At 63.2% G+C, this 52,036-nt stretch carries 66 protein-coding genes, 1 tRNA gene and 1 pseudogene (1 of these 68 cut by a window edge); 29 read left to right on the top strand and 39 right to left on the bottom strand.

All coding sequences use genetic code 11. From position 1 onward, the window contains the following. The 6 genes from NKJ37_RS14175 to NKJ37_RS14150 all read right to left on the bottom strand — a co-directional run. Nucleotides 1–352 carry the 5' portion of a hypothetical protein gene (locus tag NKJ37_RS14175; protein ID WP_352774124.1) on the bottom strand. The gene continues 191 nt to the left of window position 1, outside the view, so the window shows 352 of its 543 coding nt (coding positions 1–352); the start codon lies at nt 350–352; the stop codon falls past the left edge of the window. Further along, complete coding sequence (locus NKJ37_RS14170) at nt 352–783, bottom strand: hypothetical protein (RefSeq protein WP_352441226.1); 432 nt, start codon at nt 781–783, stop codon at nt 352–354. The genes NKJ37_RS14175 and NKJ37_RS14170 overlap by 1 nt, the downstream gene beginning before the upstream one ends. Further along, entirely contained in the window at nt 780–1,052 is a 273-nt protein-coding gene (locus NKJ37_RS14165) for a hypothetical protein (RefSeq protein WP_352441227.1), read from the bottom strand. The genes NKJ37_RS14170 and NKJ37_RS14165 overlap by 4 nt, the downstream gene beginning before the upstream one ends. A 12-nt stretch (nt 1,053–1,064) precedes the next feature. Beyond that, on the bottom strand, nt 1,065–2,804 hold the full coding sequence (locus NKJ37_RS14160) for a hypothetical protein (protein WP_352774122.1): 1,740 nt from the start codon (nt 2,802–2,804) through the stop codon (nt 1,065–1,067). A 253-nt stretch (nt 2,805–3,057) separates the two neighbouring features. Continuing rightward, nucleotides 3,058–3,381, bottom strand: a complete 324-nt coding sequence (locus NKJ37_RS14155; RefSeq protein ID WP_352441229.1) for a Bbp19 family protein — start codon at nt 3,379–3,381, stop codon at nt 3,058–3,060. Further along, a complete protein-coding gene (locus NKJ37_RS14150) occupies nt 3,378–5,147 on the bottom strand; it encodes a portal protein (protein ID WP_352774120.1) in 1,770 nt (589 codons plus the stop codon). Before NKJ37_RS14150 ends, NKJ37_RS14155 begins: the two co-directional genes overlap by 4 nt. Nucleotides 5,148–5,448: 301 nt before the next feature. Here NKJ37_RS14150 and NKJ37_RS14145 point away from each other — a divergent pair, with 301 nt between their 5' ends. Beyond that, on the top strand, nt 5,449–6,060 hold the full coding sequence (locus NKJ37_RS14145) for a class I SAM-dependent methyltransferase (RefSeq protein WP_128304605.1): 612 nt from the start codon (nt 5,449–5,451) through the stop codon (nt 6,058–6,060). Nucleotides 6,061–6,346: 286 nt separating this feature from the next. Here NKJ37_RS14145 and NKJ37_RS14140 read toward each other — a convergent pair whose 3' ends face one another. Next, entirely contained in the window at nt 6,347–6,472 is a 126-nt protein-coding gene (locus tag NKJ37_RS14140) for a hypothetical protein (protein ID WP_281035567.1), read from the bottom strand. Beyond that, the gene (locus NKJ37_RS14135) at nt 6,441–7,025 is read right to left on the bottom strand and encodes a hypothetical protein (RefSeq protein ID WP_352774118.1); all 585 of its coding nucleotides are present in this window, start codon (nt 7,023–7,025) and stop codon (nt 6,441–6,443) included. The genes NKJ37_RS14140 and NKJ37_RS14135 overlap by 32 nt, the downstream gene beginning before the upstream one ends. A 125-nt stretch (nt 7,026–7,150) precedes the next feature. Between NKJ37_RS14135 and NKJ37_RS14130 the strand changes: the two genes are divergently transcribed. Continuing rightward, complete coding sequence (locus NKJ37_RS14130) at nt 7,151–7,522, top strand: nuclear transport factor 2 family protein (protein ID WP_128304603.1); 372 nt, start codon at nt 7,151–7,153, stop codon at nt 7,520–7,522. Nucleotides 7,523–7,811: 289 nt separating this feature from the next. Here NKJ37_RS14130 and NKJ37_RS14125 read toward each other — a convergent pair whose 3' ends face one another. The 7 genes from NKJ37_RS14125 to NKJ37_RS14095 form a co-directional block, all read right to left on the bottom strand. After that, complete coding sequence (locus tag NKJ37_RS14125) at nt 7,812–8,774, bottom strand: hypothetical protein (protein WP_352774116.1); 963 nt, start codon at nt 8,772–8,774, stop codon at nt 7,812–7,814. Between the two features lie 50 nt (nt 8,775–8,824). After that, a complete protein-coding gene (locus NKJ37_RS14120) occupies nt 8,825–9,352 on the bottom strand; it encodes a hypothetical protein (protein ID WP_352774114.1) in 528 nt (175 codons plus the stop codon). Nucleotides 9,353–9,478: 126 nt separating this feature from the next. Beyond that, on the bottom strand, nt 9,479–10,234 hold the full coding sequence (locus NKJ37_RS14115) for a phage terminase large subunit family protein (protein WP_352774112.1): 756 nt from the start codon (nt 10,232–10,234) through the stop codon (nt 9,479–9,481). A gap of 374 nt (nt 10,235–10,608) precedes the next feature. Beyond that, a complete protein-coding gene (locus NKJ37_RS14110; protein WP_352774110.1) occupies nt 10,609–11,310 on the bottom strand; it encodes a terminase large subunit domain-containing protein in 702 nt (233 codons plus the stop codon). After that, nucleotides 11,231–11,653, bottom strand: coding sequence for a hypothetical protein (locus NKJ37_RS14105; protein WP_352774108.1), 423 nt, complete (start codon nt 11,651–11,653; stop codon nt 11,231–11,233). Before NKJ37_RS14105 ends, NKJ37_RS14110 begins: the two co-directional genes overlap by 80 nt. Then, the gene (locus NKJ37_RS14100; protein WP_352441240.1) at nt 11,646–12,062 is read right to left on the bottom strand and encodes a hypothetical protein; all 417 of its coding nucleotides are present in this window, start codon (nt 12,060–12,062) and stop codon (nt 11,646–11,648) included. The genes NKJ37_RS14105 and NKJ37_RS14100 overlap by 8 nt, the downstream gene beginning before the upstream one ends. A 171-nt stretch (nt 12,063–12,233) precedes the next feature. Continuing rightward, on the bottom strand, nt 12,234–12,431 hold the full coding sequence (locus NKJ37_RS14095) for a hypothetical protein (protein WP_023813811.1): 198 nt from the start codon (nt 12,429–12,431) through the stop codon (nt 12,234–12,236). Nucleotides 12,432–12,778: 347 nt separating this feature from the next. Between NKJ37_RS14095 and NKJ37_RS14090 the strand changes: the two genes are divergently transcribed. Beyond that, nucleotides 12,779–13,048: a hypothetical protein gene (locus NKJ37_RS14090; protein ID WP_023813812.1), complete on the top strand. Its 270-nt coding sequence runs from the start codon at nt 12,779–12,781 to the stop codon at nt 13,046–13,048. Between the two features lie 73 nt (nt 13,049–13,121). Further along, nucleotides 13,122–13,426 (top strand): annotated as a pseudogene (locus tag NKJ37_RS14085) (hypothetical protein). Between the two features lie 58 nt (nt 13,427–13,484). On the opposite strand, the gene NKJ37_RS14080 reads toward NKJ37_RS14085, so the two are convergent. Continuing rightward, nucleotides 13,485–13,913: a DoxX family protein gene (locus tag NKJ37_RS14080; protein WP_023813814.1), complete on the bottom strand. Its 429-nt coding sequence runs from the start codon at nt 13,911–13,913 to the stop codon at nt 13,485–13,487. A gap of 92 nt (nt 13,914–14,005) precedes the next feature. Here NKJ37_RS14080 and NKJ37_RS14075 point away from each other — a divergent pair, with 92 nt between their 5' ends. From NKJ37_RS14075 to NKJ37_RS14055, 5 genes are all read left to right on the top strand, one after another. Further along, nucleotides 14,006–14,167, top strand: a complete 162-nt coding sequence (locus NKJ37_RS14075; RefSeq protein WP_352630402.1) for a hypothetical protein — start codon at nt 14,006–14,008, stop codon at nt 14,165–14,167. 486 nt (nt 14,168–14,653) lie between these two features. Next, nucleotides 14,654–14,833 (top strand): DUF3606 domain-containing protein, encoded by a 180-nt coding sequence (locus NKJ37_RS14070; RefSeq protein WP_023813816.1) that lies wholly within the window; start codon nt 14,654–14,656, stop codon nt 14,831–14,833. 263 nt (nt 14,834–15,096) lie between these two features. Then, a complete protein-coding gene (locus tag NKJ37_RS14065; protein ID WP_352611206.1) occupies nt 15,097–15,540 on the top strand; it encodes a GFA family protein in 444 nt (147 codons plus the stop codon). 94 nt (nt 15,541–15,634) lie between these two features. Further along, entirely contained in the window at nt 15,635–15,871 is a 237-nt protein-coding gene (locus tag NKJ37_RS14060) for a DUF982 domain-containing protein (RefSeq protein WP_023813818.1), read from the top strand. Nucleotides 15,872–15,885: 14 nt separating this feature from the next. After that, nucleotides 15,886–16,131, top strand: a complete 246-nt coding sequence (locus NKJ37_RS14055) for a DUF982 domain-containing protein (protein ID WP_352630400.1) — start codon at nt 15,886–15,888, stop codon at nt 16,129–16,131. Nucleotides 16,132–16,221: 90 nt separating this feature from the next. Here NKJ37_RS14055 and NKJ37_RS14050 read toward each other — a convergent pair whose 3' ends face one another. Both NKJ37_RS14050 and NKJ37_RS14045 read right to left on the bottom strand, forming a co-directional pair. Further along, nucleotides 16,222–16,356, bottom strand: a complete 135-nt coding sequence (locus NKJ37_RS14050; RefSeq protein WP_023813820.1) for a hypothetical protein — start codon at nt 16,354–16,356, stop codon at nt 16,222–16,224. A 91-nt stretch (nt 16,357–16,447) separates the two neighbouring features. After that, entirely contained in the window at nt 16,448–16,756 is a 309-nt protein-coding gene (locus NKJ37_RS14045; protein WP_023813821.1) for a hypothetical protein, read from the bottom strand. 147 nt (nt 16,757–16,903) lie between these two features. Here NKJ37_RS14045 and NKJ37_RS14040 point away from each other — a divergent pair, with 147 nt between their 5' ends. Further along, entirely contained in the window at nt 16,904–17,842 is a 939-nt protein-coding gene (locus NKJ37_RS14040) for an alpha/beta fold hydrolase (protein WP_352630398.1), read from the top strand. Here the strand turns inward: NKJ37_RS14040 and NKJ37_RS14035 are convergent. Further along, nucleotides 17,822–18,370: an MgtC/SapB family protein gene (locus tag NKJ37_RS14035; RefSeq protein ID WP_352774106.1), complete on the bottom strand. Its 549-nt coding sequence runs from the start codon at nt 18,368–18,370 to the stop codon at nt 17,822–17,824. The genes NKJ37_RS14040 and NKJ37_RS14035 overlap by 21 nt on opposite strands. A gap of 140 nt (nt 18,371–18,510) precedes the next feature. Next, nucleotides 18,511–19,578, bottom strand: a complete 1,068-nt coding sequence (locus NKJ37_RS14030) for a PAS domain S-box protein (protein WP_023813824.1) — start codon at nt 19,576–19,578, stop codon at nt 18,511–18,513. A gap of 199 nt (nt 19,579–19,777) precedes the next feature. Here NKJ37_RS14030 and NKJ37_RS14025 point away from each other — a divergent pair, with 199 nt between their 5' ends. The 6 genes from NKJ37_RS14025 (at nt 19,778) to NKJ37_RS14000 (ending at nt 21,979) form a co-directional block, all read left to right on the top strand. Further along, nucleotides 19,778–20,254, top strand: a complete 477-nt coding sequence (locus NKJ37_RS14025; RefSeq protein WP_023813825.1) for a pyridoxamine 5'-phosphate oxidase family protein — start codon at nt 19,778–19,780, stop codon at nt 20,252–20,254. A 369-nt stretch (nt 20,255–20,623) separates the two neighbouring features. Then, nucleotides 20,624–20,917 carry a hypothetical protein gene (locus tag NKJ37_RS14020; protein WP_352774104.1) on the top strand — a complete coding sequence of 98 codons (294 nt, stop codon included), beginning with the start codon at nt 20,624–20,626 and terminating at the stop codon, nt 20,915–20,917. A gap of 84 nt (nt 20,918–21,001) precedes the next feature. Then, nucleotides 21,002–21,075, top strand: a tRNA-Gln gene (locus NKJ37_RS14015). Next, a complete protein-coding gene (locus NKJ37_RS14010; RefSeq protein ID WP_352774102.1) occupies nt 21,062–21,355 on the top strand; it encodes a hypothetical protein in 294 nt (97 codons plus the stop codon). Before NKJ37_RS14015 ends, NKJ37_RS14010 begins: the two co-directional genes overlap by 14 nt. Before the next feature lie 33 nt (nt 21,356–21,388). Beyond that, complete coding sequence (locus NKJ37_RS14005; RefSeq protein WP_352774100.1) at nt 21,389–21,574, top strand: hypothetical protein; 186 nt, start codon at nt 21,389–21,391, stop codon at nt 21,572–21,574. Nucleotides 21,575–21,772: 198 nt separating this feature from the next. Continuing rightward, the gene (locus NKJ37_RS14000) at nt 21,773–21,979 is read left to right on the top strand and encodes a hypothetical protein (protein WP_013530768.1); all 207 of its coding nucleotides are present in this window, start codon (nt 21,773–21,775) and stop codon (nt 21,977–21,979) included. A gap of 92 nt (nt 21,980–22,071) precedes the next feature. On the opposite strand, the gene NKJ37_RS13995 is transcribed toward NKJ37_RS14000, so the two are convergent. After that, nucleotides 22,072–22,314 (bottom strand): hypothetical protein, encoded by a 243-nt coding sequence (locus NKJ37_RS13995; protein ID WP_023813828.1) that lies wholly within the window; start codon nt 22,312–22,314, stop codon nt 22,072–22,074. A 281-nt stretch (nt 22,315–22,595) separates the two neighbouring features. On the opposite strand from NKJ37_RS13995, the gene NKJ37_RS13990 reads away from it, so the two are divergent. Next, nucleotides 22,596–22,913: a hypothetical protein gene (locus tag NKJ37_RS13990; RefSeq protein ID WP_352774099.1), complete on the top strand. Its 318-nt coding sequence runs from the start codon at nt 22,596–22,598 to the stop codon at nt 22,911–22,913. Between the two features lie 103 nt (nt 22,914–23,016). Here NKJ37_RS13990 and NKJ37_RS13985 read toward each other — a convergent pair whose 3' ends face one another. Beyond that, on the bottom strand, nt 23,017–23,886 hold the full coding sequence (locus NKJ37_RS13985; RefSeq protein WP_352774097.1) for an SDR family oxidoreductase: 870 nt from the start codon (nt 23,884–23,886) through the stop codon (nt 23,017–23,019). A gap of 103 nt (nt 23,887–23,989) precedes the next feature. Here NKJ37_RS13985 and NKJ37_RS13980 point away from each other — a divergent pair, with 103 nt between their 5' ends. The 3 genes from NKJ37_RS13980 (at nt 23,990) to NKJ37_RS13970 (ending at nt 26,621) form a co-directional block, all read left to right on the top strand. Next, on the top strand, nt 23,990–24,880 hold the full coding sequence (locus NKJ37_RS13980) for a LysR family transcriptional regulator (protein ID WP_023813832.1): 891 nt from the start codon (nt 23,990–23,992) through the stop codon (nt 24,878–24,880). A 423-nt stretch (nt 24,881–25,303) separates the two neighbouring features. Further along, nucleotides 25,304–25,549 carry a DUF982 domain-containing protein gene (locus tag NKJ37_RS13975; RefSeq protein WP_023813833.1) on the top strand — a complete coding sequence of 82 codons (246 nt, stop codon included), beginning with the start codon at nt 25,304–25,306 and terminating at the stop codon, nt 25,547–25,549. 70 nt (nt 25,550–25,619) lie between these two features. Then, entirely contained in the window at nt 25,620–26,621 is a 1,002-nt protein-coding gene (locus tag NKJ37_RS13970; protein WP_352774095.1) for an aldo/keto reductase, read from the top strand. Nucleotides 26,622–26,678: 57 nt separating this feature from the next. Here NKJ37_RS13970 and NKJ37_RS13965 read toward each other — a convergent pair whose 3' ends face one another. The 7 genes from NKJ37_RS13965 to NKJ37_RS13935 form a co-directional block, all read right to left on the bottom strand. After that, nucleotides 26,679–27,167, bottom strand: coding sequence for a GNAT family N-acetyltransferase (locus tag NKJ37_RS13965; protein ID WP_352774093.1), 489 nt, complete (start codon nt 27,165–27,167; stop codon nt 26,679–26,681). 85 nt (nt 27,168–27,252) lie between these two features. Beyond that, nucleotides 27,253–27,945, bottom strand: coding sequence for a glutathione S-transferase family protein (locus NKJ37_RS13960; RefSeq protein WP_128304598.1), 693 nt, complete (start codon nt 27,943–27,945; stop codon nt 27,253–27,255). Between the two features lie 147 nt (nt 27,946–28,092). Continuing rightward, nucleotides 28,093–30,081 carry an AI-2E family transporter gene (locus tag NKJ37_RS13955; protein WP_352611189.1) on the bottom strand — a complete coding sequence of 663 codons (1,989 nt, stop codon included), beginning with the start codon at nt 30,079–30,081 and terminating at the stop codon, nt 28,093–28,095. Nucleotides 30,082–30,234: 153 nt separating this feature from the next. Then, nucleotides 30,235–31,302 (bottom strand): D-alanine--D-alanine ligase family protein, encoded by a 1,068-nt coding sequence (locus NKJ37_RS13950; RefSeq protein WP_352774091.1) that lies wholly within the window; start codon nt 31,300–31,302, stop codon nt 30,235–30,237. Nucleotides 31,303–31,326: 24 nt separating this feature from the next. Beyond that, a complete protein-coding gene (locus NKJ37_RS13945) occupies nt 31,327–31,944 on the bottom strand; it encodes a cysteine peptidase family C39 domain-containing protein (RefSeq protein WP_352774089.1) in 618 nt (205 codons plus the stop codon). A 94-nt stretch (nt 31,945–32,038) separates the two neighbouring features. Further along, entirely contained in the window at nt 32,039–32,521 is a 483-nt protein-coding gene (locus NKJ37_RS13940; protein ID WP_352774087.1) for a hypothetical protein, read from the bottom strand. A 223-nt stretch (nt 32,522–32,744) separates the two neighbouring features. Beyond that, nucleotides 32,745–33,173, bottom strand: a complete 429-nt coding sequence (locus tag NKJ37_RS13935) for a VOC family protein (protein WP_352441256.1) — start codon at nt 33,171–33,173, stop codon at nt 32,745–32,747. 329 nt (nt 33,174–33,502) lie between these two features. On the opposite strand from NKJ37_RS13935, the gene NKJ37_RS13930 reads away from it, so the two are divergent. Further along, nucleotides 33,503–33,805 (top strand): hypothetical protein, encoded by a 303-nt coding sequence (locus NKJ37_RS13930; RefSeq protein ID WP_352774086.1) that lies wholly within the window; start codon nt 33,503–33,505, stop codon nt 33,803–33,805. On the opposite strand, the gene NKJ37_RS13925 is transcribed toward NKJ37_RS13930, so the two are convergent. The 3 genes from NKJ37_RS13925 to NKJ37_RS13915 form a co-directional block, all read right to left on the bottom strand. Further along, the gene (locus tag NKJ37_RS13925; protein WP_031213765.1) at nt 33,782–34,981 is read right to left on the bottom strand and encodes an aminotransferase-like domain-containing protein; all 1,200 of its coding nucleotides are present in this window, start codon (nt 34,979–34,981) and stop codon (nt 33,782–33,784) included. The genes NKJ37_RS13930 and NKJ37_RS13925 overlap by 24 nt on opposite strands. Before the next feature lie 174 nt (nt 34,982–35,155). After that, entirely contained in the window at nt 35,156–35,599 is a 444-nt protein-coding gene (locus NKJ37_RS13920) for a GNAT family N-acetyltransferase (RefSeq protein WP_352674222.1), read from the bottom strand. A gap of 60 nt (nt 35,600–35,659) precedes the next feature. After that, nucleotides 35,660–36,412, bottom strand: a complete 753-nt coding sequence (locus tag NKJ37_RS13915; protein WP_352554528.1) for a pyridoxamine 5'-phosphate oxidase family protein — start codon at nt 36,410–36,412, stop codon at nt 35,660–35,662. Between the two features lie 35 nt (nt 36,413–36,447). On the opposite strand from NKJ37_RS13915, the gene pdxR reads away from it, so the two are divergent. Beyond that, nucleotides 36,448–37,872, top strand: a complete 1,425-nt coding sequence (pdxR, locus tag NKJ37_RS13910) for a MocR-like pyridoxine biosynthesis transcription factor PdxR (protein WP_023813847.1) — start codon at nt 36,448–36,450, stop codon at nt 37,870–37,872. A gap of 50 nt (nt 37,873–37,922) precedes the next feature. Here pdxR and NKJ37_RS13905 read toward each other — a convergent pair whose 3' ends face one another. After that, complete coding sequence (locus tag NKJ37_RS13905) at nt 37,923–38,417, bottom strand: hypothetical protein (RefSeq protein WP_031213769.1); 495 nt, start codon at nt 38,415–38,417, stop codon at nt 37,923–37,925. A gap of 75 nt (nt 38,418–38,492) precedes the next feature. On the opposite strand from NKJ37_RS13905, the gene NKJ37_RS13900 reads away from it, so the two are divergent. Then, a complete protein-coding gene (locus NKJ37_RS13900) occupies nt 38,493–39,134 on the top strand; it encodes a DUF922 domain-containing Zn-dependent protease (protein ID WP_502895812.1) in 642 nt (213 codons plus the stop codon). Between the two features lie 81 nt (nt 39,135–39,215). On the opposite strand, the gene NKJ37_RS13895 is transcribed toward NKJ37_RS13900, so the two are convergent. Together NKJ37_RS13895 and NKJ37_RS13890 are read right to left on the bottom strand one after the other, a co-directional pair. Further along, nucleotides 39,216–40,274: a Gfo/Idh/MocA family protein gene (locus NKJ37_RS13895; RefSeq protein ID WP_023813850.1), complete on the bottom strand. Its 1,059-nt coding sequence runs from the start codon at nt 40,272–40,274 to the stop codon at nt 39,216–39,218. A gap of 50 nt (nt 40,275–40,324) precedes the next feature. After that, nucleotides 40,325–41,029, bottom strand: a complete 705-nt coding sequence (locus NKJ37_RS13890; RefSeq protein WP_023813851.1) for an SDR family oxidoreductase — start codon at nt 41,027–41,029, stop codon at nt 40,325–40,327. A gap of 127 nt (nt 41,030–41,156) precedes the next feature. Here NKJ37_RS13890 and gcvA point away from each other — a divergent pair, with 127 nt between their 5' ends. Then, the gene (gcvA, locus tag NKJ37_RS13885; RefSeq protein WP_352441258.1) at nt 41,157–42,056 is read left to right on the top strand and encodes a transcriptional regulator GcvA; all 900 of its coding nucleotides are present in this window, start codon (nt 41,157–41,159) and stop codon (nt 42,054–42,056) included. On the opposite strand, the gene NKJ37_RS13880 is transcribed toward gcvA, so the two are convergent. Then, complete coding sequence (locus NKJ37_RS13880) at nt 42,053–42,514, bottom strand: Lrp/AsnC ligand binding domain-containing protein (RefSeq protein WP_023813853.1); 462 nt, start codon at nt 42,512–42,514, stop codon at nt 42,053–42,055. The genes gcvA and NKJ37_RS13880 overlap by 4 nt on opposite strands. Before the next feature lie 127 nt (nt 42,515–42,641). On the opposite strand from NKJ37_RS13880, the gene NKJ37_RS13875 reads away from it, so the two are divergent. Further along, on the top strand, nt 42,642–43,637 hold the full coding sequence (locus NKJ37_RS13875) for an ornithine cyclodeaminase family protein (protein ID WP_352774083.1): 996 nt from the start codon (nt 42,642–42,644) through the stop codon (nt 43,635–43,637). Nucleotides 43,638–43,993: 356 nt separating this feature from the next. Here the strand turns inward: NKJ37_RS13875 and NKJ37_RS13870 are convergent, their stop codons facing one another. Beyond that, on the bottom strand, nt 43,994–44,611 hold the full coding sequence (locus NKJ37_RS13870) for a helix-turn-helix domain-containing protein (protein WP_128306018.1): 618 nt from the start codon (nt 44,609–44,611) through the stop codon (nt 43,994–43,996). A 137-nt stretch (nt 44,612–44,748) separates the two neighbouring features. Here NKJ37_RS13870 and NKJ37_RS13865 point away from each other — a divergent pair, with 137 nt between their 5' ends. From NKJ37_RS13865 to NKJ37_RS13855, 3 genes are read left to right on the top strand one after another with little or no spacing between them, the layout of a single operon-like run. Further along, entirely contained in the window at nt 44,749–45,882 is a 1,134-nt protein-coding gene (locus NKJ37_RS13865; RefSeq protein WP_128306019.1) for an NAD(P)/FAD-dependent oxidoreductase, read from the top strand. A 55-nt stretch (nt 45,883–45,937) separates the two neighbouring features. Then, nucleotides 45,938–47,539, top strand: a complete 1,602-nt coding sequence (locus NKJ37_RS13860) for an ABC transporter substrate-binding protein (RefSeq protein ID WP_352774082.1) — start codon at nt 45,938–45,940, stop codon at nt 47,537–47,539. A 3-nt stretch (nt 47,540–47,542) separates the two neighbouring features. Further along, the gene (locus NKJ37_RS13855) at nt 47,543–48,727 is read left to right on the top strand and encodes a serine hydrolase domain-containing protein (protein WP_352441260.1); all 1,185 of its coding nucleotides are present in this window, start codon (nt 47,543–47,545) and stop codon (nt 48,725–48,727) included. Here NKJ37_RS13855 and NKJ37_RS13850 read toward each other — a convergent pair. Beyond that, a complete protein-coding gene (locus NKJ37_RS13850) occupies nt 48,724–49,437 on the bottom strand; it encodes a 3-keto-5-aminohexanoate cleavage protein (RefSeq protein WP_352774080.1) in 714 nt (237 codons plus the stop codon). The genes NKJ37_RS13855 and NKJ37_RS13850 overlap by 4 nt on opposite strands. Nucleotides 49,438–49,634: 197 nt before the next feature. Between NKJ37_RS13850 and NKJ37_RS13845 the strand changes: the two genes are divergently transcribed. Continuing rightward, on the top strand, nt 49,635–49,829 hold the full coding sequence (locus tag NKJ37_RS13845) for a hypothetical protein (protein WP_023813860.1): 195 nt from the start codon (nt 49,635–49,637) through the stop codon (nt 49,827–49,829). 54 nt (nt 49,830–49,883) lie between these two features. On the opposite strand, the gene NKJ37_RS13840 is transcribed toward NKJ37_RS13845, so the two are convergent. Beyond that, on the bottom strand, nt 49,884–52,001 hold the full coding sequence (locus NKJ37_RS13840; RefSeq protein ID WP_023813861.1) for an EAL domain-containing protein: 2,118 nt from the start codon (nt 51,999–52,001) through the stop codon (nt 49,884–49,886). Between the last annotated feature and the right edge of the window lie 35 nt (nt 52,002–52,036).

Genomic DNA, 52,036 nt, shown 5'->3' with positions numbered 1-52,036 from the left:
AGGTAGTCACCTCGGCCTCGGCGAACGTCGCACCTGAAAAGCCCATCTTCTGCAGTGCGCGCTGGGTTTCTTCAGTAACGAGGAAACAGGGGAATGTCGCAACGATCACATCGCCGAACCAGCCTTCTACCTCATAGTGAAGCTTGGTCACGATTGGCGGATGGACGCTCGAGTCGAGAACGGTGTTTCGCCGATCCCGCCAGCGACGTTCGGCCTTATTTTGAAGTATCCGGTCGACCCGTTGGTCGGATGCCCCCCGTGCCGCCTCATGTGTCTCTCCCGCGAATTTCGCCCTCAGGCCAGCAATCCATCGCTTCAACACCGCCCCCCAAAGAGCCAGGGCCGAGGCCATCAAGACGCTTCAAAAGGCTCAATCAAGGCATTGGAGATCCCCAATGGCTTGAGGGCATCGAGCACGCGCTCGGAAACGACTAGGCGGAGATCTTTCGCCATTCCGAAATCATCGCGACCGGCATCCCCGTTCACTTTCAGCCATACGAAGGGCGGAAGCTTCTGGTCCGGTTGCATTTCCTCGAACAATTCAGAAGTGGTCACCTCGACCTTGTCGAAGGTTACGCCTGAAAATTCACTCTTGAGAATTTTCTCTGCAACATCTTCGGTGACTAGATAGCACGGGAATGACGCCACCATCCTGTCCCCCAACCACCCATCAAACTCATAATGTAAACGGGTTACGAGAGGGGGATGGACACTCGCGTCCAAAATGATGTTATCGCCAAAACCACCAGATACCTCTGGCTCAAGATAATAATATATTTTCATAATTTATTGATCTCAGGAAAATCGAAATCTGACTTAGAGGCCGGTCCATGCAAATTTTCTACGATGTCTTTATACTTACTACCAACAACTTCAACCACTTCGAAATATTGAAATCCCATCAGCCTTCCAACGATTTTTTTGAGGAAATCGAATTCTTCTTTGCTCCTTAAATCTCTTCTATCAAGCAAGAATTCATTCAGAGCCTTAGAGGTGCCAAGAATTAATTGCACAATAGCCTCTGCATCATCTCTGCGGAGATTGTCTACCATTTAATTCGTCCTTCAATGCCCGTAATTTTCCATACACCTGGCCATACAATAGTGGAATGGTGCTCCGTCGTACGTGCCGGTGGGCAGTGTGGCGTTGGTGCAAAAGTCGATACACAAATTCCTCGCGACTGACTTTGATATACCAGCTACCTCGACGGAAGGATAGATGTTCTCATTTTGTTCATACATTGCGGACGCGGTCTGCTGGTTCTCCAACGCCTCAGAACGTTGCCCGCTCCCCGAATTCGGTTCAGACGCATCGGTTGATGCATCTAGTGTACCTGCTTCCGTGTCGCTCGCATGGTGCAGCAGTTCACGGATATCTAGTGCGCTGGTCGGGTCGGCCGAGAATGAATTTGGCAAGGGTTGGATGTTCTCAAAATCCAACTGTTCTTGAGCAGCAATAGAACGGGCAATTGCGACTTGATAGGCGGCCGGATCGTTGCCGTCCGGGCTCGTTGCCGCCCTCCACGCGGCGTCGACATTGGCGAAGACATCGCGAACGTAGCCAGCAGGGTCCGCCCGCCTCATGCCCAGAGTCTTGAGCGCAGCGGCAGCCGTAACCTGATACCGTGTCTGCTCGTCCTCGGAACTGCCCGCCGCAGGCTCGGCATCACGCAGTGCTGCGTGGATCGCCTGGATGGGCATCGTCCGCATGCCAAAGGCTTGGCGGCCGACATCCATCTTTACGCTGAAGTCCTGGTACCGATTGCCGCCCTCCTCCGCGCCATAAACGGCCGCGAAGTCAGCGGGGCTGGGCATCTTGCCGGAATAGCTGCCCGTATTGGCGATTGCGTCCGGAGCGTTCTGCGAAGCGAGGGCGATGTTGGTGCGCGCCTCGATCAGTTGGGCCGTGGTCGCGGCGTGTGCCTGGTCGATCAGCCGCTGAAAGTCATCTGGAGATAGGTCGGCGAGATGGTCGGCTGCCGGCTTGGTCGCGATCAGATCGGGCGCCGGAGCACGGTCCTTAAACGCCTGCGCCACTGCTTCATCAGGTGTTTTCTTGCCGAGGCGGTCGCCGGAGGCCTCGCTGCCGGAGGCCGGCGTCCCGACACCAAATATCTCCAACGCCCGTTTCGGATCCTTGGCGATCAACGCCTCGAAGCGCGTCTTGGCCGCAGTGCCGAACCAATCCTTCACCTTCTGCTGTCTGATCCCTGGGTCGAGCCCCATCTTGTCGATCAGGTCGAGCCCTTCCTGGCGGGCTGCTTCGAAGGTCACGTGATCGTCGGGATTGGCTTTGCCGATGGCGATGGCGCTGGTCTTCAGCGCCGTGTCGACCTCGGCCAACTCATAGTCCTGCCGGCGCTGGAGCTGCCGCAGCGCCATGCGCCGCGCGCCAACCGCGGGCATTACCTGCTTCTGCCTGGCGAAGTTGGCGCGCTGGCTCTCGGGCATATCAGGCAAGGCGACGTCAAATAGCGTGTCGAACAGGCCTGTCTTGACCACCCGGCCGGTGCGCGGATCGACCTGGCCGTACATGGTCTCATGTAGGCCGGCGCCGTCGGCCGGCGCGTTCGCCGCCACCTCATCTTCCGCCTGCGCGATCCGGCCGTTGAACCGGCGCCGTTCCAGCTCGGCGTCGAACGCCTCCTGTTGCTCCTTCATCTGCTGATAGCGCTCGGCGACAGCGGAAAACTGGTCGCGAAGACCCTGCATGGCGCCGCCGATCGGCGATCCCTGCGGGTATTGCACCGCATTGCCGGTATCGAGCCGGCGCTGGGCAATGGAGAGGGGGATGATGCTGACCATCGGCTGTTTCCTGCCCAACTGGCTTTGAACAAAAAGGGCGCGCCGGCGAGCACGGCACGGCCGGGTCGTACGCTGGCTGTCGCGTTCGCGGGTTTTGTCGGATCGATTTTTGGAAGAATCCTGGAGCAGCGGTGCTGCCCGGGCGGGTCGGCTCTGCTCGTCGTCAGCGCGGCCACGTCGCGGAGCCGCGGCGACCGCTATGTCGGGCGCGTCCGATTGATCGGAATGTCGGCGGGACAGCGTCGGCGAACAGCTACCGCTCCTCCGCCCGTGCCGCCTTCTCCAGCGCCACCAGCTGCGCGTCATCGAGCGTTAGGAACCCCATTATGTGCTGCACCACCTCGGCCCGCGCATTGCTCAAGGCGCTGTGCAGTTCGAACCCGTTGGGCGTCCGTGTCCGCGCCATCCACTCGCCATAGGACGGACGCCGGTAATAGCCGGTCGTCGCCGCGAGGTCGGCGAGCACCATCTCGCCGTCCTCGCCGGAAAACACTCGGAGATAGGCCTTGGCCAGCGCGTCGCGCGCCCTGGCAGGGCTGCCGGCCTGCCCGGCATGGGCAAAGCGTTTCCGGCTCATGCGACGCCGCCCGCCGGGCCGACAGGCTGCCCGCTTTGACCACTTTGCGCATCTTGGGCGCCGCCCAGCATGTCTTGCAACCCGTCGAGCAGGCCGCTGTCGCGCGCCTGCACCGCTGCCGGCACCGCATCCTTGGCGGCCTTGCCGGCGGTGGCGATCGCCGCCATGCCGGCCTGCGCCTGGCTTGCCTTGGCGCGGGCGTCGCGAAGGCCGTCGACCTCCTCCTTGCGGCGGAAGATGCGCTGCGGGCTGCGGCCGGCGCTCTGCACGATCTTGATCGCCTCGTCGCTGTCGATGTTGTCCATCACGCCTGGATCGAACTGCGCCATCTGCATGGCCGTCGTCACCACCTGGATGGTGTCGCGCGCTTCGGCCGAGCGCCTGAGCACGTCGAGCGGGCCGGTAAAGGTCGGCCGCACCGCCTTGCCGGCCAGGCTCTCCGGCGGCACGAAGCGGCTGTCTTCGTCATAGAGCCCCTTGTCCTCCAGAATGCCGAGCTCGCGATCGAGATTGCTGGCGAAGCCGGCCTGGATGATCGAGCCGGACGGCCCCAGCAGCGCGCCCTTTTCCTCTTGGCGGATCAGCGCCTCGGTAGCCGTCATCTGCGGGTTCTGCACCAGTGTCTGGAACAGGTTGACGAACATCATGTCGCGGATCTCGTCGGCGCGGCTCTGCGCGTAGTTGAAGGCATAGGTCGGGTTCTGCCCGGTCGAGATTGGCGCGATCAGCGGCCGGCCATTGTCGTCGATCAGCCCCGGATAATTCTCGCCCGGATTGAGCACCGGCACGTAGTCGAGCCGGGCCTTCGAGGCGGTCGCCGGATCGGTGATCTGCTGCAAGGCACGCAAGCCCGAACGGCGCACGGCATTTTCCTCGCGCACGGTCGTCAGCGCCTCGATAGCAGGCGAAATGCCATAGGGGTCGCCCTCGTAGCGGCGCCAGTTGAAGGTCGACACCGGAAAGGTGCGAAAACCGCTTTCCCGCACGATCTCCTCCTCGTCCTCGATGACGTGGTAGGAGGCGAAGGCCGTGTCGAGATATTGGTATTGGCCGCCGAGCCGGTACATCTTGCGCTCGTCGCGCGGCTCAATGCACTGGATCAGCGAGATCTTCGTCTCGCATTTGGCCGGATCGTCGACCAGAATCTTGATGCGCGCCGGCAGTCTGTCATAGCCGAGCAGCTGTGCGGCCTGCCGCGCCGTGCGCTCGTAGCGGCGGTGGAAAATGTCGACCTGGCCCCAGCGGTTGCGGCTGAGATAGCCCTCGACCACCGGGATCGAGGCATAGCGGATCAGCGTCGCGCCAAACCCTTCCTCGGCATAGAGATAGGCCGGGCCATAGCGCACGACATTGCGCAGGCAGGCCTGCGTCGCCGGCACGAAATTCGAATTGGCGGAGTAGCGTAGCGCAAACAGGAAATCGCGCAAGGCCTCCGCCCATTCCTTTTCCTCGTCGGTCTCCTCGTCGTTCATGGCCGCCGTCGACAGCCCGTGCCATTTTTCCGACTGCGGGATGATCAGGCTTTCCAGCCCGGCGGCCAGCCGGTTGGCGGCCGAGTTGATGGTGTTGGCATAGACGCGGGCGCCGCGCCGCTCCTGCCGCTCGGCCTGCGAGTCCTGGCTGCCGGTTCGGCGGCCGCTCCAGATATCGGGCGCATCGGGGTCGCAGAACTCCGCCACCTGCTCCCACACAGCCTCATACTGACTGCGCTCGCTCTCGAGCTCGGACTGGCGGGACAGGATATTGCGGGCGCGGGAATCGGTCATGATGTTCTCACTTGTTTGGCGCGGCGGAGCTGCCGATTGATTGGAGATGCGGAGGGACAGCACCCCCCTCTGGCCTGCCGGCCATCTCCCCCGCATGGGGGGAGATCGGCAGTTTTGCCGACGGCGCGTTTCCTGCAACGTCGGCAATTGGCGAAAGCGGCAGCACATCCAATCTCCCCCCTTGCGGGGGAGATGTCCGGCAGGACAGAGGGGGGTGCCTCGCGCCAGCCTTCCCTTGTCATCTTTTGCCCACTTGGCGGTGCTACGAACTTGCTCGCGGCGGGTTTTGGAGGAGGTCGATGTGACGACAAGCCTTGCCGCCCTGAAAAGCCAAAGCAAACGCGCCGTGAAACGGCTCATCGGTTACGATTCCCGCAACTGGCTACGCATCCGCCAGATCGAGGCGTTCACGCTCTTTCTCGAAGCCGGCAACCGCAAGGCTTCCGACGTGATCGAGATCTCGCCCGGCTGGAACCGCTACTGGCGGGCGATGTGCCCCAATTACCGCTCGGTCGATTTTCCGGCCTTCGACATCTGCAGGGATCGCACCGACGAGCAATATTCCATCGTCATCGCCGATCAGGTGCTGGAACATGTGCGCCGGCCGCACGCGGCGGTGGAAAACATCCACGCCATGACGAGGCCCGGCGGCTGGGCGATGGTGGCGACACCTTTCCTGTTTCGCGTTCACGCCAGGCCGCACGACTACAACAGATGGACCCCCGCCGGCCTCAAGCAGCTTATGGTCGAGGGCGGCTTCGCGGAAGCCAACGTCAAGGTCCACGGCTGGGGCAACAAGGCCTGCGCCAGGGCCCATATCGGCGGCCCGGTACGCGCCTATGGCCTGTGGCGGGATTTGAGCAATGACGAGGAATACCCGCTGATGGTCTGGGCTTTTGCGAAGAAGGCGTGAGGGGCTGAAGCTGCCAATCTCCCCCTTGCGGGGGAGATGTCCGGCAGGACAGAGGGGGGAGGTGCTGTCCCTCGGCCTATCGGCCAAACACAAAGCGCCTTCGGCTGGGCGTGAGATATGCGGAAGGGTAGCGATCCTTCACACCCCCCTCTGCCCTGCCGGGCATCTCCCACGCAAGGGGGGAGATCGGCTAATCACCCCCGCCTTTTCATCACCCTTGCATGCCGTCGCCACACCCACCAGTCCCACACGCGCTTCCTGAAACTGCGCTTCATCGCGGTCATGGTCATAGCCCCAGCAGCACGCGGCGCTGGCCGGTGAGGCTGCCTGGCGCGAGGTCGGTCTTGATGGTGCCGGCGGTGCCGTTCCGCTGTTCGAGTTCAGCCCGCAATGCCGCCTCGCGCGCCTGCACGTCCTTGTCCTGCGCCGTCGGCGTTGGCGGCAACGGCTTCAGTTCCGGTGGTTTTTGAAACAGACACATGGTTCCAGCCTTCTCCAAGATTAGAGGTTCTTGTCCAGTCATAGAGGAAAAAATCTTCGCCGTTGCGGCCGTAACCCGGCAACAGGCAGCGTTGCGTCGCGCCGAGCCGGCCGAGCCAGCGCAGCGCCAGTTCATTGGCGGCCAGCGCCCGCGCCTCGACCCGCCAGGCGCCGCGCGCCGCGATCTGAGGCCCAAGCACGGCGTGAAAGAAGTCGGTGATCCCAGGCACGCAGCGCTTCATGCGGCGCGTGCCCCAGCTCCAGGCGATCCACAGCCCGCCACGTTGCTCCGCCGCGCCAAAGCCGGCCTCCGGATTGCCGTCCAGCTCGACGACATAGGCAAACCCCTGCAGCGCCGTCAGCGCCAGCAGTGCCGGCGACCAATGGTCGAGCTGGCAGTCGATCTCGGCCCGGTCCTCAGGGCGCAAATTGGCTGCGATGTAGGACAGGTCGCGAAGGGTTGCGGGCATGATGCGAAGGGGCATGAGCAGGCCTGAGCAATAGAATGCAGCTCTCGCTTCCGGGCGACGTCTCGGCGGCCTGCGCACTTGACCGTCCCCGTCGCCAGTGACCTACTTCGGACATCCACGGCTATCCAGGAGACGGGCGAATGGACATTCGAGCGACACTGACGCAGCTATGCGAAGCCTTCAACGCGCACGATCTCGATCGCATCATGGCGTTCTTCGCCGACGACTGCGTCCTGGAGATGCCGAGGGGAGCCGAGCCCTGGGGAACCCGTTGCGAGGGCAAGCGCAACGTACGGGACGCGCTGGCGACACGCTTCGAAGGCCTGCCCGATGTCCACTACGGCAAGGCTGAGCACTTTGCGGACGAGGCTGCCGAGACCGGCATGTCGAAATGGACCCTCACCGGCACCACCCGTGAAGGCGTGAAAAAGGAAGTCCGGGGCTGCGACTTCTATACGTTTCGCGACGGCAAGGTGATCCGCAAGGATTCTTATTGGAAGATCGTGGAGTAACACGCAGCGCCAATTCGAGAGATGCATTCGAGCGGTGTCGGCGAAACAAGCGTCGAGCTGGCAGTGGCTCTCGGAGGAGCTTTCAGGACACGGTCGGCGATGTTAGTGAGGTTGAGCAACGTAGCGGGAATGATGCAGAGTGTCATTGGAGGCCATAGCAATGGCCTTTGCTCGTAGCGACAATTGGACAGTGTGTTCCACAGCCAAGTCGATCGCCTAGATCTTCACGCCGAGCGTCCGATGTGCGGACTTTCGGTTAGCAGAAATCGCCGTAGTCGTATTTCTGAGTTTAGGCCTCGCCAGAACCCTTGGGAGTATCTGCATCCGTCTGATCGAGTTCCTTCACTGAGATCAAGTGTATTCTCTTACCCTTGAAAACGCCCGCCGTATTTCGTTCGCCCTCTACGACGATATCGCCTACGACGCGTTCCAATTTGGCGAGGGCAATGGCGTCCACGGTCGGATAAAGGTCCATCGGCATACGCCTTTTGAAACGACGATCGCCAATAATAACAGCCGCCCATCCTGAATTGTTTCGATCTTTATCGGTGGCTCGAATATCTAGAATTGCGTTGGATATATCCACATTTCGACTATCATCAATTTCTTGTAATTCGCTATCGATTGGATATTCATCTATAGTTTCTGATCTTAACTCGCCGTAGCCATCAATCTTAATTCCAGTAGGCCGCCCATCATCGCGAGGGCGCAGAAATTTAGTTACCGAGCGAACAAGTTGGCGGCGACGCGCAACTGGTACGGTGCTGTACAAAGCGCTTTCAACCTCACTGAATGGCAACGCCAAGCGTTCGGCGACTGTGTTAACAACAGCATTGTAGTCGCCATCGATGTGAACCGAAGGTGGCCGATCCGGCCGTTTTGCCCGCACCGCGTCGTAAGCATACCTAGCCACAAAATATGTAACGGCGAGCGTAGCTAACGTAACAATAGGCTCGTAATCAGGAGGGATATGTGCACCAAACATTTCTTCCACACCGCCTGCAACAGCATCGTGGATGTCCGTTTGATATGTGCCATACACTAGAATAAGGAATTCTGTTATTAAGCTCCCTGAGCCGACCTTCAAAACTCGAATCTTGACATCGTCAACTTCAAAATTTTTCAGCGCGGCATCCAGAAATTTGACGCCCTCTTCCAAAAGCTTTTTCTGCGCCTTTAAGTTTTCAATGACTTCGCCGATTGAAGCCGAGCCATTCTCATACTCTATCCGATGAGGAAATTTTCTTTCCACTCGCCCCCCCACGCATCACTTTCATACATAGGAAGACAAAGTTGGATGAGTTACGAGTCTGTCCGTTTCCTACCTCGGCCACGGGTGGCGCTTAGTTTCTCTCTAGTGTCTTTCATTTGTTGAAGTGTTGCTTGAGCGTCGCTAACTAATTTTCCTGTCCGCTGTGGACTTATATCTACAACTTTTGCACCGCGATTGACGTCATCAACCAACCCCTTAGCTTCTATCAGGGCGGCGGTCGCAGATTCGAAAATTATGTAGGCGTCGCCCATCACAGCCTCAGCTTCTCTAACCAATCGCTTGGCGTCTATAGCTGCCGCGACAGAAGCACCTCCCGCGATGAGAACGGCAATTGCTGCCATGGCGCTTACTCCTCGCCAGATGAGCCAAACCGCACTAGTTCCATTGGCGGTCGTGGTAGCCCATCCGATTAGCGGAGAAATGAACTGCCAGATAAGACTAAAACAAACAGAAACCACAGCTGCGCCGATCAAGCCAACGAGGAATTTCCCTGCTCGCTTGCCGTAATGCTCCTCGAATTTATCGAGTAGCGATGCAAAGCCGAAATCCACGATCAAATCGCCCAATCCACCCCAGATATTCGTGATAATGGTACAGCCCAGTGCGATTTACGAGTCCACTTGAATCCCGATATGCCGACGGTCGATTTGCTGTGTCAGTTAGAACGTTCGAGCGCTCGGCTCCTAACGAAACGCCCCCAGCGGATCGCTCTGCCCCGCCGGCCTTCTCGCCGCCTTGAACTCCGCCGGATCGACCACCGCATCCCGCAACATCATTACGCCATAACGCGTCGCCGCCATCAGATCATCGCGCAGCTTCACAACCTGACCATCCTTGCGGTGAAAAAGCCGAAACTCCTCGAACCAGTCGGCCAGCGTGGAAAACACCTTGAAGCGTCCGCTCTGCATGCGGTCGAGCATCTCCATCAGCCCGGCCTCGACCGAGACCGAACCGTCGGGGAATTGCGCGTGGCGGCTCAGCATGTTCAGCCCGTGCGCGGCGTACTGCCGGGCGAGTGCCACGCCCGCGCCTTCCAGCGTTTCGCGCCGACCGTCGCGTGGCCAGGCGAAGGGCAGCCATTCGCCCCATGGTTTCAAGGTCAGCGTCTGCATCGCCGGCGTTTGCTGCGAGGCCCGCGCTGCCTTGCTGACATAGACGACGTCGGCCTCCGTATCCCAGGCGAGTTCGACCGCGGCCGAAGGATGGTCCCAGCCGAAATCGAGCGCGCCTAGCCTGGGCCAGTAGCGCGGCAGCCGGAACGGCTCGCAGGCGATCAGCGCCTCGGCCACCGGAAAGATACGACCGGAACCCAGCACCGGAATGCCCCGAGCCCGGGCCTCGCGCTCGTGCGCCGGATAGGCCGCGACGATCGCCGCGCGCTCCTGCGGCGTGTAGTGCGCGGCATCGTCGATGGTCATGAAGGTGACGTGTCGAGACATATCAGTCTGCCTAAATTATTTGCCGGAACGAGTAACCGCCATTGATAATACTGTTTATCAATGCAAAGCTGCTGGCCAATTGGGGGAGATACATGATCCGCATAGCAATCGTTGTGGCCATTGCCGCGAGCGCGTCGGCATGCCAATCGAACGTTCCGTATGATACGAGTAAGAAAACCTGCAAGATGTACGCCAATTCTTCAGGGTTCCAACGCGAAGTTTGTATCCCGGACACACCAAACAAAGTATGCAATGTCTGGTACAACCAGATTACGGGTGATGAAAGAATATGGTGCCAACCGCTAACCCGGAAAGCAACCGATCCCAAGGCCCGCGCCAGACAGCTTGCGGGCAGCAAATACCCTTGAACGTCTTCATCCGCTGCCTTTGGCCATGCCCTCCACTTGCGCCGCCGAAAGAAACAACAGCACCACATCCGACATCCCAAGCAGCGGCGTGAACGTCACGATGGTGATGCCGCCCGTCGCATTGGTGCGGGTCAGGCCTTCGGAATAGATGTCGAGCGGCGGTTCCTCGTCGAACCAGACGCCGTGTAAAGTCTCGCCCTGCCATTTCTCGCGGCCCTTCTCGAAGCTCTTGAACGACAGCACCGATTCATCGGCCTGCACGTCGCCGCCGCCACCCCAGCGCACCACGACGCTGTCCAGCGCGCCCGGTGCGCCGCGGCCCATGAAGGTCTGCACAATGGCGTCGGCCGGGATCATGCCCGTGCCCCAGGCCGCCTGCTGCTGCGGCGGACCGACCAGCACGCGCTGCGGATTGTCACGCGTGCCTTCGCCGGTGACGCCGGCCGCCCACAGCCGAACGGCCGTGTCGAAAACCTTGCCTTGCCACCACTGGGGATAACGGCCGGTCAGGTGCATGGCCCATTCGGCGCCCCCTGCCCTGGTCTTGCCGAGCTGGTTGCCGGCCATGAACAGGCGCTCGCGGTTCTGCGCGCCTGCAGCGTGAAACTCGGCCTGGCGTTCATACGGTCTATAGGCCGCCAATTGATTGGTCCGGCGCCGTCTGTCCAGTTCGGCCAGCAGCGCCAGATATTCCATCTTCACGGACATCACCGGGCTCTTCGAGAAACGGCCTGACGACGGCCTCGAGGGCGCGGATGCGGCTGCGGATCTCGTCATCGCTCAGGCTGTCCATTTGGTTGATCTTGGCATCGAAATCCTTGGGCAGCACCGACAGCACGATCTTCAGATACTGGTCCGGCTTGTCGGCTCGCACCTGGGCGATCACGCCGGCGCCATAGGCGCGGAAATCAGCCCGCACGGCAGCCAGGAAATCGTCGCCCAGTGTCTTCTTGGCGCGCTTGCGGCGCGGCTTTTGCGCGGCCGGTTTGGCGGCGGGTTTGCGCTTTGCCGGCTTGCGGCGCGTTGGCCCGGCGGCGGTCTTGTCAGTCACGGACGTCACCACCCACGGCGTTGGCAGCGGGAATGCCGGCCTTCGGCATCGATCCGGCCCGGCTGGCCGGTTTCTTTGAACGAGCGGATTTCTTCCTGGTGCGCTTCTTGGCTCCCTGGACGCGCTTTGGCTTTGCCGCGTCGGCAGGCTTCGCCGCCGGGGCAGGCCTTGCCAGACCGGCCCGCGCCCTGAGACGCGCCATGACCAGACCGACAAGGTGCCCGGCGATGCCGGCCTGCGAGAACCCGAACTCGCCAGCGTCGTCCCGCACCATGCCGATCTTTACGCCGGGCGCGACCTCCTCGAGACGCCCCAGGCGTGGCTGCGGCGCAATGCCTTCGAATTCGCCGATCGCGCTGACGATTTCCTGGCCGTCAGCATCGGTGATGATGGTGGCGTAGCGGGTCATGGGTGTCTCTCGGATTGCGAAATGAGTCATCGGGCGAAGGATGGCATTCCTTGGCGCCCCCTCTGTCCTGCCGACATGTCTAGCCCAGCAACAAAAAACCCGCCTCAGGGGCGGGTCGTTGGCGCAACTCAGCACCATGGACAAAAATGTAGCATAGCTGCACTCACCCCGTCAACCGTTTTCTGAGAAAAAATTCCTAATTCGGTCAAACCCGCCGGCCGCATCCCGCACCATGCCGATCTTTACGCTGGGCGCGACCTGCTCGACACGCCCCAGGCCTGGCTGCGGCGCAGCACCTTCGAATTCGCCGATGGCGCTGACGATTTCCTGGCCGTCAGCATCGGTGATGATGGTGGCATAGCGGGTCATGAGTGTCTCTCGGATTGCGAAATGAGTCATCGGGCGAAGGATGGCATTCCTTGGGCCCCCCCTCTGTCCTGCCGACATGTCTAGCCCAGAAACAAAAAACCCGCCTCGGCGGCGGGTCGTCGGCGCAACTCAGCACCATGGACAAAAATGTAGCATAGCTGCACTCACCCCGTCAACCGTTTTCTGAGAAAAAATTCCTAGATCGATCGCAATTCCGGCCTGACCGACGCTGGCAAAGCGCGTAAAACCCTGCTTTTGCCGGCGGCTGGTCACAAGCCGGCAGGTGTGAAATCATTCGTCGAAGCTCATGGAATGATTCCCGTCGCACGGCCTTGTGGGAGAGGACGATGGACAGACCAGCCATGGCATCCGTGTTCAGGATGCGGCATGCACCAGCCATGGTTTCCGGCGTGCGCAGCACCGGCCAGGGTCAGGCGGATCCGGTCATCCGCGTGCGTTCGCTGGGCGAAGCCATCCGTTTCGTCGCCAACGCCTACCCCCAATACGACATCGGCGCCGTCGCCATCAGCTGTGGGGATGTTTCGATCGGCAGCCTCGGCAGCCTGGAGGTCAAGGCGCTGTGGCGCGAATATGGCGAACGGCTGACGCAGGAATAGGCGTTCGCCCGCAGCCTTTCTGGAGCGGAAATGCCGCTCGCGCGTTTCAACCCCAGTCACGGGAGCAATCGCCATGAATGTCGCCAACCTGCAACTCGAAGGCCTGTTGATGGCCGTCGCCTCGATCAACCGCCTCCTGGTTCAAAAGGGGGTGCTGACGGCGGAGGAAATCGACCTGGCCTTGCGCAAGACCGAGGCAGGCGAAACCAACCAGGAGCGGTCCGAAGGCATGTCCGCGTCCAGCCGCGACGCCGTCAACTTTCCGATCCGGCTGCTGGAACTCGCCAACCAGTGCCAGCCGGAGGCGGAGATGCCGTCTTTTTCGAGCTGGCCCGCATGGTCGGCAAGATAAAGGAACCCTACAACGACCAGCTGTGAGGGGGTGCCAAGGCAGGCCCCGGCGCGCGTCCTTCGCGCGGTGCCGGTCGGTCTCGCCTCAAGCCCTGCCCGGCCATCCCAAATTGAGCGAAAGCACCTTGCCCGGTCCATGCACGGCCGCAAACAGCAGTCCGGCCAGGAACGAAAAATGGTCGACGAAGAAGCCGAACTCGGCCTGGTTGCCGGCCCAGTGGCTGGGTCCGTGGAAGGCCAGGGCGAGGAACAGCACATAGGCGGCGGCGACAAGGGCCGCCTGCGAGAAGAAGGCGCCGGTCAGGAAGCACAGCACCAGCGCGACTTCCAGGATCGCCGCGCACCAGGCCAGGAACAACGGAAACGGAAAGCCGGCGGCGGCGATATAGCCGGCGGTGGCGTCCATGCCCATGAACTTGAAGGTCACGGCCATCAGGAAGACGCCGGCGAAGATCAGCCGGGCGATGAGAAGGGCCGTGGTCTGCCACGGCGATTGAGTGATTTGCGACGACATGCTCGTTCTCCAGCTTTGCAGATTGCTCGCTCCTAGGACGCGCGACGGGCGCCAGGTCCGACACGCCAGGCCAATTTTTCTCGACAGGGCGCTTGCCGCGGTCGAAGGAGGCTTCGAAGCCTCGCACCGCGCCAGCAAAGAGCGATTTTCGGTTTGCCGCCCTGCTCCGCAAGGTCGAGGCCGCCGGCTGGGACCGCGGGCAGGCCGCCTCGGCGCTCATGTATCTCGCCGCGATGCGGCTGAAGCCGGCCTGACGACGGCCCGAACGGCTTCCGGCGCCGCCCGCGATTGAAACTTGTTGGTAATCACGGAAGTGCTATCGTTAGTCGGGGCTAATGCACCGGCGTGCCGGCGCAGCGATTTTGGGTGGGCTGAAATTTGCGTACAAGCGTCAGGTTTGGGGCGATATCTCATAGCGTGCGGTCGGCGCCGCTGGAGTGCAGCGGCTGCGGTGGCGCTGGCCAAGTCTTCGAATGCCCGCGCTGGACGAGTTCCAACGGCCATTGCTGCCCTGCCGGCACCCACCGGCGCGGCTGCCCCGGCCTCAGCGCTGCATGCTCCGAATGTGACGGCGACCACGCTTCCGACGCCGACCTCATGCGGCCATCGGCCTGATACAGGCCGGTTGCAGCCTGGCCATGTCGCCTAGTGGAACCGGCAGCGCCGATCTGTGTTATGTCGTGTTGATCGCGGGCGCTGAAGGTTGCGCGTTTCCCCGAAAACAGAAAGCGAGGCCTGAGATGGCTGACGACAAGTCGAAGACGAAGCAGGACCGCAAGCAGGTCTCGAGCGAAGAGCCCTACGAGGTTGCCGCCTTTGCCCGCAAATACGGCATTCCGCCAAGCGAGGCACAGACCATCATCAAGCGCTACGGACCCTCGCGCAAGAAGCTCGACGCCCATATGGCGGCCCGCGGCTAGCGCATGTCGCCCAAAAGTGGATCTCGGTTTTGGGAGAACGACATGCATGAAGCGGGTCGTCTGAACTCGTTCGGGCGCGGCGCGCTTTAGGCCCGAAACCATTTCGCCTGGACGGCGTTGAAGATGCTGCGGGCCGTGTCAACCGGGCCTGGTGGTACGGTGAACAGGATGTCTTTTTCCCGGTTTCTCATCCTGGCCAACGAAACGGCAGACGAGCATCTGTCCCACCCGGCCCGCAGCGCCACGCATTGAGGGAGGTTGTCATGTCCGACACCATACGCAGGACCGGCAGCTGCCTGTGCGGCGGCGTGCAGTTCGAGGTTCACGGCCCGCCGTTGCGCGTCGGCCTGTGCCACTGCAAGGATTGCCGGAAGGCCGGCGGTTCGGTCTATTCGGCCTTTGCCATCTGGCCGCGCGAGGCCTTCGAGACCACCGGCCTCGTCAGCTCCTATGGCACGCGCAGCTTTTGCCCGACCTGCGGCGGCCGCGTCGCCTGGGTCGACGACAACGAGGCCGAGGTGGCGATCGGCAGCCTCGACATCGCGCCGACCGATCTCGTGCCCGAATATGAACTGTGGACCTCCAGGCGCGAGACCTGGCTGCACCCTCTGCCCGGGACCGAACAGTTCGAGCATGACCGCCCAGCGGCGCACAACGCCGAAGCGCCGACGCCGAGATCGCTGTCGGACATCGACGCTGAGATTTGATCTCCGGGAAAGGGAACCCTGCCCTGCCGCCGACGTTACCGGATGCCTCTCACGCATGCCGTCCAGCGACTTGCGGCAATCATGGAGACGACCGTTGAACGACAAGATGTTTCCCCGCCCCATCAGGTTGAAATTCGCGCCGGAGCGCGAGCGCATCATCCGCAGCGCCTGGGAAGGCCTGGAATGCCTCGGCGACTGGCCGGCTGGCCAGGGACGGCGCTACCGGGCGGCGTTGCGCAGTTGCCGCGATGCGCTGGATGGCTGGACGCCGGCGGAAAAAGCGATGCGGGCGATGATCGACGCCGCGCGCGAAGCAAAACTCCTCCAGTAGTTGGAACAGGGGCCATGCCTGATCTCATTTTGCCCACACCGATGCGGATCAAGCCGCATGGGTCGGATACGATCCGCGACGTCGCCACGCTCAAGGATGCCAGCGAAATCCTGATCGACTGGCCGCAGGCCAAGCGCGGGCCGTTCTACCAGGCGGCGCGCGAGAAGGTCGAAGCCGCCCTGGAAACCAAGATAGGTGCTGCCGAGGCACAGGAAGCGTTCGCAGCGCTCTGCAGCCACTCCGGCGTTTTGGTGCAATAGCGGTTTCAATAGAAGGCAGGCGGGGCATCGTGCCTCGCCTGCTTCGTGCAAATCGGTCCTGATCACTCCGTATCCGAATAATCGATCCGATTATTCCGCCGGAAGCTCGCCCTGTACGATCGGGTGAGAGGTTTCGAAGCCAAAACTCTTTGGCGCCAGCAGAATCAAGGCAATCACGATCGCTATCGAGGCAAGCAACGTGGCAGTGGCTGCAATATCTCTCACGATAATCTCTCCAAATTTCAAGTCGTGAGAAAAACGCTCCCAAGATAACGAGGTTCCATTAGCTTGCGCGATAATACCAACGAGCCGGCGTTTATTGTTTCGGCGGCTGGGGCGGCACTTCACCAGGCTTGATCACCGGCGTCTTGCCTTCGTCGGGAGCGGGCGCCGCCATGCCCTGGTCGCCCGTCGGGGGTGGTTTCAGCACGCCGCCGCAGTCGTTGAGCTTCGCGGTCAAATTGCCGTCATCGGCCTGCTGTTCAGGCTGCTGTTTTGCCCCTTGCTCGGTCTGAGCCCTGCATTTGTCGGCCTGCAGCGCCTGGCTGTCGTTCTGCTGCTGGGCCGCGGCCGGCACTGCCAGCGCCAGCATGAGGCCTAGTGGCATGATGGCGAGAGTTCTCATCACTGCCTCCTTCTTTTCTTTCACGGCCGCCCGCGGCGACCTTCCCTTCACAGGGACAACGCCTGTCGAAGAAAAAGGTTGGCCGCCTCGCCGGGCGGCATTGCAACCAAACCCGTTTGCCGGCCGTTGCGCGTGCCGGAGGCGGTCATGTTCGAAGGTTTTCAAAGCACGGAAATCGACATTGGCGATGCCGGCATATACTGCCTGCGTGCCGGCGGCGGCCCACCGCTGCTGTTGCTGCACGGCTTTCCGCAAACGCATCTGATGTGGCGCGACATCGCCCCCGCTCTGGCCAGCCGGTTCAGCGTCGTCTGCGCCGACCTGCGCGGCTATGGCCGCAGTTCCTGTCCGACGTCCACTCCGGACCACGCACCCTATGCCAAGCGTGCCATGGCCGCCGATATGAGGAGGCTGATGGAGAAGCTGGGTTTCAGCAGCTTCATGGTCGCCGGTCATGATCGCGGCGGGCGTGTCGCCTACCGCATGGCGCTCGATCATCGGGACAGCATCGACAGGCTCGCCGTTCTCGACATCGTGCCGACCGCCGATGCCTGGGACCGGGCCGACGCCAGGCTGGCGCTGGGCTATTGGCCATGGTCGCTGCTGGCGCAACCAGAGCCGTTGCCGGAAAAGATCCTGTCCGGCGCCGTCGAGGCGATCGTCGACAATGCGCTCAACGGCTGGGGCTCGCCGCCATCGGCGTTTCCAGCCGAAGTGCGTCAGGCCTATATCGAGGCCTTGCGCGCGCCTGCCCACGCCCATGCCATCTGCGAGGAATATCGGGCGGCAGCCACGCTCGACCGCGAGCACGACCATGCCGACAAGGCAGCCGGCCGGCGCATCCGCTGCCCGCTGCTGGCGCTATGGAGCGGTCAGGGCGCCTTGGCGGATTGGTATGCCGGCGAAGGCGGGCCGCTGGCGCTGTGGCGCGGCTGGGCCGACGATGTGCGTGGCCAGGCGATGCCGGGCGGGCACTTCTTTCCCGAGGAGAATCCGGCGCGCACGGCCGATCTGCTGGCCGGCTTCTTCGGTGAAACCAGTCACGGCATTTCCCGGCGACCGGAATTACCTTCGCCCTTCCTTTGATCGGGCCGAAGCCCCCTCCTTCTCCGCCTTTGCCTGACTGCCTTCATCACCGGCGGCAAGGCCGGGTCCGCGTTCGAACCGGCGCAGAAAGCCGGCAACGACCAGCACGATCAGCGTGCCGAACCCGGCCACTTGCCAAAGACCCAGGCCGCAGGCGACGCCGATCGCGCCCGCCAGCCACATGCCGGCGCCGGTCGTCAGCCCATGCACCTCGCCGCGCGAAAACATGATCGAGCCGGCGGCGAGGAAAGCGACCCCGGCGGTCACCGCCTCGACCACCCGGATCGGATCGACCTTGACCGATTCCCCCGCGAACATCGGCGCGTGCACGATCTCGACCGTCAGGATGCCGAAGGTGGCGGTGGCGACGCAGACGAGAATATGCGTGCGAAGTCCGGCCGGGCGATTGCGCCATTCGCGCTCGAAACCGATGACCGCGCCATAGAGCGTCGCCAGCAACAGCCGCGCCGCGATGACCGGAAACGAGGTGTAGGTGGAATGGCCGAATTCCTCGACGAGTTGTTCCATGATGTCCCCTCCGAAAGCGTGACGCCACAACGCGGCCACCGGGTCACGGTTCCTGAATCCACCGCCAGGTGCGGCAAGGATGCGGCCGCTTTTGAAAACGCATCTGCCAAAGGGAGGTTGATGGAACCAGACCTCAAGGCTCAGGAAGTCTCGGTTTCGGGCAGGTCGGCGCCGAGCTCCGGAACGATGATCGAGTCCAGGGGCGCCGTCAGGGACCATTTGAGATGGCCCGGGCTGCGATCCAGCACCGCCAAGCCGTTCAGCGATTGCGGCGCGACCCGTTGCAGGACGACGGTGCCGAAACCCTTGCGCGTGCTTTCGTCTTGCCGCCCCCCGGGCCGCTCTCCTTCACGCACCGGCATCGTCTCGTCCCAAACCAGATGGATTTCCCGCTTGTCCGAAACGCCTTCGACGATCCGCCAGGTGATCTCGAGCCGCCCGGCCTCGCTCGCCAGCGCGCCATATTTTGAAGAGTTGGTGCCGAGCTCATGAAATGCCATGCCGAGATTTTGCACGGCGTTCGGCTGCAGGGTCAAAAGCGGTCCGGACAGCGATACCCGCGCCTCGTGGCCGAACGGCTTGAGCTGCTCCTGGGCGAGGTCGAAGAGGCTGGCGCCGGCCCATTCCGAGTTCACCAGCAGATCGTGCGACCGCGACAGCGCCATGATGCGGGAGCGAATCAACTCCTCGAACTCGCGCGGATCGGTCGAGCGTTTGCTGGTCTCCCGGATCATCGAGAGGATCACCGCGAACTGGTTCTTGACGCGATGGTTCACCTCGCGGAGCAAAAGCCTGATCCGGCGCTCGCTCTCCTTGCTGGCGGTGATGTCGCGGGCGATCTTCGAGGCGCCGATGATCTCGCCGGACGCGTTCCTGATCGGCGAAATGGTCAGCGACACGGCGATGAGGCCGCCGTCCTTGCGTCGGCGGATCGTCTCATAGCTTGCCAGCAGTTCGCCTTTGCGGACCCGGCTGATGATGTCGGTCTCTTCATCCTTGAGATGATCGGGGATGAGCATGAGCACGGACCGGCCGACGGCCTCTTCGACGGTGTAGCCGAACATGCGTTGCGCCGCCGCGTTCCAACTGGTGATGATGCTGTTCAAATCCTTGCTGACGATGGCGTCGAAGGACGAATCGACAATCGCCGCCAGCCGCGCATCGGCGGTAATGGCGATCAAGGCATCAAAGCCCGCCAAATCTGTCACTGTCGACCCCTTCTCCCTCATGCGCGGATTGCGCGCATGGCCACCAATGCGCCGCGGTGGGTTTTGGTTGCAATCGCCTCCCAACATTCCTCCCAGGAACAGTCCAGGCAGTTCATGACTGGACCTTGCACTGGAACCTTGCGCGCTTGCGCGAGTTGCACCCGACACCCCCATGGATGGCTCAATAAGGAGGCACACGATGAGCGACGGCGATCTCGACCGGGTCTGGAAGCTGATGGACAGGATCGGTTTCTGTATGCTGGCCACCCGCGAAGGCGATGACATCCGCTCGCGACCCATGGCGGCGCATGTGGTGCGCGACGAAAACGCAATCTACTTCCTCACCGATGTCGACAGCCATAAGGACGACGAGATCGAAGCCGAGCCCAATGTCGGTCTCGCCTTCGCCGATTCAGGCGGCCAGAAATATGTTTCCGTCAGCGGTCTGGCGGCGGTTTCGAACGACCGCGCCAAGATCAGGGAGTTGTGGTCGACCCCGGCCAAGGCCTGGTGGGACAGTGCCGATGACCCTTCGATCCGCGTGCTTAAAGTGACGCCGAAAGATGCCCAGTATTGGGACAGTCCCGGCACCGTGGTCAGCTATGTGAAGATGCTGGCGGCAACGGTCAGCGACAGCCGCCCGGAAATCGGTAACACCGGCAAGGTCAGGATGTAGCCGGACGGCGTCGAGGACCTCAGGCAGATGTGCGAATGCCGGTGGGGCGCAGCGAATATCGCCGGTGCGGCACACCGGTGCCGATCAGTCCGGCTTGGGAGGGTCAGGGGCATTCGGTGCTGGATCGGCGTCCCTTTGCGGACAGTCCTCGTAGCTGTGGTCGCGGCCGCCGCAAAAAGAACAGCACATGGCCTCGCGATCCCCGTTTCCGGGACGCCATTGCGGGGTTTCGTAGGGCTTCCTGCCATTCATCCCCAGCAATGCACGACCGACCATTTGGTTGCGCCGCTACAGACGGCCACCCGGCGGTTGCGGAACCACCCGCCGGGATGCGAGTTTCGGCCAATACATCCATTCGAGGGAACAGCCATGCCGATGCGCCGAATTGCCTTGATGACGGCAGCGATCCTGCTGGCCGCGACCGGCCTCGCCGAAGCCAGGCCCGATACCCGCACGATGAGTTGCGACCAACTCCGGCGACTGCTCCAAAGCCGCCATGCCGTGGTGCTGACCACCGGACCCAACACCTATGACCGCTATGTCAGGCAGTTCGGCAACGAATGCGACTGGCCGGAGGTGCCGATGTCGGCCTATGTCCCGACCCGTGACGGCAGCTGCCCGGTCTACCGCTGCGAGGAACCTGTCACCAACTTTCCAGACTGATACCGCGCCTCCAATCGGCTTTGGCGCCGCATTGCGTTGATCCCGGCGCGTGAACCGGCTAGGGGTGGGGCGCGACTTGCATTCTCCCGCTTCGTCTAATGGTAGGACAGCGCCCTTTGAAGGCGTGAATCGAGGTTCGAGCCCTTGAGCGGGAACCAGCAAGCAACCGTTCGCCTGCTCAAAGCGCGCAGCGCTGGCCAGCCGCATCGGCGTATTAGCGAACGCTTGTATTTCGCGCGAAGCAGGATCATCATCCAGGCCGACAGTGGATCGAAGGGGTGCAGCGACATGGAACTGAGTTGCTTTGACGGGGGCGTCCTTGCATCGGCGATGTCCCTGAACATCACGGCGGTTTTCATGATATTGGCCGCATTTGCCGCATTTCGGCTGGTTGCAATATCGCGCGAAGGTTCTGCCGACCAACTCCAGGCGGCGTAGCCCGCAGAGAACCTCCCGTGCAGGAGAAGGCATATGGCCGCCAGAAAGGTGATAGCCGTGAAGGACTGGTCTTGCGGCATGAGCGACGAGCTTGGCCGCGTCGTCCTGACCATCAGCCCGACCGAGGGTGAGCCCATCCTGGTTTTGATGACAATTTTCCAGGCAGCAAGGATGGCCGGGGAATTGCGGACCCCGAAACTCGTCTCCATACCCCGGTAACGTAGCGCCCTGGGCAGAGCGGATCAAGCTCGCCGGGGCAGCCCCAACGCCCTCCCCGGCGAGCCCTGTTGCTCCGTTACGATGAACAATGGAGCAATTACTGCGTTACGGATCTGGGCGCCGTTAAGTTGCATCCGGCCTCCTGAAACCATTTCGCGGACCCCGCGTTGACCACCGGGCCGACACAGGAGACATCTCATGACCGTCAACTGCCGCATATCGATCGACAACCGGCCGGAGGCCACGGACGCCGTTTTCCAGGCGGTTCCCCGGATCGGAGAAAGCGTTGCGCTGTCGATCGACGGAACCACGCAGGATCTGCGGGTATCGCGCGTCGTGCACGTCACCAATGGCAGCCTGGAAGGTGCCGCGATCGTCGTCGAAGTGACGACCAACATCCTCTGAATCGAGAGTTATCGTCCGCTACGCTGGCCGGCGCCGCGCGGCGACCGCCGACCGTTGCGGGGACCAGGGCGGCTCACGCGCGGTGAACCGCTCTACTCCTTGCCGCCGTCGGAAATGCCATTGCCGTCGGCGGTTGGCAGGATGCCGAAGTCTTGCGACTTCGCCCCTTGCTCCGCCGTCAGGAAGCCATCCGCGGCAAGACCGCGCCGCAGCAATTCCCTGACAGCGGCCGAACGGCTCGGCATGCGCTTGTCGAAGCGCCAGTTTTCCAGCGCCGCCAGTTCGTCTGACGTCAGCATGATCTGCAACCGTTCCGGGCGTTCCAGTTCAGTCATAGCGCTTCCCTCGCTCTGGACCATGAATACGTCGAATGAGTATTCAACTCATTTACCTCATAGTTAGGAAACCGCTCCTAGCGCGTCAAGACCTCGCGATGCGTGAACCGCTTCTCGTGCTCATGATGAGCCTGATGGGTATTCGGCGTAAGGCGCACACTTGCATAACTATGCTAACTGGTTGATTTATTTGAATATTATTTAATTCGTGACTTGCCAAGGCGAAGTCTCTGCCGCATTGTGCGATCTGAACAGAAAACCGTTCCCTTCGGGAGGTTTCGATGCGGTATAATTACTCGGCGCGACTGCGCGATGACGTCCGTTCAGCGGTCCAGATCGCCTTCAGGAAGACCGGCATCGTCAGCATCACGGCGGTGGCGGAGCATGTAAGGGTCAGGAACCTGGCCGAAAACGTCGCCCTCGAGGACGTCGAATACCTTGTCTTCCAGGCAGCCCAGTTGATTGGCGCCGCAATTGAATTCGACGGGCTCACCAATTTCGACGGCGTAGCTGGTCTGTTCGTGGATGGGCTCGGTGGCGCCGGTGGCGAGCACGTGATCGCCCAACTCGACAGGCCTGGTCCGGCCACCCTGCAGTAGGGCAGTTCCGGCTGAACGCGCATTTGTCCCGTGCCAGTCAGGGGGCCTCCTCAAAAGGCCGCCCTGCTGTTTCTGTACCCTGATGATGATGAGAGCTGTTCCGTCAGGCTGAGCCGGCGATTTGTGAGGCGAAGTCCCGATAGGGACGCAGCGGGCGGCCCAGAAGCGCGGTCAGCCGCTCGACGTCGCCGGCCTCGGGCAGCATGCCGTCGGTCAGGAACCGCTCGCCCATCAAGCGCATGTCGTACGCCATCCAGGCAGGCAGGAACTGCTTGAGATTCTGCTCGAAACCTTCGGTATTGTCGCCGCCGTAGCTGATCGGGCGGGCGAGCACGTCGGACCAGATGGCCGCGATATCCCTCCCGGTCAGTGTCTGCGGACCGACGAGATTGATCCGCTCCAGCGCAAGCGGCTCTGCGGATCGTTCCCGACGCAGCAGCTCGAGAGCGGCGATCTCGGCGATATCACGCACGTCGATCATGGCGAGCCCCTTGGTGCCGATCGGCATTGTGTAGGTGCCGTAGCCGGTGATGACGTCTTCGATCATCAGGTCGTTCTGGATGAAGTAGGCCGGGCGCAGGATCGTAGCCTGGAAGCCCATCTGCTCGATCATTCGCTCGACGCCGAATTTGCCGGCGAAATGCGGCACGTTCACATAGACGTCCGCATGGATCACCGAGAGATAGACGATCCGCTCGATGCCCGCCGATCGGGCGACGTTCAGCGCGACCAAAGCCTGGGTGAATTCGTCCGGCACCACGGCGTTCAAGAGGAACAGGGTGGAAACGCCGGACATGGCCTTGCGCAGTGAATCGACATCGAGAAAGTCGCCTTGCGCGACCGATACGCCTGCCGGAAAGCTGGCTTTCGACGGATCGCGGACGAGAGCACGGACGTCGGCGCCGCGCTTGACGAGGTGCTCGACAACTTGGCGGCCAACATTGCCTGTGGCGCCGGTAACGAGGATGGTCATGGAATTTCTCCTGTTGGGTTGCTTGACAGGCCCAATATGTGTGGCTCACAAACAGTCAAACAGGCCGAAATTTTAGACGTACCGTCTCACTGGTGGAACACTCATGGATCTTCTGGCCCTGACCGATTTCAACCTCGTTGCCCGCCATGGGGGTTTCGGCAAAGCGGCAAGGGCCACCGGCCGGCCCAAGGCAACGCTGTCCCGGCGGGTTGGAGACTTGGAGAGCAGCCTTGACCTGCGCCTGTTTGAACGGGGTGCGCGCAACCTGAAGCTCACCGAGGAAGGGCGAGCACTCTTCGAGCGGACGGGGACCTTGCTCGCCGAACTGGACGAGACGGCCGCCGAGATCGCCTCGGGCGGCCAAAGACCCAAGGGCAGGCTGCGGATCAGCGCACCTCTGCATTTTTCTCAGACCGCGATGGGAAGGATCGCCGCGGGATTTACCCTCAAGCATCCCGAGGTGAGGCTTGAGGTCACGACGGAGGACAGGGCTGTCGACATGATCGAGGAAGGTTACGACCTGGTGATCCGGGTCAATCCGAAACCCGACGAAAGCCTGGTCGGACGGGCGTTTCTCCGCGACCGCCTGGTCGTTGTGGCGAGCCCGGACCTTCCTCGTACGACCGGTGGGCAGGCCGCTCCTGGCGTTGCACGCGGCACAGGCGAACGCCAGACATGGCACGTGAAGGACCATGGTGGCCGCTCGACGATTGCTGTCGAGCCTGTCCTTGCTCTGTCGACGCTGATCATGGTGCGGGATGCGGTGCGGGCCGGCGTCGGTGTTGGACGTCTCCCAATTTCCCTGGTGAGCCACGATTTGGCTGACGGCACCCTGGTGAATTGGGGGGACATCGATGGCCCGGAGATCGCTCTCTGGACGCTCTACCCCTCCCGGCGGCTGCTCAGCGCGCGCGTGTCGGCGTTCCTGGATTTTCTGAAACAGGCCTTCCCGAATGGGACGCCGGACGAACTGGCCGCCTATATCGGCAGGTGATGCCCGGCGCTTTCGCCGGCAAGAACCTTTATTTTTCGCGGAATGATTTCCGGCGGAACAAGTTGGGGTGACGAAAATTACCTTGTCACCCTTACAAGAGGAGGACGTCGTGAAAGGCTTGGGCAGTCTCCTTGCCGAACTGTCAGCCAGCTGGCTCAAGCGCCGCAAGGCGCAGGCGCCCACTGTCGTGAACACAGTCAAACCCCGCCCCGCCCATCAGGCGCCGCGGCAACGTGCCGCCCACAAACCCAAAACACCGTCCACCCGCGACGTCTCCTCGAACATGTGAGCCGCGCGGACAAGATGGGGTCGCCCAATGCCATTGGGAGGTATCGGCAACTCTCACGCCGGATTGATTGGCTTCGACGAAACCTTTGAGCGGCCATAGGCGTTTATCGCTTCAGCCCTATCGAGGTGGTTCCAATGCAAACGGCATGGTTCTCGAAGCCTGTGGCGGTTTCGGTCGGCGTCACCGGTTCCATCCACCATCTGTCCAACACACAGCAGGCCATTGATTTGCTCACCACACATTGGCGTGACGCAGGCAGCCCGAAGCATCAGTCCGCGCTGCGCGCCTGTCGGCGGGCGACGAGCGGCGATGTCGCCCCCGACGTCGCCAGGGCGGCGCTCGTCGAGGCCGCGCGTGAAGCCCACATCCTGATCGAATAGAGTGTCGATTGAATCGGCCAACGTCGATGCGGCTGCTATAGTCGCGCATCCCCTCCTTGGAGACCCCACCATGACCCTGAACACACGCAAGCTCGGCAGCCAGGGGCTGCAGGTCTCGGCCATCGGCCTCGGCTGCATGGGCATGAGCCAGTCCTACGGCCCGGCCGACGAGGCCGAATCCATCGCCACGCTGCACCGTGCCATCGAACTCGGCTGCACCTTCCTCGACACCGCCGAGGTCTATGGCCCTTACGACAACGAAGCCCTGCTTGGCCGGGCGCTGAAGGGCAAGCGCGACCAGGTGACGATCGCCACCAAATTCGGCTTTCGCATCGAAAACGGCAAGCAGGTCGGAACCGACAGCCGGCCCGAACACATTCGAGAGGTCGTGGAAGCCTCGCTCGGCCGCCTCGGAACCGACCATATCGACCTGCTCTACCAGCACCGCGTCGACCCCGCGGTGCCGATGGAGGATGTCGCGGGCGCCGTCGGCGAGATGATCGCGCAAGGCAAGGTGCGCTTCTTCGGCCTGTCGGAGGCGGGTGCGGCCAACATCCGCCGGGCGCATGCCGTGCATCCGGTGTCGGCCGTGCAGAGCGAGTATTCGCTGTGGGAGCGCAATCTGGAGCCGGAGATCATCCCGCTGCTTGGCGAACTCGGCATCGGCCTGGTGCCGTTCTCGCCGCTCGGCCGAGGTTTTCTCACCGGCCAGGTCAAGCGCGCGGAAGACTATCCCGACGGCGATTATCGCCGCAACGACCCGCGCTACCAAGGCGAAAACTACGACGCCAATGTCGAGGCGGCCGCCAAGGTGAGCGACATTGCCGCTGCCCGCGGCGTCAAGCCCGGCCAGGTCGCGCTGGCCTGGCTGCTGGCGAAGGGCGACGGCTTTGGCATCGACATCGTGCCGATCCCCGGCACCAAGCGCACAAAATATCTGGAAGAGAACGTCGCCGCCGCCGCCATCAAACTCGATGCCGCCGAGATGGCCGCGCTCGACGCAGCGCTTGCGCCGGGAAAAGTCTCCGGCCCGCGCTACACCGAGCGGGGCATGGCGATGGTCGATCGGTAGGGGTGCCTGCTCCAGCGTCCGCGACAGTCTCGCCAAGGTCGTTCCGAATAGACAAGGCTACCGAAAGCCCAGATGCTTCCGATAGCAGTGGGTTTCCACGGTGAACCTGCCGGCGACATCGTCCGGCAGCCAAAGTGCGTCTTCGAAGGTGCGGCTCAAGCGCCACCCTTCGCGGGCATAAAATCTCTGCGCGCGGAGATTTCCCGCCGTGCAGAAAAGCTCGGCCTCAGCCACGCCTTGCTCGGACAAGAGATGCTCGGCGCGTGACAGCAGATCGCGGGCGGTCCCGCTTCCCCGTGCTTGCGGGCTTACGTGGAGTTTCACCAGCTCCGCTCCGTTGATGGCGACGAAGCCAAGCAGTTCATCGGCTGCCGCCACATGGAATGCATCGGCGGATTGCTCCAGCCACAGCGAAAAATGCGCGGGCGTTCGGTACGCCAGGATTTCGGCCAGAACCAGATGCGCGTGGGCATCATGCCAGCCCTGGTGCCATAGTTGCACGATCGCCGGCTGGTCGGCTTCTTGGGCTGGGCGAATTTCAAGCATTCCTCACCGCCTGCAAAAGTCTGGGATCTGCCGCGCCAGGGTCATTTGCCGCTTCCGGCATTTCCAAGAATTACAATCCGCTGCATCATCCCTGGCTTTGCGAACATCTCAGAGCGTTCGCGCCATGCCTGTCCAGCGTGCTCGGGGCGTTGACCGCAAATTGCGCAGCGAAAGCCCTGATGTAAGCGGGCCGAGCTTCACCGCGCGCCACATAGGCAGCAAGGTTTTGATATTCGTCCAAAATGCCCGACATTCTTAGTCGCAGCAGCACCGATACCATCAACAGATCGCCCGCGCTGAATGCATCGTCGAGCCACTCGGCGGCGCTCAGGCGAGCCGAGAGCCTGTCGAGACAGGCGCGAACACGATCCTTCACCAATGGCAAACGCTCCTCGCTCCAGGGCTTGTCAGCTTCGAATATCTTTGCCGTCGTTAATTCGAGGATCGGCGGCTCGACTGTGTTAAGTGCGGCAAACATCCAGGTGATCGCACGCGCGCGGGCATCGCGATCGCCGGGCAGCAGGCCCGCGTGCTGCTCGGCAAGATGAAGGATGATCGAGCCGGTCTCGAACAGTGAGAGAGAACCCTCCTCATAGGTGGGGATCTGGCCGAAGGGCTGGAGTGCCAGATGGCCAGGCGCCTTCATCTCCGCGAAGGAAACAAACCGAACCTCATAAGGCTGCCCTGCTTCTTCGAGCGCCCAGCGAACGCGCGTATCGCGCGCCAGTCCCTTGCCGCGATCGGGCGATCGCTTAAATGCCGTGATGGTGATTGTCATCGCATCGTTCCTGATTGGGTGAATTCTTCGGCTCCCTATCGTCAAGACGAATGGGCCTCCCGGAAATCGACATCGGTCTGAACTATTTTCCGCAATTCGTGCCTGGCTTGTCGACCCCGACACTGCCGAAGAAGGCAAAGGCAGGGCCTAACCCGCCGCTGCCGCCGTGACCTTCTTGGACGCGGCCCGCTGTCGCCGCATGCGCCGTTTGGCGACAAGCTTGAGCGCGACCGGCGGCTCGTTTGACAGCGCGCCCAGCACGGCGTCGACCATGCCATGCGCCACGAAATCCGCGTTCATATCACGGGCCAGTTTGTCGGCCGTCTCCTTGTCCTCAGCAGCGGCCTCCGACCAGAACACGATTCCCACCCGAAGTGCGGCCTTCGCGCGCTTCAGCCGGCGAACCAGGAAACGGGCGTGCTTGACGGAATCCCGGTTCAGGAATCCGACCACGACGGTGTCGACGGTTTCGAGCTCAAGGCGGCGAATGCTGGCGGGCTCCATATCCGCAAAGCCGGCTTTCGATACCGTCGCGCCCTGGACCTCCAGCACCTGCGCCAGCATCGCGGCGGCGGCGTCGTCGAGTTCGCCACGCCCACCGGCGCAAAGCACGGACATATCCGTGCCATCGGGCAGGTCGGTCTTCTCGTCCTCCCCGTTGGGATCGCCATCGTCGCTCGCCTCTGCGGCCACGGGCGGCTCCTCCTCCTCGCCTGCCTCCTCCTGCGCGCTGTCGTCGAGATTGGCGACCAGCATCAGGGCACTGGCCGCCACCTGCCGCCTTTGCAAATCGCCCATGACGCCGCGCACACGGTCTTGTTCGCCCAGCAGAAGCGCCGGAATGGCCACCTTGTCGTAGAATTCGACCAGATATTTCTCCTCCAGCATCTCCTCGGCATGGTCGGTGGCTTCTTCCGGATCGCCGGCCAGCAGCCGCTGGTACAGGCGCGCATGGGGTTCGAGCACGGGCTCGTTGCCGAACAGAACGTCGAGAAATTCAAACTGCGGCACGTGTCTGCCCAGCACCACCAGGCAGACCGTGAGCGGTGTCGACAAGATCAGCCCGAGCGGCCCCCAAAGCCACGTCCAGAAAATCGCCGCGACGATGATCGCCAGCGGCGACAGTCCTGTCCGCGAACCGTAGAGCCAGGGTTCGATGACATTGCCGGTGATCAGCTCCATCACCACGAACAGGGCGGCCGTCCACAGCACGAGCGACCAGCCCGGCGCAACGGCCAGCGCCAGGAACAGCGGCAAAAGCATGCCTATGATCGGGCCGATATAGGGCACGAAACGCAGCGCCAGCGCCAGCAGCCCCCACAGCAGCGCATTGGGAATACCGAGAGCCCAGAGCCCGATCGCGATCGGTACGGCGTAGACGATGTTGACGACCAATTGCATCAACAGATAGCGGCCCACCCGCTTGGCGGCATCCTGAAGCGCCTCGGTGGTGCGGTGGAGGTCGCCGTAGCCGACAAGCCGGATGAAGCGGTCGCGCAGATCCTCCCGCTCGAGCAGCATGAAGATGACGACGACAATGATCAGCCCGGCCGACCCAAGCGGGCTGATCAGCGGCCCGACGATGTTCTGCAGGACCTGGAGCGGCCTTTCGCGCGCGACGATCTCGACCGGCACCGGCTCGCGCGGCGGCTTTTCCGGGGTGGCAGCCGGCAGCGAGGGGTCCTGCCTGTCGATCTCCTGGCCGACCCGCTCGACCACCTTGCTCAGTCTGGCAAGGATCCCGCCCCCCACCCCGGTTTCCTTGAGCGAGCGGATCTTGGTCAGGATGTTGGTCTGGTAGACCGGGATGTTCTGCGCCAGTTCGCTGACCTGCGTGGCGACGATGAAGGAGAACAGGCCAAGGGCCGCGAAAGCGCCGAGCACGCTGGCAATGACGGCGGCAATCCGGGGGATACCGACCTTTTTAAGAGCTGAGACAAGCGGCGCCAGGGCGAAGGTCAGCAGCAGCGCGATCGCGATGGGCAGGAAAACCTCGCGCCCGAAATACAGTGCCGCCACTGTCGTGACGATGGCCGCCACATTGGGCAATGAGGTTCGCGGATGAAGCGCGGCCGCTGAAAGGGCGTCCCCCGGCCCATCAGCCGGAGACGCCGTGCCGTTTCGACGATTGGCCACGTGATGCCTCCCTGCCAAATGCCATGATCGGGCATATAGAGCCGACGTGCAACTTTAGCCAACGGTGAAATACACCTCACTCAACAGGCAATGATCCGGCCCGCGTCGGCCGCTCTCAACGCGCGGAATGGAAGTCAGGCTCGCTCGTTCGGATCAGCGCGCCGCATGCCTGGCCAGCGCGTGCTCGATCAGCACGTCGATGGTTTGGCTGTAGCCGATGCCTGATGCCGCCAGCGCCTTGGCGTACATCGAGATGTCGGTGAATCCGGGAATGGTGTTGACCTCGTTGACGAGCAGGCTGCCATCGGCGCGCAGAAAGAAATCGACGCGCGCCATGGCTTCGCAGCCAAGCGCCTGGAATGCCCGCCGCGCCATATCCCTGGCCTTCTCGGCCACATCGGCCGGGATATCGGCGGGCACCTTGACCAACGCGCCGTCGGCATCGAGATATTTGGCCTCATAGGTGTAGAAGCCATGCTTGCCGGCCGGAATGATCTCGCCGGGCAGCGACACCGTCAGCGACCCGTCGGCGCGCTCCAGCACCGAGAACTCGATCTCGCGGCCCTCGACGAATTCCTCGATCAACACTTTGCCGTCGTAGCGGAAAGCCGTGTCGATGGCCTGCTCGAAGCCGTCCCTGTCATTCACCTTGCTGACCCCGAAGGACGAGCCCTGGCGCGCCGGCTTGGCGAAGAACGGCAGGCTGAGCATCCCGGCAATCTCCTGGAAGGAATGCTTGCCGTTTCGATGCACGGTGACGGAGCGGGCAACCGCCAATCCCGCCTCGCGCATCAGCCGCTTGGCGACATCCTTGTCCATGGCGGCGGCCGAGGCGAGGATGCCGCAGCCGACATAGGCGACATCGGCGACCTCGGCATAGCCCTGCACCGAGCCGTTCTCGCCGAACGGCCCGTGCAGCACCGGGAACACGACGTCGATGGGGGGCAGGTCAGGCCGCGTACCGTCCGGCGACACGGCAGCCAGCCGGCCCTTGCCGCCGGGCAACAATGCAACCTCCGGGCCGTCTTCGGATGCCGGCGCCCCTGCCGCGTCATCAAGTTGTTGCAGCAGCCATCTGCCGCTTCGCGAAATAGCGATCGGCACGATGTCGTAGCGCGTCCGGTCGATCGCCTTCAGCACATTGGCGGCCGACAGGCGCGACACGTCATGCTCGGCCGAACGCCCGCCATAGAGGATGGCCACTCTTGTCTTACCGGTCATCGAAATCCCTCGACTGTCAAAAAATCAAATGGCGACGGCAATGCCGCGATTGGCGAAGAAGCGATCGAAATCGGCCGGCGCCAACACTGCGTCTGCCTGTGTGGCGGGGTCATGGCCGGACGGGTTGTGGAAGCGGAAACCCTGGTTGGATGCCGCCGTGACCAACACCAGATGACCGCCCTTCGAGGGCGGCTCGCGCTCGGGCCAGCGGATCGAACTGCTGACCGACGCGATGAAGAAGCGCGTCCGCTGCATGATCACCGGAATCTCCGCTGTCGCGATATTGGTCATCACCTCGGCGCGCAGGCCGAAGGCTTCCTTCACGAAGCTGACGAAGGGCGCGTAGACCAGCCCCTTGATCGATCCCCCGTTGACGACATAGCCGCCATATAAGGTGCAGCGCCTGGCAAGCTCGATCGTCGGCACGATCTCGCCGCGGCTTGCCAGGATCATCTTCAGGCACGCCATGCCGCAGATGTTGGCCGCCCAGACCGCATACTCATCGAGGGTTTCCGCCCCGGATCGCCTCCACAGCGGATCGCGCCTGAGCGCAACATCCGCGCCGTCGGCGAGCACGTCCAGCGTCAGGTCGGGCGTCTCCCACTGGCTGAAAAACGGCACGGTTTCAGGCAATGGGTTCATGCGGTCTCCTCGGGCGGCTGGCTCCATCTCGTATACGAGGATACGAGATGGATGAAAAGCCGCTTAGCTCGTTTGGCGAGCCGTGCGCCGCCGCCTACTCGACCTTCGTCCAACCGAAAACCAGCCATGCATATTTCGATTTTTCGTCGGGTTCGACAGTGTAGGTCATCTGCATGTCGCCGTCCTTGGCGTAGATATCCAGCCGGGGCGCGGTCTCCAGCTTGAGCCACGCCGAACTCTTGCTGAAGGACCAGGTTCCGCACCAGACGCAAGGCTCCGACGTCGGATCACCCGGCTGATGAAAATTGTAGCGGCCGTCCGCCGTGATCTCCAGATAGTCGAACGCCCCGTAAAACGCCGTCACCGTCTGCTGGAATTCATTGGCGGCCGCTTCCTGTTCCGGTGTCGGCGCATCCTTCATATCGCGCGGCGGCCGGATGGCCCCACCGTTCAGTTTCCATTTGCCGACAAAATCCTTCTGGGTCGGAAGATATTCCTCCTGCGCCTGCGCCGATGAAACATAAGCAAAAGGTGATATACTTGTGAGGCCAACGGCCCCGATCGCAAATAAAAGCATGGCGGCACAGATCGCCCTTGTTGGGTTTTGCATAAAAAATATATCTCCACGGGGGTAAGGGGAGTTTTATTGAGGATTTTGCAGCGCGCGTTGCTTCGATACCGATTCCCGCTCGCCATTCGCACGGTTAGCATCGTGGCCACCAATCTGGCAACGCAAAGCAGCCTCTCTCTCCAGCATCGCCCCATGCGGCCGCGATCCCGGCCGGCTGAATATCGGCAGCTTAGAAGGTGATCTTCACCGAAGCGGCGCTGCGACTATGCGGGCCGTGATGGACGGCCTCGATGTTGTTGCCGTCGGGATCGAGCAGGAAGGCGGCGTAATAGCCGGGGTGATAGGGCCGTTCGCCCGGTGCGCCATTGTCCGTGCCGCCAGCCGCCAGCCCGGCCTTGTAGAAGGCGTCGACCATGGCGTGGTCCTTTGCCTGGAAAGCCAGGTGATGGCGGCCGGTGAGTTTTCCCTGTGCGGCCCGGCTGTCGGCAGTGGAGACAAACAGCTCGTCGGCCCAGAAAAAGTCGGCGCCGCTGCCGCCAATCGGGGCATCGAGCGCCTGAAGGACCGCCTCGTAGAAACGCCGGCTGGCCGCAAGGTCCCTGACCACCAGTTGGATGTGGTCGATGAGCCGGCCGCGATGCAATTCCTGGGTTTCCATGAAAACGCCTCCTCGTGTGGGTTCGAATTTAGGTTCGGACAGGGCGTCGTCAATGCGGATACTCCTTCCGTCCAGCAAACAAAAGGCCCGCTGGGAGGGGATCCAGCCGGCCTTTGGAAAGCATCTCTAGCCTTCAGAGGTCTGAGGGGGGATCAGACCTGGTAAGAACCTTTGTTGGCCGCGGAGGTTCCACCCGAACAGAAAAATGCCAACGCCCGGTCGAAACCGCGGAATTCGAGCGGTGGAGGCGATTTCTTTCGCGAGACCACTCTCAGTTTGGAACTTTCCGCTCGCAACCGGGTTTGGTGGCGCGGTGGGAGGAATTGCGATTGGATTGTTTTCAGAGGCTCGAAGCGCTTGTCGACAGCGCCGGTGTCGACGATATCGAGGAAGCAACCGCTCTGCTGCGCCGGTTCAAGGGCAGGTCGCACGAGGTCGCGGCAGCCATAGATGAGTTCATGCTCGATTTCATGACGTTGGTCTTCGTCGTCGAAAACGGCGAAGAAGGTGTCGAAAAGCCGGTCCGCAAGCTCGCTCGCACCAGGCTTTCAAAGCTCGAGCGGCTGGTTAGTGCAATGGCGGAGGCAAAGCCGGCTTCCGGCGCCGGCCTATCCCTTCAGGATGGCGGCTAGCCTTGGAATGCCTTCGCTCACCGCGCGCCGGTCGGCGAGCGTGAAGGACAGCCGCAGCGTGTTGCGCCCGGTGCCGTCGGCATAAAACGCGCTGCCCGGCACGAAGGCGACGCGCGCCTCCTTGACCGCCCGCGCCAGAAGCTCGGTGGCGTCGGCCCCTTCCGGCAGCGTCACCCAGACGAACATGCCGCCTTCCGGATGGCTCCAGGTCACGCCTTCCGGCATGTGGGCTTCCAGTGCCGAGAGCAGCCCGTCGCGGCGCTCACGATAGGCGCCGATAAGTTTTTCCACCTGGCCGTCGAACACGGCTTCGGCGACGCGATGCATCACCACCTGGTTGATCGACGGGCTATGCAGGTCGGAGGCCTGCTTCATCAGCACCAGCTTCTCGACGATTTGGCGCGGCGCGCACACCCAACCGACCCGCATGCCCGGCGACAGGATCTTCGAGAACGAGCCGCAATAGAGCGTGCGCGCCTTGTCGATACCGCCGGACCTGATGCAGTCGAGCGCCAGGATCGGCGGCTCGCCTTCACCGTCATAGCGCAGCGCGCGATAGGCGGCATCCTCGATGACGGCGATGTCGAGTTCGCCGGCAAGGTCGAGCACCGCCTCGCGCTGCTCACGGTTCAGCGTGTTGCCGGTCGGGTTGGCGAAATCCGGCACCAGATAGGCGAATTTGGCCTTGCCGCCATTTGCAGCCGCCGCCGCGCGATAGGCATCGGGCGTCATGTTGCCGCCGGCCGGGGTCAGCCGATCGTAGCGAGGCTCATAGGCGTTGAAAGCCTGCAGCGCGCCCAGATAGGTCGGCCACGTCACCAGCGCGGTATCGCCCGGCGACAGGAACAGTTTGCCGAGATAATCCAGCGCCTGCTGCGAGCCGGAGGTTATGAAGATGTTGGCCTCGTCACAGGCGACGCCGAGCTTGCCCATCTGCCCGGCGAGCCAGCGCCGCAACGGCAGATAGCCTTCCGAGACCTGGTACTGCAGCGCCGCACCCGCCTCGGCGCCGCCGAGCACCGAAGCATAGGCGTCGCGGATCGCCTCGGCCGGGAACAGCGCGGGATCGGGAATACCGCCGGCGAACGAGATTATGTCTGGCTGGTCGAGCAGCTTCAGGAGCTCGCGGATTTCGGACGCTTTCATGCGCGACGAGCGCGAGGCCAACAGATTCATAAGGGTCACGACACGCCTCCCCAGACGCTGCAATATAGGTCAACTTGGCTGACCTATATCCCCTGTTGGTCGCGAGTTGAAGTATGCCTGAACGATTTCCCGAATGCGCCAGCGGTGGCGCGATGCTCGAACGCCGCGAGCCGTTCCACAAAAGTGTGCAGTGGTTCCGCCCGCCTATAGGCTCTTCTTGTAGCCGAGATGGCTACCGGTAAAGCCGAGGCTTTCGTAAAAGCGGTGCGCGTCCGCCCGCCCCTTGTCGGTGGTTAACTGGACAAGGCTGCAGCCCCGCGCCCGGCACGCGTCGATCGCCCATTCGATCATCAGCCTGCCGACGCCCCCCGAGCGTCGGTGGCCGGCAACCCGAACCGCCTCGATCTGCCCGCGCCACGCGCCCTTGCGCGACAGGCCCGCAAGGAAAGATATCTGCAAGGTGCCGATCACCTCGCCGCCATCCACGGCCACCACCAGCAACTGATTGGGATCGGCGTTGAAAGCGTCGATATAGCCTTGTGCCAGCGGCAAGGAGGCGTCCTCGCGGCCGGCGCCAAGCGGATCGTCGGCCAGCATCGCGACGATATCAGGCAGGTCGGAGGCCTGCGCACGGCGGAAGGTGATCATTGTGTCGAGATATCGCGAGGCGGCGGCAGCGGCAAGATTTTAATACACTCCCGGCGCTGGCTAAACTTTGCCCTCATACGCTCGCTGCGCCCGCGTCACCGCCTCATCGAGCCTCGCACCCTCGGCATATCTAGCCAGGTTTTGCGGCCGCACCGTCCCAGGCAGCAGCCTCGGACACGGCTCGGCGGCGCCGACCACCATCCGCACCGGGATGACGCCGGCCCACACCGGATGCCCGTAATCCTCCTCGTCGTCGGCGACGCCCTTGGCGCGCACCTTCGACGACGCTTCTTCGATGCGCATGCCGATCACCGTCGTCGCCTTGGCCTCCTGCACCGAGATCGGCCGCAGGGTCTCGCTCCGGCCGGGGTAGAAGCGGTCGACGACGCCGGCCAGCGCCTTCAGTTTCTCTTCAGGCTCATCGATGATCCGCGCCGTGCCGAAACACATCGCCGAGCGGTAATTGGCGGAATGGTTGAAGCCCGAGCGCGCCAGCACCAGCCCGTCGAGATGCGACACCGTCAGACACGCCGGCGTGCCGCCGCGCAGATTGCGCAGCATGCGGCTGGCCGACGAGCCGTGCCAGTAGAGCATGTCGTCCTCGCGCCAGTGGATAGTCGGCGTGCAATAGGGCTGGCTGTCGAACGTATAGGCGACATGGCACAGCAGCCCGGCATCCAGCACCGCGAAGACTGCCGCATGGTCGTAGCTGCCGCGCTCGTGCAGGCGCTTGACGCGGTTGCGGCTGGTGGTCGGAAAGCTGGCTGGCGTGTCGTTCACGGCTTGCATCCTTGGTTGTTGTCTGCCAACCATGCGCCATGACATTGGTTGATAAAAGAACCAATCCGATGAAGAAAAAACAGACCAATTTGCCGGATTGGTCGGCGCTGATCCCGGTCCTGCCGGGCGACGGCCCGCGCAGCCGCGAGCTTTATGCGGCGCTCAGGCGGCTGATCGAGACCGGCGCGCTGGCCGCCGGGGCCAAATTGCCGACCACCCGGGATCTCGCACAGCGCTTCGGCCTGTCGCGTTCGGCGGCGGTTGCCTGTTTTGAAATCCTGGTCTCGGAAGGCTTCGCCGTCGCCAGGATCGGTGCCGGAACCTTCGTCGCGCCTGACGTGCCGCATCTGCCGACAACACTGGTCAAGGCGCGTCCGCCGGAGATCGACGCAGCCACCTCGCTGCCCTGCGGCCTTGGCGTGGCGGTGTCCGATCCGCGCACGCTTGATTTGTTTCGCATCCTTCTGTCGCGCCACCTCGCTCGCCCCGGGCCGGAGCATTTCCGCTATGGCGATCCCCGTGGCGGCCTGCCGCTGCGCACGGCAATTGCCACCTATCTCAGGACCGCACGCGGCGTGCGCTGCGACGCCGGCCAGATCGTGCTGACTTCGGGCACGCAGCAGGGGCTGGATCTTCTGGTGCGCGCCGCGCTCAGCCCCGGCGATGCCGTCTGGATCGAAAACCCCTGTTACCCGATGGCGCAGGCCGTGCTGGCCGGCAGCGGCGCCAGGGTTTTTGGGGTACCGGTCGACGCGGAAGGGCTCGATCCCGAGATCGGCGAAAGCCTGTGCTCCAAGGCGCGCGCGGCCTATGTCACGCCCTCGCATCAATATCCGCTCGGCGTGACGATGACGATGCGCCGCCGTCTCGCTTTGCTCGACTGGGCGCGGCGCAACGATGCCTGGATCATCGAGGACGACTACGACAGCGAGTTCCGCTATGCCGGCCCACCGCTGACCTCGCTGCAGGGCATGGACGGTTCAGACCGTGTCGCCTATCTCGGCACCTTCTCGAAAATCCTCTTCCCCGGCCTGCGCATCGGCTATGTCGTGGTGCCCGAAGCGCTGCTCGATGCCGTGATGGCGGTCAGGGCGCGCTCCGACCGCTTCCCCTCGACGCTGGCCGAAGGCGCGCTGACCGACCTGTTGAACGAAGGCCATTTCGCCGCGCATCTCCGGCGCGTGCGCCGCCGCGTCCAGGCCGCGCGCGACGTCCTGGTCGCCGGCCTCGAGGCGCATTGCGGCGATGCCCTCGAAGTAACCGTGCCCGAACAGGGGCTGCATTTGATGGCGACGCTGAAGGACGCCGGGCCGGACACCGCGATCGTCGAGGCGGCGAAGGCGGCGGGTGTCGGCGCCAGGGCCTTGTCCTCAATGTTCATCGGCGGGGCGCCCCGGCAAGGTCTGGTGCTGGGTTTTTCGGGGTTTTCGGACGAGGAGTTGATGGCCGCGACGGTGCGACTGGGTGGGGTGGTTCGGCAGCAAGCCCGGTGAGCCAACGAGAACCGCCTCATTGGTGCGCCGGCATCGAACTGTAGAGCCCCTCAATCCCCCTCCGCTGGCCCGGCCTTGCCGCACTGCGCCAGCACCTTGCCGATGGCCGCACTGGAGCCCTTCAGCGGAAAGCTGATCTCGCCATATTTGGCTGAACTGACCGACACATCGCCCTTCCCTCGCAGCAGGTCGAGCAGCGGATCGGCTTTCGCCAGATTGACCACGAAGTAGTTGTACATGGCCTCCAGCTGCAGCGTCTTCGTTACCGTCTTGCCGTCGGCCTTGAACGCGAACGAACCGCTGATGCCAGGCTCCAGTTGCTGGCCGGTGGCACCGAGATCGTAGCTCAGCACCGGCGTGTCGAAACAGGTCAGCATCAGATGCGCATCGCCTTTCGGCCCGCCGCAGACCGAGGCGGTCAGCACGCTGCCGCCCTCGTCTTCCTCCATCTTGGCGCTCCAGCCACCGCACGACGCGGCAAACGCCGGCTGCGCGGCCTGCAGGACCGCAACCGCACCGACGACGACGAGATGTCCAGCTCTCATGACTCCCCCCAATTGACTGCCTCCAGGGCATTTGCAGCGCCCGTCGGCAGCATATAGGAAAAGCGATCCGATGGCATGCCCGTTGCGGCAACCAGTCCTGTTTCGCGGAGAGTTGGATTGAAAGCCTGCGTTCGCCTGTGTCTGTCCTTTGCCGCCCTGCTGGCCTCGCCGCTCACCGCTCATGCCGAGTGGAAGCCGGTCGAGAAGATCGAGCCCTACGCGATCTCGGGCCGGTCCGGCGCCGAACTCTACCGCTCGATCGGCGAGAAAGGGCCAAAGCTCGGCATTGCCCGTGCCATCGCCTACACCAATTTCAAGCTGACCTGGGGGTTAAGGGACTACCGGCCCAGGGGCAAGGACTGCGTGCTGACGGCCGGGCGGCCGAAGCTGATCGTCACCTACACCTTGCCAAAACCCTCCGGCTCCCTGCCGCCCGCCGTCCAGAAGAACTGGGAAACCTTCATCGCCGGCGTCGCCGCCCATGAGAAGGTGCATGGCGCCAGCATGGTCCAGATGGTCCACGATATCCAAGCCGCTACGGACGGCCTGACCGTCGCCGACGATCCCAAATGCAGCAAGACAAGGGCCGAGGTGGTCAAGCGGCTCGACGCGATTTCGAAGGCGCGTGTGCAGGCAAGCCGAGATTTCGACCGCGTCGAATTCGGCGATGGCGGCAATTTGCAGAAACTGGTTTTTTCGCTCGTGACCGGCCCCTGACTGGCGCAGCCTCCAATCCGAAGTTGGCGGCAGTGCTATCTCGACCGCTGGCGCCCGCGCTCTCCGCCGCTTCGCCCCAGCTCACCGCGTTTCCGCACTCGCCCGCAGCTCCGCGCGCTTCTCGTCCGATACCACTGCCAGATCCAGCACCTGCTGCAATTCGGCGGCATGGCGGAAGGACGGTTCGGCTTGCACGCCGGATCGCACTGCGTCAGTGAAACGCTGGTAGTTGGTCGGCACCGTGCCGGCGTCGAGCTCTTCCCATATAGCGTTCTCGACGTTTTCGCCGATGCAGGCCTTGAGCGTCGAACCATCGAGATTGTGCACCACTTCGATGCCCCCCTTCTCGCCATAGATGCGCAGACGCAGCTCGTTGAGATGGCCTGTTGCCCAGCGGCTGGCATGCACCACGCCGAAGGCGCCGTTGGAAAAGTCCAGCGTCATGGCGAAGCTGTCATTGGCGTCGAGCCCGTAGTCGCCGATGCGGTTGCCGGGCGCCTTGTCGAAGGCGCGCAGCCGGCAGAAGACATGGTCGATGTCGACCGCGGCGCCATAGCTGGCGAAATCGAGGATGTGGATGCCGACATCGCCAAGCACGCCATTCGAGCCGTGGCCGCGCGACAGGCGCCACAGCCATTTCGGATCGGTGCGCCAGTCGCCCCAGAATTTCGACACCAGCCAACTTTGCAGATAGGACGCCTCGACATGCCTGACCATGCCGATCTCGCCCGCCTGCACCATCTGGCGAGCCTTCTGCAGCGCGGCGACGTTGCGATAGGTCAGGTTCACCATGTTGACGATGCCGGCGGCCTCGGCGGCGTCGGCCATCTCGGTCGCCTTGCCGAAGTTTTCGGCCAGCGGCTTCTCGCACAACACCGGCTTGCCGGCGGCGATCAGCGTCATGGTGGTCGGGTGATGGATGCGGTCGGGCGTGACATTGGCCACCGCGTCGAACTCGCCCCATGCCAGCGCCTCATCCAGCGCGGTAAAGCGGTTGGGAATGTCAAAGCTGTCGGCGAACTCGCCGACCCGGGCCGGATCGACATCGACCGCGCCGACAATGTCGACGCCGTCGATGGCGATGAAGCGCCGCGCATGTTCCTGCGCCATCCAGCCGGTGCCGAGTATCAAAAGCCGCATTCTTTGCTCCTTGGGGTGAGATGCCGGAGTCCCCCTCCCGATCGACGCCCTCAAATAGCGCGGATAATGCCGCCGTCGACCCGGATGTTCTGGCCGGTGATATAGCCGGCGCCTTCCGAAGCCAGGAAGGCGATGGTCGCGGCGATCTCTTCCGAGGTGCCGTAGCGCTGCATCGGCACGCTGTCGCGGCGCTCCTCGGTGGCCGGCAGGCTGTCGATCCAGCCGGGCAGCACATTGTTCATGCGTACATTGTCAGCGGCATAGGTGTTGGCGAAGATCTTGGTGTAGGCGGCAAGCCCGGCGCGGAACACGGCGGACGTCGGGAACATCGGGCTCGGCTCGACCACCCAGGCGGTCGAGATGTTGATGATGGCGCCGCCCTTCTGCTTGACCATCTGCGGCGCCACGATGCGCACCGGACGGATGACGTTCAGCAGATAGACATCCATGCCGGTGTGCCATTGCTCGTCGGTGATTTCGAGGATCGGCGCGCGCGGCCCGTGGCCGCCGCTGTTGACCAGCACGTCGATGCGGCCAAAGCGCTCCAGCGTCAGGTCGACGAGGCGCTGTAAATCTTCATTGGATTGGTTGGAGCCGGTGACGCCGAGCCCGCCCAATTCCCCAGCCAGCGCCTCGCCTTTTCCGGAAGACGAAAGGATGGCGACCTTGAAGCCGTCCGCCGCCAGCCGCTTGGCCGCCGCCGCACCCATGCCGCTGCCGCCGGCCACCACCACAGCTACTTTTTCTACACTCATCGGATTTTCCTCTCAGGGTTGGCGGGCACCGCAAACGGTGTTTTCGGGAGTTGAACGTCGATATAGCTGGTTTTCCACACCGGTTCGAACCAGAATGCTTGAAATCAACCTGTAGAAAAACTCCTGCATGCCAGAAGCCTTCCTCAGCCTGCCGCCATTGAATGCGCTGCGCGCCTTCGAAGCCTCGGCGCGTCATCTCAACTTCCGCATCGCGGCCGAGGAGCTGAACGTCACTCAAGGGGCGGTCGCCCAGCACATTCGCGGGTTGGAAGCCGATCTCGGCACAAAGCTGTTCGAGCGGCTGCCGCGCGGCCTGGCGCTGACCGATGAGGGCCGCGCCTATGTGCCCAACATCCGCCGCGCCTTCGACCTGATCTCCGAGGCGACGCTGCTGTTGCGTCCCGAACCGGCGCGGCTGACGGTCAGCGTGACGCCAAGCTTCGCCACCAAATGGCTGATCCCGAGGCTGCACGACTTCGTCGCGCACAACCCGCTTGTCGACCTGCGCGTTCTGGCCAGCGAGAGCCTGTCGAGCTTCCAGGCCGATGGCGTCGACATCGCGGTGCGCCAGGGCCGCCCACCCTTCGGCGCCGGTCTGGTCGTCGACCTGCTGTTTCCCCAGCAGATCATCGCCGTCTGCAGCCCGGCCTTGCTGCCGGAAGATGCTGCTGAAATCGCAGCCTCCGAAATCCAGCACCATGTGCTGCTGCACGATGCCCACAATCTGTGGCCGGAATTCATGGAGAAAGCGGTCGGCTTGAAGATGACGACCGAATTGAAACGGATGCGCTTCAACCAGACGGGCCTCGCCATCGACGCCGCCGTCGCCGGCCAGGGCATTGCGCTGGCCAGCCGCTTCCTCGTCGCCGCTGATCTCGCCACGGGCCGCCTGGTTCAGCCCGTCAGCGGCGAAATGCGCGGCACGCAGGATTTTTATGTCGTGATGCCGAGAAAGCAGCGGCACCCGGAGCCGACGCAAGCGGTGCGGCAATGGCTGCTGGATGCGGGGGAACGGCCGCCGGTCTAGATCGGCAGCAGGGCGTCGGGCTTCACATTGGCGATCGAGGCGTAGGTGTGCGTTTCCCGCACCCCGGGCAGCGGCAGGATGACCCGCTGCAAAAAATCCTGGAACATCGCCATGTCGGCGATGCGCGCCTTGACCAGATAGTCGAAGCCGCCGACCACCATGTGGCATTCGATGATCTCGGGCGCCCGCAGAACCGCCTCGGCGAAGCGGTCGAAGACATGCGGCGCCGTGTGGTCGAGCCGCACCTCGATGAAGACGAGCTGCGCCTGCCCGATCCGAGCAGGATCGAGCACCGCGCGCACGGCGCGGATGAAGCCTTCGGCGAACAGCCGCTTGACGCGCTGCGTCGCCCCGGTCGGCGACAGGCCGACCCGCCGCGCCAGATCGAGCGTCGTGCGGCGGCCGTCCTCCTGCAACAAACGCAGCAGCGAGCGGTCGATACGGTCGAGATCGTCCATTTCAGGATTCACGCTTTGTGAGCCGGGCACGCGTGATAGTCACGCCAAAATAACGAAAACAGCATATTTCATCACGCTGATAGATCGCAATACCGTTGTCGTGCAACCCATAACGAAAGCGGATTCCATGACATCAGCGATATCGACCTCCCGCAGCGCCCAGGCCAAGGGTGACACGCCCGTACTCATCCTGAGCGAGGCCGAGGTGAAAACCTGCATCGACCTGCGCCAGCTTCTCGACGTGCTCGCCGGCGGCTTCAAGGCCTTGTCCGGCGGCAAGGTGGTCAATCCGGCACGGCCGCAGCTCGACATTCCGCAGGTCGGCTATTCGCTGGCGATGTCGGCATGGATGGCAGGCATGCATCTGACGGTGAAGATCGTCAACGTCTTCGAGGGCAACGTCGCCAGAGGCATCCCCAGCCACCTCGCCACCATCCATCTGTTCGATCCGCAGACCGGCATGCCGGTCTGCGTCATGGACGGCACCTACATCACCGCCGTGCGCACCTCCGGCTCCGCCGTGCTCTCGGTGCGTGAACTCGCCCGCCGCGACGCCAAGGTCGCGACGGTGGTCGGCGCCGGTGTGCAGGCCGGCCAGCATCTCAATCTTCTGCCGCTGGTGCGCGACTTCACCGAGATCCGCGTCGTCTCGAAGGAATTTTCGGATGCCGAGGCGCTTGCCGCGCAGCATCCCGGCGTCGTCGCCGTCGCCGATATCGAGGCCGCGGTGCGTTCGTCCGACGTCGTCTGCCTGGCAACGCATTCCTATGCGCCGGTGATCTCGGCCGACTGGGTGCGGCCCGGCACTCACATCTCATCGGTCGGCGTCGCCCCGCCCGGCGGCGAACTGCCGGTCGAGCTTATCGGCAGGGCCAGCCTGTTCGTCGAGACCAGGGAGGCCTTTGCCCCGACGCCGGTCGGCTCCTGCGAACTCGCTGACCTCGATCCGCAAACCGGAACCGAGCTCGGCGACATGCTGCTCGGGCGGCGGCCGGGACGGGTTAGCGCCGATCAGGTCACCGTCTACAAGGCCATGGGCGTTGCTATGGAGGACATGGTGGCGGCCGATCTCGCCTATCGCGAGGCGGTTCGGCGGGGAATGGGGCGTGTGGTTGCGATGTAGTGGGGGCTCAATTGTCGAAGCCAGCGCCGCCCGTCAATAGGATCGTCCTTCTCCCCGTTTACAGCAGGGCTATCGCATATGGATTCTTGCGAGGAAGAACCCCCACCCTAACCCTCCCCACAAGGGGGAGGGAATGCTGCCGCGTGCCTTTAATTCTTGTTGGCGCCGAAAAGACAGGCGATTCTCTTGGGTCAGCGCCAACCGAAGTCTCCCTCCCCCTTGTGGGGAGGGGTTAGGGGTGGGGGTCCGTGCCGGGCAGACATCTCAGGAATTCCATATGCGATAGCCCTGCCCTTGCGGGGAGAAGATGGCGGCAGCCAGATGAGGGGCGGCGCAGCCATCGAGAATGTTAGTCCCTACCCCTCCACCGTCTCCAGCACGCTCAGCAGCGTGCCTTCCATATCAGGCTCGTCGCCGGAGCAGACGCACAGCATCTCGGCGTCGCCCTCGCCGACCGAGAGGTAGGCATGACCCATGGTGGAATCGATGTAGACGCTGTCGCCCTGTTTCAGCCGCACCGGCGCGTACTGGTCGGTGTGCAGTTCGATCTCGCCCTTGAGCACGATCAAAAATTCCTCGCCGGCATGCCTGGTCAGCGGGCCGAATTCCTGCGGCGTGCGGGCGCGTGCATAGGCGTGGATCGGCACCATGCGCTTGCGCACCAGATCGGTGGCCAGATAGCGGTAGTCGTAGTTGCGGGTCAGCTGGCGCAGCGTGTTGGACTGCGAAGTCACCGAACGACGGGTGCGCGCGGCCGGCTGCTTGCGGTCGCCGCTGAGCAGCTCGGTGACATGGATGTTCAGCCCCTCGCAGATCTGCAGCAGCTTGTCGTAGCTCAGCGACATCTGGTCGTTCTCGACTTTGGACAGCGTCGACACCGCGACGCCGGTCAGCGTGCTGACCTCCTGCAAGGTCCAGCCATGCGTTTTCCTCAAGCCGCGCAGACAATCACCGAGGTTCGGTTGCTCCGACATCGTCAGCTCCGTTGCGCGGCCCATCGAGCCGCCAGTCCACCCTAGGTAGTCCAACTCTCTGCCGCCATCAACAACACCAACAATTTTCTTATACGCTAAATATTGACTGGATACGAAATTATTTCTACCCCTAGGGCATGCAATCCAAGTCTATCCAAAAAATCGTCGTCATCGGCGGCGGCATTGCCGGCCTTTCGCTGGCGGCTGCCGTGCAGCCCTGGGCCGAGGTCACAGTGCTCGAGCGCGAGCCGCATCTCGGCTATCACGCCAGCGGCCGCTCGGCCGCGCTGTTTTCAGAAACCTATGGCAATGCACTGGTGCGGGCGCTGTCGCTAGCCAGCCGACAGGCGATCATCGATGGCGGCTTCGCCGCCCACCGGCGCGGCGCGCTGCACGTCGGCGGTGTCGAAGACAGTGCAGCCGTCGACCGCATGGCGGCCGAGATGCAGGCACTGGTGCCGAGCGTACGGCGCCTGTCAGCAGCAGAAGTCACCGCTCTGGTGCCGGTCATCGCCACGGCAACCACTTGCGGCGGCGTGCATGAACCCGGCGCGCTCGATGTCGACACGGGAAAGATGCTTGCGGCTTCAGCCTCCGCGCTCAAGGCCGGCGGCGGCGTGATCCGCACCGGCGAGGAAGTGCTGGAGATTTCCCGCGTCGCAAACGGCTTCAGCGTCACCACCAGTGCCGGCGCCTACCAGGCCGACATCGTCGTCGACGCCGCTGGCGCCTGGGTCGATGTCGTCGCCGGGCTGGCCGGTCTCTCCGGTCTCGGCTTCCGGCCGAAGCGCCGCACCGCCTTCCTGTTCGATCCGCCCGCCGGCATGGACATCAGCGCCTGGCCGCTGGTGGTCGATTTGCATGAACAATTCTACTTCAAGCCCGATGCCGGCAGGCTGATCGGCTCGCTGGCCGACGAGACCGATTCCGAACCCTGCGACACCTATCCGGAAGACATCGACGTCGCCATCGCCGTCGACCGCATCGAACAGGCGACGTCGCTGCGCATCGGCCGTCCGTCGACGCCCTGGGCGGGCCTGCGCACCTTTTCGCCTGACCGCACGCCGGTCATCGGTTTCGACCCTCGCCTGCCCGGCTTCTTCTGGCTTGGCGGCCAGGGCGGCTACGGTTTCCAGGTGTCGCTGACGCTGGCGCGGCTGGGCTCAGTGCTGCTGCGCGGCCAGCCGCTGCCGGACGATCTCACGGCACGCGGTATCACGTCCGCCGCGCTTGCGCCCAACCGTTTCATCACCCCGGCGGCGACGCCATGAACTTCACCGGCCTGCCCTTCCCCCAACCCGTAAAGTGTCATCAGGAGCGTTTGCGATGAAATCCGTTCTGCGCGCAGTCCTTACCTCGTCCTTGCTGGCCTCGTCCGTCCTTCTTGGCGGACAGGCCTACGCCAAAACCTTGGTCTATTGCTCGGAAGCCAATCCCGAGACCTTCAACCCGGCGATCGGCACGGCGGACTCCACCATGGATGCCGCCGCCAAGACGATCTTCAACCGGCTGGTCGAGTTCAAGCCTGGCACGACCGAAGTCGGGCCGGCGCTGGCCGAAAGCTGGGAGGTCTCAGCCGAAGGCAAGATCTACACCTTCCACCTACGCCACGGCGTGAAATTCCAGTCGAACGACCACTTTACACCGTCGCGCGAGTTCAATGCCGACGACGTGCTGTACACCTTCAACCGCCAGCGCGACGCCAGCAATCCCTACCACAAGCTCGGCGGCGGCGCTTACGAGTATTTCAACGCACTGGGCATGGGCACGCTGATCGACAAGATCGACAAGGTCGACGACCACACCGTGCGCTTCACGCTGACGGCTGCCAATGTCACCTTCCTGCCCGGCATTGCGCTCGACTATCTCTCCATCCTGTCCCTGGAGCAGACCGAAAAGATGGTCGCCGCCGGCACGCCGGAACTGATCGATAGCGAGCCCGTGGGCACCGGCCCGTTCGTGCTGCAGGCCTATGTCCCCGACAGCCAGATCCGCTACGCCGCCAACAAGGATTATTGGCGCGGCGCGCCGAAGATCGACACTCTGGTCTTCGCCGTTACGCCCGAACCGACCACGCGCGTCGAGCGTCTCAAGGCCAATGAGTGCCAGGTCGCCGCCCCGCCCCCGCCAAGCGCCGTCGCCGATTTGCGCACCGATCCCGACATCACCGTGCTCGACCTCAAGGGCCAGAACATTGGCATTCTCGGCTTCAATGTCGAACATCAGCCGCTCGGCGATGTCCGCGTGCGCATGGCGCTGGCCAAGGCCGTCGACCGCAAGGCGATCGTCGACGCCGTCTATGCCGGCGCCGGCACGGTCGCCGGCAGCGTCGTGCCGCCGGCGCAGATCGGCGCCGTCACCGATGCCGGCATCGACTATGACCCGGATGGCGCGAAGGCGCTGCTGAAGGAAGCCGGCCACGAGAGCGACCTGAAAATCAGCCTGTGGGCGATGCCGGTATCGCGGCCGTACAATCCCAACGCCAAGCGCATGGCCGAGATGATCCAGGCCGACTGGGCGAAAGTCGGCGTCAAGGCCGAGATCGTCAGCTTTGAATGGGGCGAATATCTCAAGCGCACCGCGGCGGGCGAACAGGACGCCTACCTGCTCGGCGGCAGCAGCGACAATGGCGACCCCGACAACATGCTGAGCTACCTGCTGTCCTGCGACGGCGTGAAGGGCGGCTCCAACCGCTCGCGCTGGTGCGATCCGGCCTTCGAGAAGCTGCTGCAGGACGGCCGCGTCGCCGCCGATCCGAAACAGCGCGCCGAGATCTATGCCAGGGCGCAAGCGATCCTGAAGGTTGAGGTGCCGGTGGCGCCGATCGCCCATTCGGTGGTGGCGATCCCGATCCGCAAGAGCGTGCTCAACTACGTGCTCGACCCCTTCGGCCGGCAGAACTTTGCCGATGTCGATATAGCGGAGTGAAGCTTGGCGACCCTGCCCTCGGGCTCGGCCCGAGGACGCACCGACATCATCTATGAAACCAGCAATTTAGCGGCGAAAGCAGAATCCATGCGTGAAGACCTGAACGCCCTCCTCAAGACCTATCTCACCGATGGCGCGGTAGGCGCATCACTCGCATACTCCACTGGCGCCGCACCAACCACCCTGACCGCCGGCCTCGCCGACCGGGAGCATGGCATTGCCGTCTCGCCTGAACGCCTGTTCAAGATCGGCAGCTGCACCAAGACCTTCGTTGCCGCGGCCCTGGCCAAGCTCGCCCAGGACGGCAAGCTCGATCTCGGAGCGCCGATCTCCGGCTGGTTTCCTTACCTGCCGGAAGCAAAAGACATTTCGGTGCGCCAGTTGATCAACCACCGCAGCGGCCTGCCGGAGTTCGAATATTACATTCCGATGGATCCGAGCCGGCAATGGACGCCGCGGCAACTGGTCGACATCGCCTTCGCTTCCGACAAGCAGAAGGCGCCGGGCGGACCCGCCGTCTACAACAACACCGGCTATGTGCTGGCCGGCATGGTGATCGAGGCGGTGACAGGCCAGTCGCTGGGCGGCTATGTCAGAAGCGCGGTGCTGCAGCCGCTCGGCTTGGAGAATACCTGGTCGCCGGCCACCGAAGCCTTTCCGGAAAAGTCGATGGTGCGTGGCTACTACCACCGCCCCCCGCCGCCGGCGAATGCGCCCACCGACATCGCCTCCGGCGGCGAGATGTGGCGCGTGGACGGCGTGCTGCGCTACTCCGACGAATTGCAGGATTCTTCCGATTCCTTCCCGTTCGGCGCCGCTTATGGCTGCGGCGACATGGTGTCGACGCCGTCCGACATGGTGAGCTTCATGCGCGGTCTCTTTTCCGGCAGAGTGCTGTCGCCGCCGTTCTTCGCCGAGATGTTCGAACACCGCGTGCCAGCGAGTTTTCCGGGCACCCGCATGCGCGAGACCGGCGCCGGCATGTTCCAGAGCGACTACGCCAACCGCGCCTTTTACGGCCACCAGGGCAGTATCCCCGGCTACGTCGCCGTCATGCTGCATGACCCGATCTCAGAGCTGACCATCGCCATGACCAGCAATGTCGGCTCCGGCAACCGCCTGTCCTTCCAGGCCAGCGGCTTGCATCCGGTGGTGGATAAGGCGATCCAGATCATTCTGGAAAACTAGCCGCGAAAGATCGCCACGGCGGCAGCGATGATCGCCGCGTTATCCTTCGCCACAGTTCCATCGGCGAGCGTCTTGCCGTCTTCCAGGCCGACCCGTGTCGACCAGCGCTTGCGATACGCAAGCTCGACGAGGGGCCAGACAGTTGTGTCGACGCCATGCAGCAGGATCGACCGCCGCACCCCTGCGCGATCGAGCACCGTGGCGATGCCGTGTGCCTCGTCGAGTGCCACGGACAGATCCGGGATGTCGATCTCGATCAAGATGCGCAGCACCCGGTCGTGGTCGGGAAGCGCCACGAAGCGCTCAGCGTCGGCGACGGTGGCAAGCCCGGCCTCGATGCCGACGCCACGCTGGCGCAACAGCTCCATCACGCGAGGCGCATCCACCTCCGACAGATTGACCGATGCATAGTCGGGCAGTTCCCGCCAGCCGGAGATCGCCGCACAGGTCCGCTCGACATCGTTCTCGATCCAGGCGCCCGTCGACACGCCTATAAGCGTGCCCGGACAGGCCTGACGCACCGCCAGCACGGTGGCATCGACGGCCGCGAGGCTTTCGCGCCCGCCAAGGCCGCGCGGGTGGATGTGCAGTTCGGAGGCACCCGCGGCGACGCAGGCGGCGGCATCGCCGGCCATCGCCTCGGCAGTCAGCGGTAGCGCGGGATGGAAATCGCGCGGACGCGCGCCGTTGATGCAGGCCTGGACGATCATCGGTCTCACCTCGGACAAGGGAGCCGACAGTCTAGTCGCGCGGCAAGGCACCGCAAAGAGTTGGGTGGCGTCACTCCTGACAGCGCATCTGCCGCGCCCTGTTTCTGCGGCATTTGAATAAAAGCCGCTTGTGGATATTTACCCGGCGTTCCCTCGTCTCCGGCAAGGTCTTCTAGGGCGGGATCATGGAGGGACCATTGACCAGCGATTTTTCAGCCGCCCGCATCCACCTCGAACGCGCCTATCATTATCTGCAAGGCAACGACGAGACGAGTCGCACGGCCTGTGAAGCGCTCGATCTGTTGATCGAAGCGGTGACGGAGGCGCAGCACAGGCGACCCGAGGCTGGAGTGCTGGAGTTTCCGCAATCAACGGCGCGGCGAACCGGATAGACTGTGGCGAGTTTCAGGTCAGTCCGGCCTGGCCTGAAACTCGCCGCACCCGGATCACGATGCCTTGCGGGCCGCCGCTCCCTTGGTCGCACGCACGACAATCCGCTCCAGCGGCTCCGGCCGGTGCAGCAAAAATCCCTGGCCGAAGGCGACGCCCATGTCGCTCAACATGGCCAGCGTGTCCTGCCGTTCGATCTTCTCGCCGACCACGTCACAGCCGAGGCTGCGGGCGATGCTGGTGATGGCCAGCACGATCTCGCGGTCGAAACGGCTTTGCGTGATGTGCTCGATGAAGGAACCGTCGATCTTGATCGCGTCGACGGGGAACCGCCGGAGATATTCGAACGAGCTCATACCAGCGCCGAAATCATCGAGGCTGACCCGGCAGCGCCGCTCGCGCGCCTTGCGCACAAACTGTTCGGCGGCGTCGAAATTGGTGACGGCGGCGGTTTCGGTGATCTCGAAGCCGATGCCCGAATGCGGCGCCCCGGTTTCTTCTATGACGTTGTCCACGAAGTCCCAAAGCTGCGGGTCGCTCAGCGTCTGCGCCGACAGATTGAAGCCAAGCGTCAACGCCCCCGAACGCAAGGCGGCACCATGCCGCGACAGCGCGGTGCGGATGATCCAGCGGTCGAGCCGCGACGCGATGCCGAACCGCTCGGCCACCGGAATGAACTCGCCGGGTGGCACCAGCCGGCCGTTGCGGGCGGCGAGCCTGGCCAACACTTCGACATGGCGGCTTTCCAGCCAGGGACGGCCCAGCCGATGGATTTCCTGGCCAAACAGCTTCAGCCTCCCGTCTTCCATGGCATCGACCGTATCGGCGACGACGCGCGCCGCGTTTAGGCCACCCGAACCCGATGCCGTATCGGTGGAGAAGACGGCAAATCGGTTTCGCCCGGCGGCCTTGGCCGCGTAGCAGGCGTCGTCGGCGCAGGCCAGCGCGTCGGCCACCGTCGTGTTGGCGTCATCGACGAAAGCGATGCCGATCGAGGCCGCCAGCTTGCGCGACTTGGCCGTCGATCCTAGTTCGGCATCGCGAACGGCTGCAAGTACCGCGTCGGCCAGCCGCCCGGCCTGCGCCGTATCGCAATTGGGCATCAGCAGCGCGAACTCGTCACCGCCCAGGCGCGCGGCATGCGCCGTCGAGGGAAGGCAGCCCAGAATGCCTTGGGCAACGCTTTTCAGTGCCAGGTCGCCGGCCGCATGGCCGGCAAAATCATTGAGCGCCTTGAAGTAGTCGAGATCGACATAGAACACGGAGAGCGGCAGCCGCTGCGCGGCCGCGATATGATCGGCCAGCAGCCGGTCGAACGCGGCACGGTTCCAGAGACCGGTGAGCGCATCGTGGCGGGCCGCATAGGCAAGTTCCTGCTCACGCTGCTTGTCTTCGGTGATGTCGCGCACCGTGCCCAGGATCTGCCCCGCCAGCCGGCGGTCCGGGATTTGCGGGTCGGCGATGAAACGCAGCAGGGATTCTATGTGCCGGACCTCTCCGTCGCGTCGGACGATGCGGTATTGCACCGCGGTGACCTTGTCCGTTTCGAGCGGCACCAGATGTGCGCGCGACGCGGCCTCCTTGTCGTCCGGATGCAGATAGCCGAACCAGTGGTCGCGCTCGACTTCGGCGGTGTCGGAGACAAGTCCGAAAATCTCCCTGGTGCGTTCGTCCCAATAGCTTTTGCCGGTGGCGAGGTCGTGGTGCCAGATGCCGGTACCGCTGGCGGCGAGCGCCAGGCGGAAGCGCACATTGACCTGCTCGAGTTCGGCTTCTGCGGCTTTCTGCTTGGAGATGTCGGTCTGCACACCCATCAGCCTGAGCGGCTTTCCCATCGCGTCGCGCTCGACGACGCCGCCGCGATCGAGCACCCACACCCAGTGTCCCTGCTTGTGCTTCAGCCGCAATTCGGTCTCGATGGTGTCGGTCAGGCCGGCAATGTGGCGGTCGCCGCTGGCCAGCGCCCGCTCGCGGTCGTCAGGATGGGTCAGTTGCAGCCACAGGTCGCTGGTGTCGGCAAGTTCGCTCTCATCGTAGCCCAGCATCCGCGCCCAGGTCGCGGAATAGAAGCAGTCGCCGGTCACAAGATCCCAGTCCCAGACGCCAAGATGGGCGCGCTCCAGGGCCTTGGCCCAGAACGTTCCATTGCGACTTTTCTTGCCCTGACGCGCCATCGTCTGCTTCGCCTGCTCCACCGCGGGGCAATCTG

This window comes from Mesorhizobium sp. M0140, from assembly GCF_040322475.1.
Lineage (GTDB): Bacteria > Pseudomonadota > Alphaproteobacteria > Rhizobiales > Rhizobiaceae > Mesorhizobium.
Note: the sequence above shows the minus strand (reverse complement) of the source record. Positions and strands in the feature narration are given on the sequence as shown.

Excerpts from the sequence above, each read along its gene's own strand:
- NKJ37_RS13990 (WP_352774099.1), top strand. The coding sequence starts at position 22,596 with ATGCGGTATAATTACTCGGCGCGACTGCGCGATGACGTCCGTTCAGCG.
- NKJ37_RS13915 (WP_352554528.1), bottom strand. The coding sequence starts at position 36,412 with ATGGTTGGCAGACAACAACCAAGGATGCAAGCCGTGAACGACACGCCA.
- NKJ37_RS14035 (WP_352774106.1), bottom strand. The coding sequence starts at position 18,370 with ATGGAACAACTCGTCGAGGAATTCGGCCATTCCACCTACACCTCGTTT.
- NKJ37_RS13860 (WP_352774082.1), top strand. The coding sequence starts at position 45,938 with ATGAAATCCGTTCTGCGCGCAGTCCTTACCTCGTCCTTGCTGGCCTCG.
- NKJ37_RS14115 (WP_352774112.1), bottom strand. The coding sequence starts at position 10,234 with ATGTCTCGACACGTCACCTTCATGACCATCGACGATGCCGCGCACTAC.
- NKJ37_RS14040 (WP_352630398.1), top strand. The coding sequence starts at position 16,904 with ATGTTCGAAGGTTTTCAAAGCACGGAAATCGACATTGGCGATGCCGGC.
- NKJ37_RS13980 (WP_023813832.1), top strand. The coding sequence starts at position 23,990 with ATGGATCTTCTGGCCCTGACCGATTTCAACCTCGTTGCCCGCCATGGG.
- NKJ37_RS14155 (WP_352441229.1), bottom strand. The coding sequence starts at position 3,381 with ATGAGCCGGAAACGCTTTGCCCATGCCGGGCAGGCCGGCAGCCCTGCC.
- NKJ37_RS13940 (WP_352774087.1), bottom strand. The coding sequence starts at position 32,521 with ATGCTTTTATTTGCGATCGGGGCCGTTGGCCTCACAAGTATATCACCT.
- NKJ37_RS13850 (WP_352774080.1), bottom strand. The coding sequence starts at position 49,437 with ATGATCGTCCAGGCCTGCATCAACGGCGCGCGTCCGCGCGATTTCCAT.
- pdxR (WP_023813847.1), top strand. The coding sequence starts at position 36,448 with ATGAAGAAAAAACAGACCAATTTGCCGGATTGGTCGGCGCTGATCCCG.
- NKJ37_RS13920 (WP_352674222.1), bottom strand. The coding sequence starts at position 35,599 with ATGATCACCTTCCGCCGTGCGCAGGCCTCCGACCTGCCTGATATCGTC.
- NKJ37_RS14130 (WP_128304603.1), top strand. The coding sequence starts at position 7,151 with ATGGACATTCGAGCGACACTGACGCAGCTATGCGAAGCCTTCAACGCG.
- NKJ37_RS14000 (WP_013530768.1), top strand. The coding sequence starts at position 21,773 with ATGACCGTCAACTGCCGCATATCGATCGACAACCGGCCGGAGGCCACG.
- NKJ37_RS13985 (WP_352774097.1), bottom strand. The coding sequence starts at position 23,886 with ATGACCATCCTCGTTACCGGCGCCACAGGCAATGTTGGCCGCCAAGTT.
- NKJ37_RS14065 (WP_352611206.1), top strand. The coding sequence starts at position 15,097 with ATGTCCGACACCATACGCAGGACCGGCAGCTGCCTGTGCGGCGGCGTG.
- NKJ37_RS13970 (WP_352774095.1), top strand. The coding sequence starts at position 25,620 with ATGACCCTGAACACACGCAAGCTCGGCAGCCAGGGGCTGCAGGTCTCG.
- NKJ37_RS13945 (WP_352774089.1), bottom strand. The coding sequence starts at position 31,944 with ATGAACCCATTGCCTGAAACCGTGCCGTTTTTCAGCCAGTGGGAGACG.
- NKJ37_RS14095 (WP_023813811.1), bottom strand. The coding sequence starts at position 12,431 with ATGACCCGCTATGCCACCATCATCACCGATGCTGACGGCCAGGAAATC.
- NKJ37_RS13995 (WP_023813828.1), bottom strand. The coding sequence starts at position 22,314 with ATGACTGAACTGGAACGCCCGGAACGGTTGCAGATCATGCTGACGTCA.
- NKJ37_RS13950 (WP_352774091.1), bottom strand. The coding sequence starts at position 31,302 with ATGACCGGTAAGACAAGAGTGGCCATCCTCTATGGCGGGCGTTCGGCC.
- gcvA (WP_352441258.1), top strand. The coding sequence starts at position 41,157 with ATGCCAGAAGCCTTCCTCAGCCTGCCGCCATTGAATGCGCTGCGCGCC.
- NKJ37_RS13925 (WP_031213765.1), bottom strand. The coding sequence starts at position 34,981 with ATGAATCTGTTGGCCTCGCGCTCGTCGCGCATGAAAGCGTCCGAAATC.
- NKJ37_RS14110 (WP_352774110.1), bottom strand. The coding sequence starts at position 11,310 with ATGTCCGTGAAGATGGAATATCTGGCGCTGCTGGCCGAACTGGACAGA.
- NKJ37_RS13895 (WP_023813850.1), bottom strand. The coding sequence starts at position 40,274 with ATGCGGCTTTTGATACTCGGCACCGGCTGGATGGCGCAGGAACATGCG.
- NKJ37_RS13865 (WP_128306019.1), top strand. The coding sequence starts at position 44,749 with ATGCAATCCAAGTCTATCCAAAAAATCGTCGTCATCGGCGGCGGCATT.
- NKJ37_RS14055 (WP_352630400.1), top strand. The coding sequence starts at position 15,886 with ATGCCTGATCTCATTTTGCCCACACCGATGCGGATCAAGCCGCATGGG.
- NKJ37_RS14045 (WP_023813821.1), bottom strand. The coding sequence starts at position 16,756 with ATGAGAACTCTCGCCATCATGCCACTAGGCCTCATGCTGGCGCTGGCA.
- NKJ37_RS14100 (WP_352441240.1), bottom strand. The coding sequence starts at position 12,062 with ATGACCCGCTACGCCACCATCATCACCGATGCTGACGGCCAGGAAATC.
- NKJ37_RS13965 (WP_352774093.1), bottom strand. The coding sequence starts at position 27,167 with ATGCTTGAAATTCGCCCAGCCCAAGAAGCCGACCAGCCGGCGATCGTG.
- NKJ37_RS14090 (WP_023813812.1), top strand. The coding sequence starts at position 12,779 with ATGGACAGACCAGCCATGGCATCCGTGTTCAGGATGCGGCATGCACCA.
- NKJ37_RS13900 (WP_502895812.1), top strand. The coding sequence starts at position 38,493 with ATGCCCGTTGCGGCAACCAGTCCTGTTTCGCGGAGAGTTGGATTGAAA.
- NKJ37_RS14025 (WP_023813825.1), top strand. The coding sequence starts at position 19,778 with ATGAGCGACGGCGATCTCGACCGGGTCTGGAAGCTGATGGACAGGATC.
- NKJ37_RS13880 (WP_023813853.1), bottom strand. The coding sequence starts at position 42,514 with ATGGACGATCTCGACCGTATCGACCGCTCGCTGCTGCGTTTGTTGCAG.
- NKJ37_RS13905 (WP_031213769.1), bottom strand. The coding sequence starts at position 38,417 with ATGAGAGCTGGACATCTCGTCGTCGTCGGTGCGGTTGCGGTCCTGCAG.
- NKJ37_RS14135 (WP_352774118.1), bottom strand. The coding sequence starts at position 7,025 with ATGCCCCTTCGCATCATGCCCGCAACCCTTCGCGACCTGTCCTACATC.
- NKJ37_RS14150 (WP_352774120.1), bottom strand. The coding sequence starts at position 5,147 with ATGACCGATTCCCGCGCCCGCAATATCCTGTCCCGCCAGTCCGAGCTC.
- NKJ37_RS13840 (WP_023813861.1), bottom strand. The coding sequence starts at position 52,001 with ATGGCGCGTCAGGGCAAGAAAAGTCGCAATGGAACGTTCTGGGCCAAG.
- NKJ37_RS14160 (WP_352774122.1), bottom strand. The coding sequence starts at position 2,804 with ATGGTCAGCATCATCCCCCTCTCCATTGCCCAGCGCCGGCTCGATACC.
- NKJ37_RS13935 (WP_352441256.1), bottom strand. The coding sequence starts at position 33,173 with ATGGAAACCCAGGAATTGCATCGCGGCCGGCTCATCGACCACATCCAA.
- NKJ37_RS14005 (WP_352774100.1), top strand. The coding sequence starts at position 21,389 with ATGGCCGCCAGAAAGGTGATAGCCGTGAAGGACTGGTCTTGCGGCATG.
- NKJ37_RS13975 (WP_023813833.1), top strand. The coding sequence starts at position 25,304 with ATGCAAACGGCATGGTTCTCGAAGCCTGTGGCGGTTTCGGTCGGCGTC.
- NKJ37_RS14080 (WP_023813814.1), bottom strand. The coding sequence starts at position 13,913 with ATGTCGTCGCAAATCACTCAATCGCCGTGGCAGACCACGGCCCTTCTC.
- NKJ37_RS14170 (WP_352441226.1), bottom strand. The coding sequence starts at position 783 with ATGAAAATATATTATTATCTTGAGCCAGAGGTATCTGGTGGTTTTGGC.
- NKJ37_RS14070 (WP_023813816.1), top strand. The coding sequence starts at position 14,654 with ATGGCTGACGACAAGTCGAAGACGAAGCAGGACCGCAAGCAGGTCTCG.
- NKJ37_RS13890 (WP_023813851.1), bottom strand. The coding sequence starts at position 41,029 with ATGAGTGTAGAAAAAGTAGCTGTGGTGGTGGCCGGCGGCAGCGGCATG.
- NKJ37_RS13875 (WP_352774083.1), top strand. The coding sequence starts at position 42,642 with ATGACATCAGCGATATCGACCTCCCGCAGCGCCCAGGCCAAGGGTGAC.
- NKJ37_RS13870 (WP_128306018.1), bottom strand. The coding sequence starts at position 44,611 with ATGTCGGAGCAACCGAACCTCGGTGATTGTCTGCGCGGCTTGAGGAAA.
- NKJ37_RS14165 (WP_352441227.1), bottom strand. The coding sequence starts at position 1,052 with ATGGTAGACAATCTCCGCAGAGATGATGCAGAGGCTATTGTGCAATTA.
- NKJ37_RS13960 (WP_128304598.1), bottom strand. The coding sequence starts at position 27,945 with ATGACAATCACCATCACGGCATTTAAGCGATCGCCCGATCGCGGCAAG.
- NKJ37_RS14020 (WP_352774104.1), top strand. The coding sequence starts at position 20,624 with ATGCCGATGCGCCGAATTGCCTTGATGACGGCAGCGATCCTGCTGGCC.